The organism is Kitasatospora sp. NPDC059795 (genome assembly GCF_042732175.1).
GTDB lineage: Bacteria > Actinomycetota > Actinomycetes > Streptomycetales > Streptomycetaceae > Kitasatospora.
The window spans coordinates 766,997-824,667 of record NZ_JBHWID010000001.1 but is presented as its reverse complement, the minus strand read 5'-3'; the positions used below and the strand labels follow the sequence as shown (position 1 = coordinate 824,667).

The 57,671-nt window shown below is 75.9% G+C and carries 6 protein-coding genes (2 of these 6 running past the window's edge); all 6 read right to left on the bottom strand.

Translation table 11 applies throughout. The annotated features are described in order from the left end of the window. On the bottom strand, positions 1-669 hold the 5' portion of the coding sequence (locus ACFV4P_RS03745; protein WP_380466990.1) for a 3-hydroxyacyl-CoA dehydrogenase family protein. Its footprint begins 216 nt before the window's first position; only the first 669 of its 885 coding nucleotides appear in the window; the start codon lies at positions 667-669; the stop codon falls past the left edge of the window. Continuing rightward, a complete protein-coding gene (locus ACFV4P_RS03740; protein ID WP_380466987.1) occupies positions 666-6,917 on the bottom strand; it encodes an SDR family NAD(P)-dependent oxidoreductase in 6,252 nt (2,083 codons plus the stop codon). Before ACFV4P_RS03740 ends, ACFV4P_RS03745 begins: the two co-directional genes overlap by 4 nt. Positions 6,918-6,948: 31 nt before the next feature. Further along, positions 6,949-17,136, bottom strand: a complete 10,188-nt coding sequence (locus tag ACFV4P_RS03735; protein WP_380466985.1) for a type I polyketide synthase — start codon at positions 17,134-17,136, stop codon at positions 6,949-6,951. Positions 17,137-17,230: 94 nt separating this feature from the next. Next, complete coding sequence (locus tag ACFV4P_RS03730) at positions 17,231-29,014, bottom strand: SDR family NAD(P)-dependent oxidoreductase (RefSeq protein ID WP_380466983.1); 11,784 nt, start codon at positions 29,012-29,014, stop codon at positions 17,231-17,233. A gap of 37 nt (positions 29,015-29,051) precedes the next feature. Continuing rightward, positions 29,052-43,985, bottom strand: a complete 14,934-nt coding sequence (locus tag ACFV4P_RS03725; protein ID WP_380466980.1) for a type I polyketide synthase — start codon at positions 43,983-43,985, stop codon at positions 29,052-29,054. A gap of 16 nt (positions 43,986-44,001) precedes the next feature. After that, a protein-coding gene (locus ACFV4P_RS03720; protein ID WP_380466977.1) for a type I polyketide synthase crosses the window boundary here: on the bottom strand, positions 44,002-57,671 show its 3' portion. 643 nt of this gene lie beyond the right edge of the window; 13,670 of the gene's 14,313 nt are visible here — the last part of the coding sequence; the start codon falls outside the window, past its right edge; it ends in the stop codon at positions 44,002-44,004.

The following is a 57,671-nucleotide window of genomic DNA, read 5'->3' as shown; positions in this document are numbered from 1 at the left end:
CTCGGCGCTCGCCGTGCCCTGCTCCACGACCCGGGCCGCGTCGTTGATCATCGGGTGCAGGATGCGGCTGGTCACGAAGCCGGGTGCGTCCCGGACGACCACCGCCTTCCGCCGCAGTGCGGTGAGCAGGGCCGCCACGGCGGCCATCGTGGCGTCCCCGGTCCGCGCGCCGCGGACCACTTCGGCGGTTCCGATCAGGTAGGGCGGGTTCATGAAGTGGGTGCCGACCAGTTCCTCCGGCCGTTCCAGGGCCCCGGCCAGTTCGTCGACGGGGATGGAGGAGGTGTTGGTGATCAGCAGGGTTCCGGGCCGGACCAGTCCGGAGACCTCGGACAGGACGGCGGCCTTGATCGCGGCGTTCTCGGTGACCGCCTCGACGACGGCGGTGGCTCCGGCGGCAACCTTGAGCGAGGTGCCGGTGGCCAGGGCGCCGCGGGGCGTCCCGTCGGGCAGGGCGCCCATCAGTTCGGCCAGCCGGAGTTCGCCGTCGATCAGGTCCGCGGCCCGGTCGAGCCGTTCCCGGTCGACGTCGACCAGGTGGACCGGCAGGCCGTGTCCGAGGGCGAGGACGGTGATTCCGACGCCCATCACCCCGGCTCCCAGCACAGTGAGGGCCTGTCGCGGGGCGGAATCGTCGAACGGGGTCAACGGGTTCTCCTTCGTTTTCACCGGGCACCGGGGGTGCGGAGGGTGGCGTCGAGCCAGGCGGCGACGGCGTCGCCGGTGGTCGCGACATGCTGTTCCATGATCGAGAAGTGGTCTCCGGGGACGTCGACGACGGCGTCGGCGCCGGCCCAGGTCGAGCGCCAGTCACCGGCTTCGGCGGACGGGCGGCCGAGCGGGGTGGAGGCGCGGACCAGCAGCAGCGGGGCGCGGACCGCCGGGGGCTTCCAGTCGTCGAGCAGCCGGAAGTAGCCGCCCATCGCGGTCAGCCGGGCCCCGTCCATCGGGGCCGCCCGGTCCTCGCGGGCGAACATGCCGCCCAGCAGGACGTCGTTGAACTGGGTGATGCCCTGGTTGTCGGAGAGGTAGGTGTCCAGCAGCACCACGGCCGCCGGGCCCTCGCCGCGCTGCTCCAACGCGGCGGCCACGCCGTGGGCGAGCGTGCCGCCCGAGGAGGAGCCGGCCAGCACGAGCGTCCGTCCGGGCAGTTCCCGGAGCAGTGTCGTCGCCTGGAAGTCCAGCAGGGCCGCCATGTCGGCGGGCAGTTCCTCCTCGGGGACGAAGCCGGGGGCGTCGAGGGCGGCGACGGCGTAGCGGTCCCGGAAGCGGGCGGCGAAGCGGGCGTACTGGTGGGCGCCGCCGAGCGCGACGACGGAGCCGAAGCAGACGAGTACGGGGGCGTCGGCGCGCTCGTTCAGGCGCAGCAGCCGCGGGCCGGTGCCGGCGGCCGCGAGGTCGCTGCCGCTGTGGAAGGCCGGGCGCAGGGCGGAGGCGGTCTTGAGCAGGGCGATGCCCTCGTCGATCCGGCCGAGTGCGCAGGCCTGGCGGAACAGCACGCTCACCGGGTCGGCGTCGGAATCGGCTGTTCCGGGCGCGGGTGCCGTTTCGGGCCGGGGGGTGTCCTCCGCCCGGGCCTCGGCGGCGAGGCGCGCCGCGAGCGCGGCGGGGGTGCCGCTGTCGAAGACGGCGGAGGGCCGCAGCCGCAGTCCGGTGACGGCGGCCAGCCGGTTGCGGAGCTCGACCGCGGTCAACGAGTCGAATCCGACGGAGAGGAAGGGCACCGTCGCGGACAGCGCCCCGGAGTCGGTGTGGCCGAGGACTTCGGCGGCCTCGGCGAGGACGAGTTCGCGCAGGACCAGCTCGCGTGCCGGTGCGTCGGCGGCGGCGTCGAGCCGTTGCCGCAGCGCTGCGGCGGCGTTCGGCGTCCTCTTCGCCCCGGTCGTCGCGGTCGCGCTGCGCCGGACCAGGGAGCGCAGCATCGGGTGCACCGGGCCGTCGCCGCGCACGGTGAGGTCGAGATGGGCCAGGACGACGGGACTCCCGTCTCCCGGCAGGGCGGTGTCCGGGGCGCACACGGTGTCCAGCAGGGCCATGGCCTCCTGGTCGGACAGGGCGCGGGCGCCGCGCCGGTCGATGCGCTGCCGTTCGGGGCCGCCGAGCTCCGCCGTCATCCCGCTCACCCGCTCCCAGGGCCCCCAGGCCAGGGACAGGCCGGGGAGCCCGAGCCGTCGGCGTTCCGCGGCGAGGGCGTCGAGCGCGGCGTTGGCGGCCGAGTAGGACGCCTGGCCGGGGCTGCCCAGCACGCCCGCGGCGGAGGAGAAGACGACGAACGCGGCGAGGTCCGCTCCGCGCGTCAGCCGGTCGAGGTGGTGGGCGGCGTCGACCTTGGGCCGCAGGACGGCGGTCATCCGCTCCCCCGTCAGCCCGTCCAGCAGACCGTCGTCGAGCACTCCGGCGGTGTGGACCACGGCGCACAGCGGATGGCGTTCGGGGACGGCCGCCAGGGCGGCGGCCAGGGCCTGACGGTCGGACACATCACAGCTGGAGGCGGTCAGTTCGGCTCCGGCCTCGGCCAGCTCCGCCGTCAGCTCCGGCATGCCGGGGGCGTCGGCGCCGCGGCGGCTCAGCACGAGGAGGTGGCGCACCCCGTGCGCGGCGACCAGATGGCGCGCCAGGACGGCCGCGAGAGCGCCGCCGCCGCTCAGCAGGACCGTCCCCTCGGCCGGCCCGAACGGGCCGGCCGACCGGGTCTCGGTCGCGGTGCCGGTCGCGAGGGCGGTGGCGGCCGGCGGCCGTACCAGTCGGGGCACGTAGAGGACGCCGCCGCGCAGGGCCGCCTGGGGTTCGCCCGTGGCGAGGAGGTCGGCGAGCGCGTCGCCGAGACCGTCCGGGTCCGGCCCTTCGACGTCCAACAGCACGAACCGGTCGGGGTGTTCGAGCTGAGCGGCCCTGAGCAGGCCCCAGACGGCCGCCGCGCCGAGGTCCGCCGGCTCCGGCTGCGACTGCGACTGCGGCTGCGCGCCGAGCGGGCCGGTCGCACCCCGGGTGAGCACCACCAGGGGTGTCCGGGCCGTGTCGTCGTCGGCCAGGTGGGCCTGGACGCGGTCCAGGACCCCGGACGCGACCGCGTGCACCGCCGCAGGGTCCGCGTCCTGGGCGGAGGCGTCCGTCGGGCAGGTCAGCAGCAGCGCGTCGGGTGCCGCGGACGGGGGTTCGGTGGGGAAGCCGGCCGGCAGCAGCCGCTCGTCGCGCGCGCCGAGGAGGCCCCAGCGGGTGATCGGGCGCGGGCCGGTCCCGGCCGTGACCGGCGTCCAGCCGACGTGGAAGACGGAGCCGGAGGACGCCCGCAGTGCGGCGGTGGACGCCGTGCGCAGGGTGAGCGAGCCGACCGTCGCCACCGTGCGCCCCGAGGGATCGGTGATCCGCGCGGTGACGGCGTCCGGGCCGTCGGGGCGCAGCCGGACGCGCAGGACCGACGCGTCGGAGGTGTCGATCGCGACGCGCTGCCAGGAGAACGGCAGGGGGACGCCGTCGGCGGGCTCCGCGGTCGCGGCGCCTTCGCGCAGCCCGGTCGTCTGGAGGGCCGCGTCCAGGAGGGCCGGGTGCACGCCGAAGCCGCCCGCTCCGCCGGCGGAGAGGCCGTCGGGCAGGGCCACTTCGGCGTGGATCGCGTCGGCGGTGCGCCAGGCGGCGCGCAGGCCCCGGAACGCCGGGCCGTAGGCGACGCCCCGGGCTTCGAGCAGCCCGTACAGTTCGTCCACGTCGAGGGGGACCGCGTCGGGCGGGGGCCAGCTGCCGGCCGTGTCGTCCGGGTCGGCCGAGGGGTCCAGGGGGCCGACGGTGCCGGTCGCGTGCCGGGTCCAGGGCCGGTCGGCGGCGCCGGGGGCAGCCTCGGGCCGGGAGTGGAACTCCACCGGACGCCGTCCCGTGCCGTCTTCGGCGCCCACCCGTACGTGCAGGTGCACGGCCTGGTCGTCGGGCAGCACCAGCGGGGCGGCGAGGGTCAGTTCCTCCACGAGGGCGCAGCCGAGGCGGCGGCCCACGTGCGCGGCCAGCTCCACGAGGGCCGCGCCGGGCAGGATCACGGCTCCGGCCACGGCGTGGTCGACGAGCCAGGGGTGGGTGGCCGAGGAGAGCCGGCCGGTGAAGAGGGTGCCCGCGTCGTCGGGCAGTTCGATCGCGGCGCCGAGCAGCGGGTGGTCGGCGGCGGACTGGCCGGTGGCCGCCCGGTCGTGGTCGGCCGGCTGGGCGTCGAGCCAGTAGCGGGCTCGTTGGAAGGCGTAGGTGGGCAGGTCCACCCGCTGGGCGCCGGTTCCCGCGAACTGTCGTTCCCAGTCGACGCGCAGGCCCCGGACGTGTGCCTGGGCGAGGGCGAGTTGGAGTCGGCGGAGCCCGCCGGCGCCGCGCCGCAGGGTGTCGAGCACCAGCGTCTCCGGGGCGCCCGCGTCGGCGGCCGTGTCCTCGATCGCGTACATCAGGGCGGGCTGGGGGCCGGACTCGATGAAGACGCGGTGCCCGGCCGCGAGGAGCGAGCGGGTCGCCCGCTCGAACTCGACGGTCTGCCGGATGTTGCGGTACCAGTACTCGGCGTCCAGGGACTTCGTGTCCAGCAGGCCGCCGGTCACGCTGGAGTAGTACGGCACCGCACCCGGGAGGGGGGTGATGCCGGCCAGGTCGGCGAGCAGGCGCTCGCGGATCTCCTCCACGTGCGGGGAGTGGGAGGCGAAGTCGGTCTCGATGCGAGTCGCCCACACCCCTTCCTCCAGAAGTTCCTCCACCAGTGCCGTGACCGCGTCCGCGTCGCCCGACACCGCCACCGACGACGGGCCGTTCACCGCCGCCACCGAGAGCCGGCCCGCGATCCGTTCCCGCACCACCTCCACCGGCAGCGGCACCGACGCCATCCCGCCACGGCCCGTCAACGCCCCCACCGCACGGGAACGCAGCGCCACCACCCGCGCCCCGTCCTCCAGACTCAGACCACCGGCCACCACGGCCGCCGCGATCTCGCCCTGGGAGTGGCCGACCACCGCGTCCGGAGCCACACCGAACGCACGCCACACCTCCGCCAGCGACACCATCACCGACCACAACACCGGCTGCACCACGTCAACGCGCGCCAACAGGGCCTCCGACCCCAGCGCCTCCGCCAACGACCAATCCACATAAGGCGCCAGAGCCCGCCCGCACTCCGCCATCCGCCCCGCGAACACCGCCGATTCGGCCAACAACTCCGCAGCCATCCCCACCCACTGCGAACCCTGACCCGGGAACACCAGCACCGAACGACCCGGGGGCAGCCCGCTGCCGACCGTCACGCCCGCCGCGCGCACGCCTCGCGACAGGGCGGCGACACCGGCCAGCAGTTCGCCCCGGTCCGCTCCCACCACCACCGCGCGCTCCGCGAACCGCGAACGCCCCGCCGCCAGCGAATGGCCGACGTCCACCACGCTCAAGTCCGGCTCCGCCACCACCCGCTCGTACAGCGCCGTCGCCTGGGCGCGCAGCGCGTCCGGAGTGCGCGCCGACAGGATCCAGGGCACCGCCGGCAGGGGGGTGCGCTCGGCCGGCGGGCCGTCGTCCTCCAGGGGGGTGTGTTCGAGGATGACGTGGGCGTTGGTCCCGCTGGCGCCGAAGGAGGACACCCCGGCCCGGCGCGGACGTCCCGTCTCCGGCCAGGGGGCGGCCTCGGTGAGCAGGGAGACGGCTCCCTCGGTCCAGTCGATGTGGGGCGAGGGGCGGTCGACGTGCAGGGTGCGCGGCATCACGCCGTGCCGCATCGCCAGCACCGACTTGATCACCCCGCCGACGCCCGCGGCGGCCTGGGTGTGGGACAGGTTGGACTTCAGCGAGCCCAGCCGCAACGGCCGCCCGGCGGGCCGGTCCTGCCCGTACGTGGCCATCAGCGCCTGGGCCTCGATGGGGTCGCCGAGGACGGTGCCGGTGCCGTGCGCCTCCACCATGTCGACCTCGGACGGGTCGAGTCCGGCCCGGGCGAGCGCCCCGTTGATGACGCGCTGCTGCGCGGGCCCGTTGGGGGCGGTCAGTCCGTTGCTGGCGCCGTCCTGGTTGACGGCCGAGCCGCGGATGACGGCCAGCACGGGGTGCCCCGCGCGCCGGGCGTCCGAGAGCCGTTCCAGCAGGAGCAGGCCCAGGCCCTCCCCGAACCCGGCTCCGTCCGCCGCGGACGAGAAGGACTTGCTGCGTCCGTCGGGTGCCAGGCCGCGCTGGCGGCTGAATCCGACGTACAGGCCGGGGGTGGACATCACGGTCACGCCGCCGGCCAGGGCGAGGGTGGTGTCGCCGGAGCGCAGCCCCTGGCAGGCGAGGTGGACGGCGACCAGGGAGGACGAGCAGGCGGTGTCCAGGGTGACCGCCGGGCCTTCCAGGCCCAGGGTGTAGGCGATCCGGCCCGAAGCAACGCTGGGGATGGTGCCGGTGCCGAGGAAGCCCTCCAGCTCGTCGGGCACCCGGCCGAGCCGGGAGCCGTACTCGCTGTAGATCACTCCGGTGTAGACGCCGGTGCGGCTGCCGCGCAGGGTCGCCGGGTCGATGCCCGCGCGTTCCACCGCTTCCCAGGACGCTTCCAGCAGCAGCCGCTGCTGCGGGTCCATGGCGAGGGCCTCGCGCGGCGAGATGCCGAAGAAGCCGGGGTCGAAGCCGGTCGCGTCGTGGAGGAAGCCGCCTTCCCGGACGTAGAAGGTGCCGGGGGCGTCGGGGTCGGCGTCGAAGCCGCCCTCGACGTCCCAGCCGCGGTCGGTGGGGAACGGCGAGACCGCGTCGCGTTCCTTGACCAGCAGCTCCCACAGGTCTTCCGGGGTGCGTACGCCGCCGGGGTAGCGGCAGCTCATCGCCACGATGGCGATGGGCTCGGCGGAGTCGTCGCGGAGCCGTCGGTTCTCCTGCCGCAGGCGCTGGTTGTCCACCAGCGAGGCGCGCAGGGCGGCGACCACCTGGTCCGTGTCGGTGGGCATGGGGTTGGGCTTCTCCTTCTGCGGCTGTCGGTCAGTCACGTTCGCCGCCCAGGGCCATCCGGACGAGGTCGTCGACGGCCATGGCGTTGATGTCGGCGGCGGGAGCCGGCGTGTCCGGTGTCTCCGGCCGGTCGGCGCGGTGCGCCCCGGCGGCCTTCCCGGCGGCGGGGTCGCCCGGCCCGTCGGGTACCAGGCGCCCGGTGAGGTAGGCGGCGACGGCGGCCGGGGTGGGGTGGTCGAAGACCAGGGTGGCGGGCAGCCGGCGGCCGGTGGCGGCGCCGAGCCGGTTGCGGAGTTCGACGGAGGTGAGCGAGTCGAAGCCGAGGTCCTTGAACGCCTGGTCCGGGTCGACGGCCTCGGGCCCGCCGTGGCCGAGGATGTCGGCGACCCGGCTCCGTACCAGGTCGAGCAGGGCGGCGACGCGTTCCTCCGGGGTGAGGCCGGTCAGCCGGCGGCGCAGCGTGTCCGCTTCGGCGGCGTCCGCCCCGGAGGCGGGGCGGCGTGCGGCGCCGGGGACCAGGGCGGAGAGCAGGGCCGGGACGGGTCCGGTCCGGGCCGCCGTCCGGAGCCGGCCGAGGTCGATCTTGACCGGGACGAGCAGCGGTTCGTCCAGGGTGAGCGCCGCGTCGAACAGGGCCAGGCCTTCTTCGCTGCCGATGGCCGCGGTGCCTCCCCGGGACATCCGCCGCAGGTCGGCGGCGGTGAGCGTGCCGGTCATGGTGCTGCGGCGCGCCCACAGGCCCCAGGCGAGCGACTGGGCGGGCAGCTTCAGAGCGCGGCGGTGCTGGGCGAGCGCGTCGAGGAAGGCGTTGGCGGCCGCGTAGTTGCCCTGTCCGGCGTTGCCGACCGTGGCGGACGCGGAGGAGAACAGGACGAAGGCCGACAGCGGCAGGTCACGGGTGAGGGCGTGCAGGTTGAGGGCCGCGTCGACCTTGGGCCGCAGGACGTGGCGCATCCGCCCGGGGGTCAGCGACTCGATCGTCCCGTCGTCCAGGACACCGGCCGCGTGGACGACCGCGCTCAGCGGACGGTCGACGGGGATGCCGGCGAGCAGGGCGGCGAGCGCGTCCCGGTCGGCGACGTCACAGGCCTCCACGTCCACCCGGGCACCGAGGCCGCGCAGGTCGGCGGCGAGGTCGGCCAGGCCCGGGGCGTCCGTGCCGCGCCTGCCGACGAGCAGCAGGTTCCGTACGCCGTGCGCGGTCACGAGGTGCTGTGCCACCAGGCCGCCGAGCGCGCCGCCGGCCCCGGTGACGAGGACGGTTCCCCCTCCTGCGGCGATATCGGACGGTGTGTCCAGATCCGTGGCGACGGTGGCCCTGGTGAGGCGGGCGGCGAGGAGTTGTCCGCCGCGTATCGCCAGTTGGGGTTCCGTTCCGGCCAGTGCCCGGGGCAGCAGGCCGGCCACGGCGGCCGGGTCGTCGGTGTCGATCAGCAAGAAACGGTCCGGGTGCTCGGACTGGGCGGAGCGGACCAGGCCGCGGACTGCGGCGCCGGTGAGGTCGGCGACCTCCTCGCCGGCTGCCGTGGCGACCGCGCCGCGGGTGACGAGCACCAGCCGGGTGCCGTCGTCCCACCGCGGGTCGGCCAGCCAGTCCTGGACGAGCCGCAGGGCGTCGTCCAGTGCGGTGTGCACGGATGCGGCGTCGGGCGGGGACAGCAGGATGTCCGGGGTGTGGCCGCACCAGGCCAGCACGGCGGCGGGCGACGGCGCTCCCCCGTCCAGCGCGGCACCGAGCGCGGCCAGGTCCGGATGGCTGTCCGGGAAGAGCTCCCCGCCGCCGAGGACAGCCCAGTGTCCGAGGGGGTCGGCGGGTGCGGTCGCGGGCGCCGCCGACCACTCCACCCGGTAGAGGGATTCCGGGCCGCCGCTCGGGCGGAGGGCATCGAGGTCGATCGGGCGGACGGCGAGCGCCTCGACCGACGCGACCGGGAGGCCGTTCGGGTCGGTCGCGTCGATCGACACCGAGCCGTCCGGCCGGAAACCGAGCCGCACCCGGAGCGCGGTGGCTCCGGAGGCGTGCAGCCCGACTCCGCTCCAGGAGAACGGCAGTCCGGCGGACGGCCGGTCCGGGCCCGGTCCGGCTTCCGGCCGAGTGCGCAGGAACAGCCCCTGGAGGGCGGCGTCCAGGAGGGCGGGGTGCACGCCGAAGGCGGAGGCGGACCGGTGCTGGTCCTCGGGCAGACGTACCTCGGTGAAGATCTCGTCACCCCGCCGCCAGGCAGCGGTGAGCCCGCGGAAGGCGGGTCCGTAGCCGTAACCGGAGGCATCGAACCGCTCGTACAGGTCGTCGACGGGGATCGGGACGGCACCGGGCGGGGGCCAGGAGCCGGCGTCGTCCGGTACGGGCACGGACGACTGCTCGCGGGTCGTGGCGTCGGCGATGAGCGTGCCGGTCGCGTGCGCGGTCCAGTGCGGGGTCGCCGCGTCCTCGCGGCAGGAGAACAGGTCCAGGGAGCGGCTGCCGTGCGCATCCGTGGCACCGACCCGAACCTGCAGGCGGACGGCGGTGTCGACGGGTATCAACAGCGGTGCCTGGAGCGTCAGTTCCTCCACCGTGCGGCAGCCGGCCTCGTCCGCGGCGCGTACCGCGAGTTCCGCGAAGGCCGCACCGGGCAGCAGGACCGTACCGGCCACCGCATGGTCGGCGAGCCAGGGGTGAGTACGCAGCGAGATCCGGCCCGTGAGCAGCAGTTCGCCCGTGTCGGCCAGCTCGATGGCCGCTCCGAGGACGGGGTGGTCGGCCGGGTCGAGCCCGGCCGCGCCCACATCGGCCGCCGTGGTGGGCGCCGGCTCGGGCCAGTGGCGGCTGCGCTGGAAGGCGTACGTCGGCAGATCCACCCGCCGCGCCCCCGGGAACGCACCCGAGAAGTCCACCCCCAACCCGCACTCCCACGCGCGGCCCACCGCACGCAGCACCTGCGCCGGACCGCCCTCGCCGCGGCGCAAGGTCCCCAGCACCGCCGCGTCCACACCCGCGGCCTCCACCGACTCCCCCACCGCCACACCCAGCACCGCATGCGGACTGGACTCGACGAAGAACCGGAAACCCTCCGCCAGCAACGCCGCCGTGGCCTGCTCGAACTCGACGGTCTCCCGCAGGTTGCGGTACCAGTACTCGGCGTCCAGGACATCCGTGTCCAGCCAACCGCCCGTCACCGTCGAGAAGAACGGCACAGAACCCGCGAGAGGCGCGATGCCGCCCAGATCGGAGAGCAGCTGCTCACGAATCCCCTCGACGTGCGCGGAGTGCGACGCGTAGTCGACGTCGATCAGACGCGCCCGCACTCCTTCTTCCACGAGTTCGTCCACCAGCGCGGCGACCGCGTCCGCGTCACCCGACACCACCGTCGACGACGGGCCGTTCACCGCCGCCACCGACAGACGGCCCAGGCGTTCCCGCACCACGTCCACCGGCAGGGGCACCGACGCCATACCGCCACGGCCCGCCAACACGCGGATCGCCCGGGAACGCAACGCCACCACACGGGCGCCGTCCTCCAGACTCAGACCGCCCGCCACCACGGCGGCGGCGATCTCGCCCTGCGAGTGACCGACCACCGCGTCCGGAACGACCCCGAACGACCGCCACACCTCCGCCAGCGACACCATCACGGCCCACAGCACCGGCTGCACCACATCAACCCGCGCCAACAGCGCCTCCGAGCCCAGCGCCTCCGCCAACGACCAACCCACGTACGGCGCCAGCGCCCGCTCACACTCCGCCATCCGCCCCGCGAACACCTCCGACCCCGCCAGCAACTCCGCAGCCATCCCCACCCACTGCGAACCCTGACCCGGGAACACCAGCACCGAACGACCGTCGACCGGGCGACCGCCGTCCCACGCTCCCGAGTCGTCGTCGGCCATCCGGCCCAGCAGGGTGTGGAGTTGGTCCCGGTCCCCGACCAGTGCCTTCCGGTACTCGAAGGCGGTGCGGGCGTGCAGGGCGGATCCGATGTCGCGCGGGTCGGACCCGGGGTTGCCGTCCAGGTGGCTGCGCAGCCGGTCGGCCTGGAGGCGCAGTGCCTGCGGGCTCTTCGCCGACAGCAGCCAGGGCACCGCCGGCAGGGGGGTGCGTTCGGCCGGCGGGCCGTCGTCCTCCGGGGGGGTGTGTTCGAGGATGGTGTGGACGTTGGTGCCGCTCAGGCCGAAGGAGGACACTCCGGCCCGGAAGGGGCGGCCGTGGGACGGCCAGGGCTGCTGCTCGGTCGCGAGGGCCAGCGCTCCGCGTGTCCAGTCGACGTGGCCGGAGGGCCTGTTGACGTGCAGGGTGCGGGGCACCTGCCCGTGCTGCATGGACAGCACCGTCTTGATCACCCCCGCCACGCCCGATGCCGCCTGGGCGTGGCCGAGGTTGGACTTGAGGGAGCCGACCAGCAGGGGCCGTTCGGCGGGCCGGTCCTGGCCGTACGTGGCCAGCAGGGCCTGGGCCTCGATGGGGTCGCCGAGGGTGGTGCCGGTGCCGTGCGCCTCCACCACGTCCACCTCGGACGCCGTCAGGCCCGCGTCCGCCAGCGCGGCCCGGATCACCCGCTGCTGGGAGGGGCCGTTGGGGGCGGAGAGTCCGTTGCTGGCGCCGTCCTGGTTGACGGCGGAGCCGCGTACCACCGCCAGGACCGGGTGTCCGTTCCGGCGGGCGTCCGACAGCCGTTCCAGCAGCAGGACGCCGACGCCTTCGCCCATGCCCATGCCGTCCGCGTCGTCCGAGAAGGCCTTGCAGCGGCCGTCCTCGGCGAGTCCGCGTTGCCGGGAGAAGCTGATCAGGGCGCCGGGGGTCGCCATCAGGGCGACGCCGCCGACCAGGGCGAGGGAGCAGTCGCCGCCGCGCAGGGCGCGGCCGGCGTAGTGCATGGCGACGAGTGAGGAGGAGCAGGCCGTGTCGATGGTCACGGCGGGGCCTTCGAGGCCCAGGGTGTAGGCGACCCGGCCGGAGACGACGCTGGGTGCGCTGCCGGTGAGCAGGTGGCCGTCTCCTTCCTCCGACTTGGCGACGACGGCCGCGTAGTCGGCGTAGTTGACGCCGGTGAACACGCCGGTGCGGCTGCCGCGCAGGGCGGCCGGGTCGATGGCGGCGCGTTCGATCGCCTCCCAAGTGGTCTCCAGGAGCAGCCGCTGCTGCGGGTCCATGGCCAGGGCTTCGCGCGGCGAGATGCCGAAGAACTCCGCGTCGAAGTCGGCGGCGTCGTGCAGGAAGCCGCCCCGCCGGGTGGTCGAGGTGCCGGGGCGGTCGGGGTCGGGGTCGTAGAGGGCTTCGATGTCCCAGCCGCGGTCGGTGGGGAAGTCCGAGACGGCGTCGCCGCCGTCGGCGAGCAGGCGCCACAGGTCGTCGGGGGTGCCGATGCCTCCGGGGAAGCGGCAGGCCATGGAGACGATCGCGATCGGCTCGTCGTCGGACGCGGACGCGGACGCGGACGTGGGCGCGGGCGGGTGCGCGGCGGCGTCCGGGGCGGCGGGGTTCGGGTCGGTGGCCTGCCGGCCGAGCAGTTCGGCGCGGATCTCCCGGGCGAGCGCGGTGGACGACGGGTGGTCGAAGATCAGCGTGGACGGCAGCCGCAGTCCGGTGGCGGTGTTGAGCCGGTTGCGGAGTTCGACGGCGGTGAGGGAGGCGAAGCCCATGTCCTGGAAGGCCATGCCGGGCCGGATCGCGTCCACCGAGGGATGGCCGAGGACGGCTGCCGCGTGGGTGCGGACCAGGTCGAGGAGCAGGCGGTGCTGTTCGGATTCGGCGAGGGCGGCGAGCCGTTGGCGCAGCAGTGCGGCGGCGGGTGCCTCCGTGTCGCCGGTCGCGGCCTCCAGGGCGCGGCGGGCTTCGGGAATGCCGGTGAGCAGCGGGCTGGGGCGGGTGGAGGTGAAGACGGCGGCGAACTGCTCCCAGTCGACGTCGGCGACGGCGAGGACGGTCTCGTCGTCGTCCAGTGCCTGTTGCAGGGCGTGGACCGCGAGGTCGGGGGCGATCCGGGGCAGGCCGTGCTGCTCCAGGTTGAACAGGTCGGCGTCCTGTCCGGCGGTGCGGTCCTGGAAGGGGTTCTCGGCCTGCCAGATGCCCCAGTCGACGGTGGTGGCGGTGAGGCCGCGGGCCCGGCGGTGCTGGGCCAGGGCGTCGAGGTAGGCGTTGGCCGCGGCGTAGGCGCCGTGGTCGCCGCTGCCCCAGACTCCGGCGATCGAGGAGAACAGGACGAAGGCGTCGAGTTCGCGGTCGAGCAGGGCGTCGAGGTGTTCGGCGCCGGCGGCCTTGGCGGCGACGATCTGTTCGAACGCGGACATCGGTGTGCCGTCCAGGGGGGCGAGCGCGACGAACGCGGCCGCGTGGACGACCGCGGTGACCGGGTCGCCCGCCGTCTCCAGGCCGGTGAGCAGCGCCGCCACGGCCTGACGGTCCGCCAGGTCGCAGACGGGCAGGGTCAGTCGTACGCCGAGGGCGGCCAGTTCCGCGGCGAGTTCGGCCGCGCCGGGTGCCTGGGGGCCGCGGCGGCCGGGCAGGACGAGGTGGGTGGCGCCGCTGCGGGCCAGCCAGCGGACGAGGTGCGGGCCGACGGCTCCGGTGCCGCCGGTCAGCAGGACGGTGCCGCGGGGCTTCCAGTGCTTCGTACGGCTGTCGTTACGGCTGTCGTTCAGGCTGTCGTTCCGGGGGGCGCGCCGGAGGCGGCGGGCCAGCAGGCCGGTGGGGCGCAGCGCGAGCTGGTCCTCGCGGCCGACGCCGTCCGTGCCGGTGCCGGGGGCCGTCAGGACGGCGGCGAGGCGGGTCCTGGAGCGGGCGTCGAGGTCCGGCGGCAGGTCGACGAGTCCGCCCCAGCGGGCGGACAGTTCCAGCGCGGCCACCAGTCCGGTGCCCCAGACCAGTGCCTGGCGGGGGTGGGTGACCGGGTCGTCCGGGCCCGTGGACACGGCCCCGGCGGTGGCGCACCACAGGGGTGCGGTGAGGGCGAGGTCGCCCAGGGCCTGCACCAGGGCGACGGTGAGTGCCGTCCCGGTGGGCAGGGCCGGGTGGTCGGGGTGGGGCCGGTCGTCGGCGGCCAGCAGTGACAGCACGCCCGTCGGGACGTGGTCGCCGAGGGCGGTGGCGAGCGTGTCCGCGAGGTCCGTGCGGCGGACGGCGTCGGCGGCGACTTCGGCCGTGACGACGGTGGCGCCCGCTTCGGTGAGGGCGAGCAGCGGGCCGCGTACCCGTGCGTCGTCGTCGTGTCCGGCGGGCAGGACGACGAGCCAGGTGCCGGCGGCGGCGGTGGCGGCCGGCGGGTCGGGCAGGGGCTGCCAGCCGATGCGGTAGCGCCAGGAGTCGATGACGCTCTCGTCGCGCCGCTGCTTGCGCCAGCCGCGCAGGGCGGGCAACAAGGGGGCGAGGGCGTCCTCGTCGACGGCGAGGTGGGCGGCGATCTCGGCCGGGGCGCCGTGGTCGACCATGTGCCAGAAGGCCGTGTCGTGCGGGTCGGCGGCGGCCGGTCCGGTGCCGGGCGCCGTCTCCGGCTCCAGCCAGTAGCGCCGCAGTTGGAAGGGGTACCCGGGCAGGGCGGTCGGGCGGGCGCCGGTGCCGGCGTACACCGCGGACCAGTCGACGGCCGCGCCCGCCACCCACAGTTCGGCGGCCGAGCGCAGGGCCCGGCGCGGTCCGCCGTCGTCGCGGCGCAGGGTGCCGACGACCACGGGCGGCTCCTCGGCGTCGGCGGCCTCGGCGGTGTCCTGGAGGGCCATGGTCAGCACCGGGTGCGGCGACACCTCGACGAAGACCTCGTGGCCCTGCTCGATCAGGGAGCGGACGGCCGCGTCGAAGCGGACCGTCCCGCGGAGGTTGCGGTACCAGTAGTCGGCGTCCATGACCGTGGTGTCGAGCCGGTCGCCGGTGACGGTGGAGAACAGCGGAATCCGGGCCTGGAGCGGGCGTACGCCGGCCAGCGCGGCCAGCACCTCGGACCTGATCCCTTCGACCTGGGCCGAGTGCGAGGCGTAGTCCACGGGGACGGACCGGGCCCGTACGCCCTGTGCCTCGCAGTGGGCGAGCAGTTCGGCCAGGGCCCGGGTCTCCCCCGAGACCACCACGGTGGCGGGCCCGTTGACGGCGGCCACCGACAGTTTCTCGGCCCAGGGGGCGATCTCGGCGCGGACCCGGTCCTCGGGCAGGGACACCGCGACCATGCCGCCGAGTCCGGCCAGCGCCCGGATGGCGCGGCTGCGCAGGGCGACGACCTTCGCCCCGTCCTCCAGGCTCAGCGCTCCCGCCACCACGGCGGCGGCGATCTCGCCCTGGCTGTGCCCGACCACGGCGTCGGGCCGGACGCCCCAGGACTCCCAGTGCGCGGCCAGTGACACCATCACCGCCCACAGCACCGGCTGCACCACGTCCACCCGTTCCAGGGAGGGTGCCCCGGGCGCGCCTTCCAGGACGGCGGGGAGCCGCCAGTCGACATGCGCGGAGAGGGCGGCGTCGCAGGCGGCGAGGCGGTCCCGGAAGGCGGGGCTGGTGGCGAGCAGGTCCTGTGCCATGCCGGCCCACTGGGAGCCCTGGCCGGGGAACACCAGTGCCGTCCGGCCCTCGACGACCCGGCCGGTGCCCACGACGACATCAGTGGGCACCGCCGTACCCGGTCCGGCCAGGGCGGCGAGACCGTCCAGCAGGGCGTCCTGCCCGGCGCCGATCACCACGGCCCGGTGTTCGAAGGCGGACCGGGTGGTCGCCAGCGAGAACCCGATGTCGGCCGGCCGTGCGGACGCGTCCGTGGCGAGCCGGGCGCGCAGCCGGGCCGCCTGGTCCCCGAGCGCGGACGCGGTGCGGCCGGACAGCACCCAGGGCAGCACGGCCCCGGGCACCGCTTCCGGCCCGTCCGCCGCTTCCGGCCCGTCCGCCGCTTCCGGCTCCGGCTCCGGTGCCTGTTCGAGGACGACGTGCGCGTTGGTGCCGCTCATGCCGAACGAGGACACCCCGGCCCGGCGCGGCCGGTCGACGGCGGGCCAGTCGCGGGCCTCGGTGAGGAGTTCGACGGCACCCGAGGACCAGTCGGCGTGCGGGGTGGGCGCGTCCACGTGCAGGGTGCGCGGCAGGACCCCGTGCCGCAGCGCGAGCACCGTCTTGATGACCCCGGCGACCCCGGCGGCGGCCTGGGTGTGCCCGATGTTCGACTTCAGCGACCCCAGCCACAGCGGGCGGTCGGCGGGCCGGTCCTGGCCGTACGTGGCCAGCAGCGCGTCGGCCTCGATCGGGTCGCCGAGGGTGGTGCCGGTGCCGTGCGCCTCCACCACGTCCACGTCGGACGTCGTCAGCCCCGCGTCCGCGAGCGCCGCCCGGATCACCCGCTGCTGGGAGGGGCCGTTGGGGGCGGTCAGGCCGTTGCTGGCGCCGTCCTGGTTGATCGCCGAACCGCGCAGCACGGCCACCACCGGGTGGCCGTTGCGGCGCGCGTCCGACAGCCGCTCCAGCAGCAGCATCCCCACGCCCTCGCCCCAGCCGGTGCCGTCCGCGGCCGCCGCGAACGGCTTGCAGCGGCCGTCGGCGGACATCGCGCCCTGTCGGCTGAACTCGACGAACACCGCCGGCAGCGCCATCACGCTGACCCCGCCGGCGAGGGCGAGCGAGCACTCACCGGCCCGCAGGGCGCGCGCCGCGAGGTGCAGCGCCACCAGCGAGGCCGAGCAGGCGGTGTCCACGGTGACGGCGGGGCCTTCGAGTCCGAGCGCGTAGGACACCCGCCCGGACATCACGCTCATCGAGTTCCCCGTCATCAGGAACCCCTGGACGGCTTCGGCGGCGCCGGAGCCCAGCGTCGCGTACCCCTGGTCGATGGCCGCGGCGAACACCCCGGTCCGGCTGCCCCGCAGGGTGAGCGGGTCGATGCCGGCCTGCTCGACGGCCTCCCAGGACGCCATCAGCAGCAGCCGCTGCTGCGGGTCCATCGCGACCGCCTCACGCGGCGAGATGCCGAAGAACTCCGGGTCGAAGTCCGCCGCGCCATCCAGGAACGCCCCCCGCCCGGGGACGGTGCCGCCGGACGGCCAGGCGGTCTCCCAGCCCCGGTCGCCGGGGACGGGCGCGACGGTGTCGCGGCCTTCGGCGAGCAGGTCCCACAGGTCCTCCGGGGTGCGGACACCACCGGGGAAGCGGCAGCTCATCGCCACGATCGCGATCGGCTCGCTGGTGCGGGCCTCGGCCTCCCGGAGCCGCTGCCGGGTGTCCCGAAGGTCGATGGTCACCCGGTTGAGGTAGTCACGCATCCTCTGGTCGCTCACTGGACACCGCTGCTTTCGTCTCGGGCTGCTCGGGTCTCGTCTCGGACTGCGCGGGCTGCGCAGGGTGCGCAGGGTGCGCGGAACGGTGCCCTGGTCATGCGGATCCCAGCTGCCGGTCGATGTACTCGAACATCTCGTCGTCGCTGGCCGCCTCGATCAGGTCGGGGGCCAGGTCGTCCGCGTCGCCCGTGGGGCGGGCGGTGGTGGCCGGTGTCCCGCCGGGCAGCGGGCGGGACAGCACCTCCCGTATCCGGGCGGCGAGTTCGTCGCTGACGCCGTCCGGCGGCAGGGCGTCGAGCAGGGTCTCCAGGGTGTCGAGCCCGGCCCGGACCGCCGCGTCGCCGCTCGGGCGGGCGGCGGTGACCCGCTCGGCGAGGTGGCGTGCCAGTGCCTCCGGGGTGGGGTGGTCGAAGACCAGCGCGGCCGGCAGCCGCAGCCCGGTCGCGGACACCAGCCGGTTGCGCAGTTCGACCCCGGTGAGGGAATCGAAGCCGACCTCCTTGAACGGGCGGGCCGGGCGGATCAGGTTCGGCGAACTGTGGCCGAGCACCGCCGCCGCGTTGCCGCGCACCAGGTCGAGCAGGGTCCGGTGCAGTTCGGCCTCGGGCAGCTCGGCGAGCTGCTGCGCCATCGAGCGGGCCGGTGCCGCGGCGGAGGCGGCGGCGGTACGGGCGGGACGGGCCAGGCCGCGGAGCACGGCGGGCAGCCGGTCGTCCGCCCGCAGCACGGACGGGGCGATCCTGGCCGCGAGCCGGTAGGCGTACGGGGAGTCCAGCGCCGCGTCGAACAGGGCGAGGCCCTCCGCCGAGGTCAGCGCGCCCGCCCCGGCGCCCCGCCCCGCGGTGACCGCGGCGGTCATCCCGCTGCGCTCCTCCCACAGGCCCCAGCCGATGGACAGGCCGGGCAGCCCCTCGGCCCGGCGTTCGGCGGCGAGGGCGTCGAGGACCGCGTTGGCGGCGGCGTAGTTCGCCTGCCCGGCCGCGCCGAACTGGGCGGCGCCCGAGGAGAACAGGACCAGCGCCGCGAGGTCGAGGTCCCGGGTGAGTTCGTGCAGGGCCAGCGCCGCGTCCGCCTTGGGCCGCAGGACGCGATCGAGCCGGTCCGGCGTCAGCCCGGCGATCGTGGCGTCGTCCAGGACGCCGGCCGCGTGGACGACGGCGGTCAGCGGGTGCGCGGCAGGCACCGACCCGAGCAGGGCGGTGAGCGCGGCGCGGTCGGCGACGTCGCAGGCGGCGACGGTCACCGACGCCCCGAGTCCGGTCAGTTCCCGCACCAGCTCCGGCATTCCGTCGGCGGATCCGCCCCGGCGGCCCGCCAGCAGCAGGTGCCGGGAGCCGTGCGCGACGACCAGGTGCCGGGCGAGGAGCCGTCCCAGGGTGCCGGTGGCCCCCGTGACCAGGACGGTCCCTTCGGGGTCCGGCGCAGCGGGCAGCAGCAGGACGTTCTTGCCGACGCCCCGGGCCTGGCTGAGCGAGCGCAGCGCGGCCGGGGCCTGCCGGACGTCCCAGCCGGTGACGGGCAGCGGACGCAGCACCCCCTGCTCGAACAGGTCCAGGACGTCGGCGAGCATCTCGCCGATCCGCTCCGGACCGGCCTCCATCAGGTCGAACGCCCGGTAGCGCACCCCGGGGTGCTGCGCGGCGACCGCCTCGGGGTCGCGGACGTCGGTCTTGCCCATCTCCACGAACCGGCCGCCGTTCGGCAGCAGCCGCAGACCGGCGTCGACGAACTCCCGCGCCAGGCTGTCCAGGACGACGTCGACGCCCCGCCCGCCGGTGGCCGTCAGGAACGTCTCGGCGAAGTCGGTGGTCCGGGTCGAGGCGATGTGCCCGTCGTCCAGTCCGCCGGCCTTCAGGACGTCCCACTTGGCGGGGGAGGCGGTCGCGAACACCCGCGCACCGGCGTGCCGGGCGAGCTGGACCGCCGCCATGCCGACACCGCCGGCCGCGGCGTGGACCAGGACCGATTCCCCAGGCTGTAGTTCGCCGAGATCGAACAGGCCGTAGTAGGCGGTGAGGAACACCACCGGCACGGATGCGGCGCGGGCGAAGGACCAGCCCGCCGGTATCCGGGCGACGGTGCGGCGGTCGGCGACGGCGGTCGGGCCGAACGCGCCCCCGAAGATCCCCATCACCCGGTCCCCGGGCACCAGGTCGTCGACACCCGGGCCGACCTCGACGACGGTTCCGGCGCCCTCGCTGCCCAAGCCCTGCTGTTCGGGGTCGGGGTCCAGTCCGAGCGCGGCGATGACGTCGTGGAAGTTCAGCCCGGCGGCGCGCACCGCGATCCGCACCTCGCCCTTGCCCAGCGGGGCGAGGGCCGCAGGAGCGGGTTCCGCCGCGATGTCCTCCACGGAGCCCCGGCCGTCGGTGGTGAGCCGCCAGCCGTCGCCGTCCGGCAGGGACAGCGTGCCGTCCGGCCGTCCGCCGCGGACCAGCCGCGGCACCAGCGGCAGGCCGGTCCGCAACGCCAGCTCGGGTTCCCCGGCGGCGAGCGCCGCGGGCAGGGCGTCCGCCGGCTCGCCCGTCCCGGCCACGTCGATCCCGGCCGCGTCGATCAGGACGAAGCGCCCGGGGTGCTCGGCCCGCGCGCTGCGCACCAGGCCCCACAGGGCGGCCTGGGCGGGATCGACGGGACGGTCGAGCGGTCCGGTACGGACCGCGTCCCTGGTGAGCAGGGCCAGCCTGGCCTCGGCGAACCGCTCGTCGGCCAGCCACTGCTGGACGAGGGCCAGGCCCCGGTGCGCGGTGACGCGGACCCGGTCGGCAGGGTCGGGCAGGTCGGCGGTGGCGACGGCCGCCACGACCACCGCGGGGAGGGCGGCGCCCGCTTCGAGGGCGGCTCCCAGGGCGTCGAGGTCCGGCAACGTCGCCGCGCCCGGGACGGCATTGCCGAGGGCGGCCCAGGTGGGCACGGCACTGTCGGCCGGGTCGGTGGCCGGAGTCCAGTCGAGGCGGTACAGCAGGTCGGCGTGAGCAGTCCCGACCCCCGGCCCGCCCGCGGCCGGGGGCCGCAGCAGCAGGCCCTCCACGCCGAGCACCTGCCGTCCCGACAGGTCGTGGGCGTGCAGGGTCACGGAGTCCGGCGCGCCGGCGGCGAGCCGCACCCGCAGCGTGGTGGCCCCGGTGATCCCGCCGGTCACACCGTTCCAGCTGAAGGGCAGCCGGGCCCCGCCGTCCTGGTCGGGCAGCAGTGCGGCGGTCTGGAGGGCCGCGTCCAGCAGCGCGGGGTGCAGCACGCACCCGGCGGCGTCGGCGTGCTGCGACTCCGGCAGCACCACCTCGGCGAACACCTCGCCGTCGCGGAGCCACGCGGCACGGATGCCGCGGAAGGCCGGGCCGTAGTGGTAGCCGGCCTCCGCGAAGCGCTCGTAGAGGTCGCCGGTGTCCACGGGTTCAGCACCGGACGGCGGCCAGCTCAGCAGACCGGCCGCGGCTCCGACCTGCTCCCCGGCGGGCCCGGGCACCAGGGTGCCGGTGGCGTGCTCCGTCCAGGGCGCGTCGGCGTCCCGCGTCGTACGGGCGAACACGCTGAGTCCCCGCCGACCGTCGCCGTCGGGCGCGGCGACCCGGAGCTGCAGGTGAACGGCTCCCTCCGCCGGGAGCACGAGGGCCGATCCGAGGGTGAGTTCCTCGACCACCGGGCAGTCCGCCTCGGCCCCGGCGCGCAGCGCGAGTTCGAGGAAGGCCGTGCCGGGGAGCAGGACGACGCCCGACACCGCGTGGTCGGCGAGCCAGGGGTGGGTACGCAGCGAGATCCGGCCGCTGATCAGCAGCTCGTCGGAGTCCGCGACCTGCGTCACCGCACCGAGCAGCGGGTGCCCGGTCGTGGCGAGACCCGCCGAGGCGACGTCCCAGCTCGTGGTCGGGACGTCGAGCCAGTAGCGGGCTCGTTGGAAGGCGTACGTCGGCAGGTCCACCCGCCGCGCCCCCGGGAACGCACCCGAGAAGTCCACTGTCAGCCCGCACTCCCACGCGCGGCCCACCGCACGCAGCACCTGCGCCGGGCCGCCCTCGCCGCGGCGCAGCGTCCCCAGCACCACGGCGTCCACGCCCGCGGCCTCCACCGACTCCCCCACCGCAACCGACAACACCGCATGCGGGCTGGACTCGACGAAGAACCGGAAACCCTCCCCCAGCAACGCCGCCGTGGCCTGCCCGAACTCGACGGTCTCCCGGAGATTCCGGTACCAGTACTCGGCGTCCAGGACCTCCGTCTCCAACCAGCCGCCCGTCACCGTCGAGAAGAACGGCACAGAACCCGGCCTTGGAGCGATCCCGTCCAGATCGGACAGCAACTCCTCGCGGATCTCCTCCACGTGCACGGAGTGCGACGCGTAGTCGACCTCGATCAGACGCGCCCGCACCCCCTCCCCCACCAACGCGTCAACGAACTCCGCCACGGCGTCCGCGTCACCCGACACCACCGTCGACGACGGACCGTTCACCGCCGCCACCGACAACCGACCCACGATGCGCTCCCGCACCGCGTCCACCGGCAACGGCACCGACGCCATCCCACCCCGGCCCGCCAACACGCGGATCGCCCGGGAACGCAACGCCACCACACGGGCGCCGTCGTCGATGCTCAGACCGCCCGCCACCACAGCGGCCGCGATCTCGCCCTGCGAGTGACCGACCACGGCGTCCGGAACCACGCCGAACGACCGCCACAGCTCCGCCAGCGACACCATCACGGCCCACAGCACCGGCTGCACCACATCGACGCGCGCCAACAGGGCCTCCGAGCCCAGCGCCTCCGCCAACGACCAATCCACATACGGCGCCAGCGCCCGCTCGCACTCGGCCATCCGTTCCGCGAACACCGCCGATTCGGCCAGCAACTCCGCAGCCATCCCCACCCACTGCGAGCCCTGGCCCGGGAACACCAGCACCGAACGACCGGACACCAACCCGCCGCCAGGCACCGCAGCACCCTGCGACAGCGCGGTCAGGTGCTCGGCGAGGTTGTCCTCCGTGCCCACCAGCACCGCGCGGTGTGCCAGCGCGCTGCGGCCCGTGGCCAGGGAGAAGGCGACGTCCGTGGCGCGGACTCCCGAGCCGTCGCCGATCCGGGCCGCCAGCGCGGCGGCCTGGGCGCGCAGCGCCTCCGGGGTGCGTGCGGAGAGGAGCAGGGGCACGGTCTCCGGTGTCCCGGGCCCGTCGACGGAAGCTGTCGACTCGTCCGGGGCCTGTTCGAGGATGACGTGGGCGTTGGTGCCGCTGACGCCGAAGGAGGACACGCCGGCCCGGCGCGGGCGGCCTGTCTCGTCCCACGTACGGGCCTCGGTCAGCAGTCGGCCGGCTCCCGCCGACCAGTCCACCTCGGGCGTCGGGCCGTCCACGTGCAGCGTCTTCGGCATCACACCGTGCCGCAGCGCCAGCACCGACTTGATGACCCCCGCCACACCGGCGGCGGCCGAGGCGTGTCCGATGTTGGACTTCAGCGAGCCGATCCACACCGGACGGTCCGCCGGCCGGTCCTGCCCGTACGTGGCCAGCAGCGCCTGTGCCTCGATCGGGTCGCCCAACCGCGTCCCCGTACCGTGCGCCTCCACCACGTCCACCGCGGACGACGGCAGCCCCGCGTCCGCGAGCGCCGCACGGATCACCCGCTGCTGCGACGGACCGTTCGGCGCCGTCAGGCCGTTGCTCGCACCGTCCTGGTTCACCGCCGAGCCACGGACGACGGCCAGCACCGGATGCCCGTTGCGCCGCGCGTCCGACAGGCGCTCCACCAGCAGCATGCCGACGCCCTCGCCGAAGGCGGTCCCGTCGGCCGCCGCGGCGAAGGACTTGCAGCGGCCGTCCGGGGCGAGTCCGCCCTGTCGGCTGAACTCGACGAACAGTTCGGGGCTGCACATCACGTTGACGCCGCCGGCCAGCGCCAGCGAGCATTCGCCCGACCGCAGCGCCCGCACCGCGAGGTGCAGGGCCACCAGCGAGGACGAGCACGCCGTGTCCACGGTGACCGCGGGGCCTTCCAGGCCGAAGAAGTAGGCCAGGCGTCCGGAGACGATGCTTCCCGAGTTGCCGGTGCCGAGGAATCCTTCGACGTCCTCGGGGATGTAGGGCAGCAGCCGGGCGGCGTAGTCCTGCTGCATCAGGCCGACGTAGGTGCCGACGGGGGCGCCGCGCAGGGCGGCCGGGTCGATGGCCGCGCGCTCGAAGAGTTCCCAGGTGGTCTCCAGGAGCAGCCGCTGCTGCGGGTCCATGGCCAGGGCCTCGCGCGGCGAGATGCCGAAGAACTCCGCGTCGAAGTCGGCGGCGTCGTACAGGAAGCCGCCGTCGCGGGTGATGGAGGTGCCGACGCGGTCGGGGTCGGGGTCGTAGAGGGCTTCGACGTCCCAGCCGCGGTCGGTGGGGAACCCGGAGACGCCGTCGCGGCCCTCGGACAGCATCCGCCACAGGTCCTCGGGTGAGCGGACGCCGCCGGGGAGGCGGCAGGCCGCGGAGACGATCGCGATCAGGTCGTCGTCCGCGTCCCCGTTCCGGTCGGCCGGCCCTGCGGGTACGGCGGACAGGGCGGGCGTGGCCGTGGCCGTGTCCGTGAGTCCGGCGCGCAGGAAGTCCGCGAGCGCCGCCGGGGTCGGGTGGTCGAACACCAGGCTGGCGGGGAGCCGCAGGCCGGTGGCGGCGTTCAGGCGGTTGCGCAGTTCCACCGAGGCCAGCGAGTCGAATCCCAGTTCGCGGAAGGCCCGTCCGGGGTCGAGGGTGTCCGGGGTGGCGTGGCCGAGGACTGCTGCCGCGTGGGTGCGGACGAGTTCGACGAGCAGCCGGGTCCGTCCGGTGCCGTCGAGGGCCGCGAGGCGCACGCGCAGGGCGTTGTCGTCGGCCGTCGCCTCCGCGGCCGTGGCCGCCCGGCGGGGCGGTGTGCGCACCAGGCCGCGCAGCAGCGGCGGCAGGGTGCCGTCCGCCGCCGCGGAGCGCAGAGCTGCGGCGTCGAGGCGCATCGGGACCAGGGCGGCCCGGTCCACGGTGAGGGCGGTGTCGAAGAGCGCGAGTCCCCGCTCGGTGGAGAGCGGCGGCATCCCGGACCGGGCGAGGCGTCGTACGTCGTCCTCGTCGAGGTGTCCGGTGAGGGCGCTGGGCTGCTCCCACAGGGTCCAGGCCAGGGACTGGCCGGCCAGCCCGGCCGCCCGGCGCCGGGTGGCCAGGGCGTCGAGGAAGGCGTTGGCGGCGGCGTAGTTGGCCTGTCCGGGGCCGCCGAAGGTGCCCGCGGCCGAGGAGAAGAGCACGAAGTGCGTGAGGTCGAGGTCGCGGGTCAGTTCGTGCAGGTGGAGGGCGGCGTCGACCTTGGGGCGCAGCACGGCGTCCACCCGTTCGGGGGTGAGTGCGGTGACGACGCCGTCGTCGAGGGTGCCTGCGGTGTGGACCACGGCGGTCAGCGGGTGCGCGGCCGGCAGGTCCGCGAGGACGGCGGCCAGGGCGGTCCGGTCGGCGGCGTCGCAGGCGACGACGGCCGTCTCGGCTCCCAGTGCGGCGAGTTCGGCCCGCAGTTCTTCGGCTCCGGCGGCGGCCGGGCCGCTGCGGGAGAGCAGCAGCAGGTGCCGGACGCCGTGCCCGGTGACCAGGCGGCGGGCGACATGGGAGCCGAGCAGGCCGGTGCCGCCGGTGATGAGGACGGTGCCGTCCGGGTCGAAGGCCGAGCGGGGCTCCACCTCGTCGTTCCTGAGGACTCGGACCAGGCGGGGTGTGCGGACGTCGTCGCCGCGGACGGCGGACTGCGGTTCTCCCGAGGCGATCGAGGCGAGGGCCGCGGCGACGCCCGCGGAGGTGCCGTGCTCGTCGTCGGCGTCGAGGTCGAGCAGGGCGAAGCGCCCGGGGTGTTCGGACTGGGCCGAGCGGACCAGGCCCCAGAGCGCGCTGTGCGCGGGGTTGCGGACGTCCTCCCCGTCCCCGGTGCCGACCGCGCCCCAGGTGGCGAACACCAGGCGCGAGTCGGCGAAGCGGTCGTCGGCGAGCCAGGTCCGGATGTCGGCCAGCGCCTGGTGGACGGCCGCGCGGACCGCTGCGTCGGCGGGCTCCGCGGTCTCCGCGCAGAGCAGCAGGACCGTCTCGGGCACCGGTGCTCCGGCGTCGACGGCGGCCAGCAGCGTGGCCAGGTCCGCGGTGCGGTGGACGGGTGCGCCGCTGCCGCGCGGGGGTGCGGTGACCCACTCCGTCGCGTAGAGGTCCTGGTGGTGGCGGCCGCTGAGGACAGGGGCGGCGCCGATAGTGCCCGCGGGCCGCAGGACCAGCGCGTCCACGGTCGCCACGGGGGCGCCGGTCGCGTCGGCGACGGCGAGCGTCACCGTGTCGGGTCCGGCCGGGGCGAGCCGGACGCGGATCGCGTCGGCGCCGGCGGCGTGCAGGGTCACGCCGTTCCAGGAGAACGGCAGCCGTCCCTCGGGGTGGGCGTCCGCGCCGGGGGTGCCGGGCACGCCGGTGGCGTGCAGGGCCGCGTCCAGCAGGGCCGGGTGCAGGCCGAAGCGGGCGGCGTCGGGTGCGGCCCCAACCGGCCCGGCGGGCACGACGGCCTCCGCGAACAGCTCGTCGCCGCGCCGCCAGGCCGCGCGCAGGCCCTGGAAGGCGGGACCGTAGGCGAATCCGCCCGCCGCGAAGCGGTCGTACAGGCCGTCGAGGTCGAGGGGTTCGGCGCCGGGCGGCGGCCAGGGCATCGGCCCGTCGGCCTCGGTGCCTTCCGCGCCGGCCTGGGCCAGGACGCCTTCGGCGTGCCGGGTCCACTCCTCGTCGAGGGCGCCGTCGAGGTCGCCGTCGGCGGGTGTGTCCGGCCGGGAGTGCAGGCTGAGCGGGCGGTGGCCCAGGGAGTCGGGGGCGCCCACGGTGAGGCGCAGCACGGTGCCGCCGTGTTCGGGCAGCACCAGGGGGGCCTGGAGGGTGAACTCCTCGACCCGGGGGCAGCCGACGCGGGCTCCGGCCTGGAGGGCGAGTTCCAGGAAGGCGGTGCCCGGGAGCAGTGCCCGGCCGCCGACGGCGTGGTCGGCGAGCCACGGGTGGGTGCGGGCCGACAGTCGGCCGGTGAGGAGCAGGCCGTCGCTGTCGGCGAGGACGACGACGGCGCCCAGCAGCGGATGGTCGGCGGGGGCCAGTCCGGCGGAGGTGACGTCGGCGTCGGGCGCGGCGCCGTCCTCCAGCCAGTACGGGTCGCGCTGGAAGGCGTAGGTGGGCAGTTCCACCCGTCCGGGGCGGCGGTCGGCGAAGACGGTGTCCCAGTCCGGGGAGACTCCGCGCAGGTGGAGTTCGGCCAGGGACTCGGTGAACCGGCGCGGGCCGCCGTCGTCGCGGCGCAGGGTGCCGACGGCGGTGGCGTCGGCGCCGGCGTCCTCGGCGGTCTCCAGCACTCCGACGGTGAGGACGGGGTGCGGGCTGCTCTCCAGGAGGACCTGGTAGCCGTCGGCGAGCAGGGCGCGGGTCGCCTGTTCGAAGCGGACGGTCCCGCGGAGGTTGCGGTACCAGTAGTCGGCGTCCAGGGCGGTGGTGTCCTCCAGCAGGCCGCCGCTGAGGGTGGAGTAGAAGGGGACGGCGGACGGGCGGGGGGTCAGTCCGTCGAGCCGGGCGAGCAGTTCGGTGCGGATGTCCTCGACGTGGACGCTGTGCGAGGCGTAGTCGACGGGGATGCGCCGGCTGCGGATGTCCAGGGCCGCCGTCCGGTCGAGGAACGCGTCGAGCGCGTCGGTGTCGCCGGAGACCACGGTGGAGGCGGGTCCGTTGACGGCGGCGACGGAGAGCCGGCCGTCCCAGGGGGCGAGGTGTTCGGCGACCTGTTCGGCGGGCAGGGCCACCGAGGCCATGCCGCCGCGGCCGGACAGCGCGCGGATCGCCCGGCTGCGCAGGGCGACGACCTTCGCCCCGTCCTCCAGGCTCAGCGCTCCCGCCACCACGGCGGCGGCGATCTCGCCCTGCGAGTGGCCGATGACCGCGCCGGGGGTGATGCCGTGGGAGCGCCACAGTTCGGCCAGCGAGACCATGACGGCCCACAGCGCCGGCTGCACCACGTCGACGCGGTCGGCCGGCGGGGTGCCGGGGGCGCCGCGCAGGACGGCTTCCAGGGACCAGTCGACGAAGGGGGTCAGGGCGCGTTCGCAGTCCGCGATGCGGGCGGCGAACGCGGGGGCGGCGTCGAGGAGTTCGACGGCCATGCCGGCCCATTGGGAGCCCTGTCCGGGGAACACCAGGGCGACTTCGCCGCCGGTTCCGGCGGTGCCGAGGACCAGTCCGGGGACGGTGCGGCCGGCCGCCAGGGCGTCGAGGCCGGCCCGGAACTCGTCGGGGTGGGCGCCGATCAGGACCGCCCGGTGCTCGTGCCCGGCGCGGGTCGTCGCGAGGGCGTGGCCGACCTCCGCCGGGCCGGGTCCGGGGTGGGCGTCGAGGTGGTCGCGGAGCCGTGCGGCCTGGGCGCGCAGCGCGTCGGCGGTGCGTCCGGAGAGCACCCAGGGCAGGACCGCGGGGGCGGCGGGGGCAGCGGGTTGGTCGGCGGGTTCCGGGACGGGCTCGTCGGCCTGTTCGAGGACGACGTGTCCGTTGGTGCCGCTGACGCCGAAGGAGGACACCGCGGCCCGGCGCGGCCGTCCGGTCTCGGGCCAGGGGGTGTTCGCGGTGACCAGGCGCACCGCGCCCGCGGTCCAGTCGATCTGCGGGGACGGGTCCTGCGCGTGCAGGGTGGGCGGGACGGTGCCGTGCCGCATGGCGAGGACGGTCTTGATGACGCCGCCGACGCCGGCCGCCGCCTGGGTGTGCCCGATGTTGGACTTCAGCGAGCCGAGCAGCAGCGGCTGCCCGTCCGCGCGGTTCTGCCCGTAGGTGGCCAGCAGGGCCTGCGCCTCGATCGGGTCGCCCAGCGGGGTGCCGGTGCCGTGCGCCTCGACCACGTCCACGTCGGCGGGGGTGAGTCCGGCGTTGGCCAGGGCGTGCCGGATGACGCGCTGCTGGGCGGGGCCGTTGGGGGCGGTGAGCCTGCTGCTGGCGCCGTCCTGGTTGACGGCGGTGCCGCGGATCAGGGCGAGGACGGGGTGGCCGTTGCGGCGGGCGTCGGAGAGTCGCTCCAGCAGGAGCATGCCGACGCCCTCGCCCCAGCCGGTGCCGTCGGCGGCGGCGGAGAAGGACTTGCAGCGGCCGTCCCGGGCCAGGCCGCCCTGGCGGCTCATCTCCACGAACGGGACGGGTGTCGACATGACCATCGCGCCCCCGGCCAGGGCCAGGGTGCAGTCGCCGGCCCGCAGGGCCTGGGCGGCGAGGTGGATGGCGACCAGCGAGGAGGAGCAGGCGGTGTCGATGCTGACCGCCGGGCCCTCCAGGCCGAAGGTGTAGGCGACGCGGCCCGAGGCGACGCTGTCGGAGCTGCCGTTGCCGATGTAGCCGGCCACGTCGTCGGGGACCTGGCGCAGCCGTACCGCGTAGTCCTGGTACATCACGCCGGCGAAGACGCCGGTCCGGCTGCCCCGCAGGGTCGCGGGGTCGATGCCGGCCCGTTCGAACGCCTCCCAGGTGGTCTCCAGGAGGAGCCGCTGCTGCGGGTCCATCGCGAGCGCTTCGCGCGGGGAGATCCCGAAGAATCCGGGGTCGAAGTGCCCGACGTCGTCGAGGAAGCCGCCCAGGGCGGTGTGGCTGGTGCCCTCGCGCAGCTGGTCCGGGTCGTCCAGGTGGTCCAGGTCCCAGCCGCGGTCGCCGGGGAAGCCGGTGATGGCGTCGGTGCCGTCGGCGACCAGGCGCCACAGGTCCTCGGGGGTCCGTACGCCGCCGGGGTAGCGGCAGCTCATCGCGACGACCGCGATCGGTTCGCGGCCCGCTTCCTCGGCCTCGGTCAGGCGCCGGCGGGTGTGGTGCAGGTCCGCCGTCACGCGCTTGAGGTAGTCCCTCAGCTTGTCGTCGTTCACCATCGGGAGTCGCCGTCCTGGTTCGGGTGTCGGGTCGGTGTCATGACAGGCCGAGTTCGTTGTCGATGAGGTCGAAGAGTTCGTCGTCGCTGGCGCCGTCCATCCGGTCCTCGATGGAGTCGGCTGCCGTGCCGTCGGCCGCGGTGGCCGCCGGGTCGAGGCTGCGCAGCAGCTCCCGGAGCCGGTCGGCGAGCCGTTCGCGGTCCGCCGGGTCGTCGGGGATGCCGTCGAGGGCGCCCGCCAGGCGGTCCAGTTCGGCGAGGCCGGGGACCGGGCCGGGCCCGGCCTCGGGGACGAGTTCGGCGGCGAGGTGTCCGGCGATCGCGGCCGGGGTGGGGTGGTCGAAGAGCAGGGTGGCCGGCAGCGGGTGGCCGGTGGCGGCGCGCAGCCGGTTGCGCAGTTCCACCGCGGTCAGCGAGTCGAAGCCGACCTCCAGCAGGCCGCGTCCGGGATCGACCGCGGCCGGGCCGCTGTGGCCGAGCACCAGGGCGGCGTGCGAGCGGACCAGGTCGAGGAGGACCCGGCCGCGCTGGGTGTCGTTGAGGGAGGCCAGGCGCTGCTTCAGGGCGTCGGGCCCGTCGGGGCCGGCGCCGGCGGCGGGGCCCGCGGTGCCGCGCCGGGCGGCGGGGCGCACCAGGCCGCGCAGCAGGGCGGGGACGCCGCCGGCGCCGGCCTGGGCGCGGACGGCCGCGGTGTCGAGCCGCAGCGGGAGGACGACCGGCTCGTCGAGGGCGCCGGCCGTGTCGAAGAGCGCCAGTCCCCGGTCCGGGTCGAAGGCGACGATCCCGCCCCGGGCGATCCGTCGCAGGTCGGCCTCGGTGAGCCCGCCGGTCATCCCGGTGCTGTTGGCCCACAGGCCCCAGGCGAGGGAGCGGCCGGGCAGCCCGTCGGCGCGGCGCCGGTGGGCCAGGGCGTCCAGGAAGGCGTTGGCGGCGGCGTAGTTGCCCTGGCCCATGCCGCCGAAGATGCCGGCGATGGACGAGAACAGGACGAACTCGAACAGGTCCAGGCCGGCGGTGAGTTCGTGCAGGTTGATCGCCGCGTCCACCTTGGGGCGCAGGACGAGGTCCAGTTGCTCGGGCGTCATGGTGGCGACGACGCCGTCGGCCAGGACGCCTGCGGCGTGCACCACGCCGGTCAGCGGGTGCGCGGGGGGCAGGGCGGCCAGCAGGGCGGCGAGGGCGTCGCGGTCGGCGGCGTCGCAGGCGGCGATCTCGGCGTGCGCGCCCAGTGCGGCGAGCTCGGCGAGGAGTTCCGCCGCGCCGTCGGCGGCGGGGCCGCTGCGGCTGGTGAGCAGCAGGTGCCGGACGCCGTGTTCGGCGGCCAGGTGGCGGGCGACGTGGGCGCCGATGGCGCCGGTGCCGCCGGTGATCAGGACGGTTCCGTCGCCGCCCCAGCCGGGTGTGCGCGCGGCGGCGGCCAGCGGCACCCGGGCCAGCCGGGCGACGTGGACGGCGCCCGCCCGGATCGCGAGCTGGGGTTCCCCGGAGGCGAGGGCGTCGGCGAGCAGCGCGGGCGGGTTCTCCTGGGTGTCGAGGTCCAGCAGGACGAAGCGGTCGGGGTTCTCGGTCTGCGCCGAGCGGACCAGGCCCCAGAGCGCGGCCGGCGCCGGGTCCGGGACGTCCTCGCCGGTCACCGGGACCGCGCCCGCGGTGACCAGGACCAGCTTGGAGCCGGTCAGGCGCTCCTCGGCCAGCCAGTCGCGCAGCAGCGCGAGGACCGTGCGGAGTCCGTCGTGGACCGCGTCGCGGAGGGCGCCGGCCGGGGCGGGCGAGCAGGCCGCCAGCACCAGCGGGGGCACCGGGGCGCCCGCGTCGAGCAGTGCGGACAGCGCGGCGACGTCGGTGACCGCACGGCCGGGGAGCGGCGCGCCGCCGAGCACGGTCCAGGACTCCGGGCCGGGGACGGTGCCCGTCGCGGCGCGCTCCGGCAGGGCCTGCCACTCGGGGCGGAACAGTTCCTCGTGGTGTCCGGCGCGGGTGGCCTTGAAGCGGTCGGCCGAGACGGGCCGCAGGACGAGGGAGCGGGCCGAGACCACCGGCCGCCCGGCGGCGTCGGTCGCCGTGACGGCGACGGCGTCGCGGCCCGTGGGGATCAGCCGCAGCCGGAGTTCGGTGGCGCCGGAGGCGTGCAGGCGCACCCCGTTCCAGGAGAACGGCAGCCAGCCCTGCGCGGGTCCCTCGAGTACGTCGAACACCAGCGCGTGCAGGGCGGCGTCGAGCAGCGCCGGGTGCAGGCCGAACGCGGCGGCGTCCGGCTGCTGCTCCTCCGGCAGGCTCGCGACGGCGTACACCTCGTCGCCGAGCCGCCAGGCCGCGCGCAGGCCCTGGAACGCGGGGCCGTAGGCGAATCCGCCGCCCGCGAAGCGGTCGTACAGGCCTTCCGTGTCGAGCGGGACGGCTCCGGCCGGCGGCCAGGCCTCGGGGTCCACCGGGGCGACCGGGTCGGGCGCTGCGGCGGTGCCGAGCAGGCCGCTCGCGTGCCGGGTCCAGGGGGCGTCGGGGCCGTCGTCGGCGGCCCGGGCGTGGACGCTCAGCGGGCGGGTGCCGGTGGCGTCCGGGCTTCCGACGGTGAGCTGGAGTGTGACGGCTCCGCCCGCCGGGAGCACCAGCGGCGCTTCCAGGGTCAGTTCCTCGACCTGGTCGCAGCCGACCTGGTCGCCCGCGCGGACCGCGAGTTCCAGGAACGCGGTGGCGGGGAACAGCACGCCTTCGTAGACGCCGTGGTCGGCCAGCCAGGGGTGGCTGCGGACCGAGAACCTGCTGGTGAACAGGAAGCCGTCGGAGTCCGCGAGTTCCGTTCCGGCGCCGAGCAGCGGGTGGTCGACGGTCAGCAGTCCGGCGGCGGGCAGGCCGGCCGTGGCCGGGCCGGCCTTCAGCCAGTAGCTGTCGCGCTGGAAGGCGTAGGTCGGCAGGTCGGCGGCGGAGCGGGACGGGCCGCCGGAGTGCACGGCGTCCCAGTCCACGGGGACGCCCGTGACGTGCAGCCGGGCCAGGGCGGCTGTCGCCGCGGGGGCTTCGGGCCGGTCCTTGCGCAGCAGGGGCACCAGCACGGGGCTTCCGGTGGCGCCGGTCAGGCAGTCCTGTCCCATGGCGGTGAGCGCGCCGTCGGGTCCGAGTTCGAGGAACGCGGTGACGCCGTCGCGCTCCAGGTGGCGTATGCCGTCCTGGAAGCGGACGGTGCCGCGCACGTGCTCCACCCAGTAGTCCGGTGAGCCGAGCTGCTCGGCGGTGGCCGGCTCGCCCGTCAGGTCGGAGATGACGGGGATGGCGGCCTCCCCCGGGACGATCCGGGCCGCGACCTCGCGGAACTCGGCGAGCATCGGCTCCATGAGGGGCGAGTGGAAGGCGTGGGAGACCCGCAGTCGTCGGGTCTTGCGGCCTCGTGCGGCGAGCTGGGCGGCGATCTCGTCCACCACTGCCGCGTCGCCGGAGATCACGGTCGAGGCCGGGCCGTTGACCGCGGCGAGGCCGACGTGGCTCTCGCGGCCGGCGAGCAGCGGCAGCACCTCCTCCTCCCCGGCGGCGAGGGCGACCATCGCGCCGCCCGCCGGGAGGGCCTGCATGAGCCGTCCCCGCGCGACCACCAGCGCCGCGGCGTCGGGCAGGGTGAACACCCCGGCGACGTGGGCGGCGGCCAGCTCTCCCACGGAGTGGCCGAGCAGCCGGTCGGGACGTACGCCCCAGTGCTCGGCGAGGCGGAACAGGGCGACGCCGAGGGCGAACAGGGCGGGCTGGGTGTACTCGGTGCGGTCCAGCAGGCCGTGGCCGGGGTCGCCGGGGGCCGCGTCGATCACCTCCCGCAGCGGGTGGTCGAGCAGCGGGTCGAGTTCCGCGCAGACCGCGTCGAAGGCGTCGGCGAAGACCGGGAACCGCGCGTACAGTCCGGCGCCCATGCCGGTGCGCTGGCTGCCCTGGCCGGCGAACAGGAAGGCGGTCTTCGCGGCCGGGCCGGTGACGCCGCTCACCAGGTCCGCCGACGGCTCGCCGGCGGCGAGGGCGGTGAGCCCCTGGAGCAGGGTCTGCCGGTCCGTGCCGGTGAGGGCGGCCCGGTACTCGAAGGCGCTGCGGTTCAGCGCCAGGGAGCGGCCCAGGTCCGCGACGGCGAGGGTCGGGGTCTGCTCCACGTGCCGGAGCAGCCGGGCGGCCTGCTCCCGCAGCGCGTCCGCGCCACGGGCTGAGAGCAGCCAGGGCAGGGCGGGCGCGTCGGCGGTGGCCGCCGGAACGGGCAGGGCCGGCTCGGTGGGCTGTTCGAGGATGGTGTGGGCGTTGGTGCCGCTGACTCCGAACGAGGACACCGCGGCCCGCCGGGGGCGGCCGGTCTTCGGCCACGGGGTGTCGTCGGTGAGCAGCCGGACCGCGCCGGCCGACCAGTCGACGTGCGGGGTCGGCGTGTCGACGTGCAGGGTGCGCGGCAGTGTCCCGTGCCGCATGGCCTGCACCATCTTGATGATGCCGGCGACTCCGGCGGCGGCCTGGCTGTGCCCGATGTTCGACTTCAGCGAGCCGAGCAGCAGCGGCTGCTGCGCGTCGCGTTCCCGGCCGTAGGTGGCCAGCAGTGCCTGGGCCTCGATCGGGTCGCCCAGCCGGGTGCCGGTGCCGTGCGCCTCCACCGCGTCGACCTCGGCGGCGGTCAGTCCGGCGTCGGCGAGGGCCGCCCGGATGACGCGCTGCTGGGACGGTCCGTTGGGGGCGGTCAGGCCGTTGCTGGCGCCGTCCTGGTTGACGGCGGAGCCGCGGACCAGGGCGAGCACCGGGTGGCCGTTGCGCCGGGCGTCCGAGAGGCGTTCCAGGACGAGCAGTCCGGCGCCCTCGGCCCAGGAGGTGCCGTCGGCGGCGGCGGCGAACGGTTTGCAGCGGCCGTCCTCGGCGAGCACCCGTTGCCGGCTGAACTCGACGAACGCGCCCGGTGTCGACATCACGGTCACGCCGCCGGCGAGCGCCAGCGAGCATTCGCCGGCCCGCAGCGACCGGGCCGCGAGGTGGACCGCGACCAGCGACGAGGAGCAGGCCGTGTCGACGGTCACCGCGGGCCCTTCGAGGCCGAGGCTGTAGGAGATCCGCCCGGACGCCACGCTGCCCGCGCTGCCGATGCCGAGGTAGCCCTCGAACTCTTCGGAGGGTTCGGTGACGCGCGACCCGTAGTCGTGGTGGCTGCATCCGACGAAGACGCCGCTCGCGCTGCCCTTGAGCGACAGCGGGTCGATGCCGGCCCGTTCGAACGCCTCCCAGGAGAGTTCGAGCAGCAGCCGCTGCTGGGGGTCGATGGTCAGCGCCTCGCGCGGGGAGATCCCGAAGAACGCCGGGTCGAAGCGGTCGGCGTCGTGGAGGAAGCCGCCCTCCCGCGCGTAGGTGCTGCCGACCCGGTCCGGGTCCGGGTCGTAGAGGCCGTCCAGGTCCCAGCCGCGTCCGGTGGGGAAGCCGGTGATGGCGTCCTGTCCGCCCGCGACGAGCTCCCACAGCTCCTCGGGGGTGCTGACGCCGCCGGGGTAGCGGCAGCTCATGGCGACCACGGCGATCGCCTCGTCCTCGGGCACCGCGGCGGCCACGGCCGGCTGCCCGGGGGCGTCGGACGTCTCGACAGCAGGCGCGCCCGGCAGTTCGGTGCGCAGGTGTCCGGCCAGGACCGTGGCCGTGGGGTAGTCGAAGGCCAGGGTCACCGGCAGGCGCAGGCCGGTGGCCGCGGCGAGCCGGTTGCGCAGTTCGACGGCGGTCAGCGAGTCGAAGCCGATGTCCTTGAACGCCTGGTCGGGTCCCACCGCCTCGGGCCCGGGGTGGCCGAGCACGGCGGCGACCTCGGTGCGGACCACGTCCAGCAGGGCCCGGTCCCGTTCCGCCGGGGGCAGCGCGGCCAGCCGCAGGGCCTGCGACTCGGCGGCGTCGGCGGTGCTCCGGGACTCGGCCGCGGCGGCGAGCGCGTCCCGTACCTCGGGCAGGTCGCCGAGGGCGGCGCTGGGCCGGAGCGCGGTGTACGCCCGGGTGAAGCGGTCCCAGGCGAAGTCGGCGACGAGGACCGCCGTGTCGTCGTGGCCGAGGGCCTGGCGCAGCGCGGTCGTGGCCGTGGCGGGATCCATGGCGGGCAGGCCGTCGCGGATCAGCCGTTCGGCGACCGCTCCGGCGGCGAGGCTGTCGCCGCCCCACAGGCCCCAGGCGACCGAGGTGCCGGCCAGTCCGAGGTCGCGGCGTTGCCGGGCCAGGGCGTCGAGGTAGGCGTTGGCGGCGGCGTAGCTGCCCTGGCCGGTGCCGCCGAGGGTGCCGGCGAGCGAGGAGAACAGCACGAAGGCGGTCAGGTCGAGTCCGCGGGTGAGTTCGTCGAGGTTGCGTGCGCCGTCGAGCTTGGGGCGCAGGACGCCGGCCGCGCGTTCGGGGGTGATCGAGTCGATCACCCCGTCGTCGAGGACGCCCGCGGTGTGCAGGACGGCGCGCAGCGGGCGTTCGGCCGGAATGCCGGCGAGCAGGTCCGCCAGTGCGTCGCGGTCCGCGACGTCGCAGGCCACCGCGGTGGCGTCGGCGCCGAGGTCGCGCAGTTCGGCGAGCAGGGCGTCGGCCCCGGGGGCCTGTGCGCCGCGCCGGCTGGTGAGCAGCAGGTGCGCGGTGCCGGTGCGGGCGAGCCATCGGGCGATCTGCGCGCCGAGGCCGCCGGTGCCGCCGGTGATCAGGACCGTGCCCTCGGGCGTCCAGTCGCGGACGGGGGCGGTGTCGCCGAGTGCGGCGTGGACGACCCTGCGGCCGTAGCGGCCGGTGGCGCGCACCGCCACCTGGTCCTCGCCGTCGGGGTCGGTCAGTGCTTCGGCGAGCCGGGTCGCGGCCCGGTCGTCGAGCTGTCGCGGCAGGTCGACCAGGCCGGCCCAGCGCTGCGGGTACTCGACGCCGGCGACCCCGCCGAGGCCCCAGACCAGGGCCTGGAGGGTGCTGTCGATCCGGTCGGAGCGGCCGACCGACACCGCGCCCCGGGTGGCGCACCAGAGCGGGGCGTCGGTGCCGAGGTCGCCCAGGGCCTGGAGGAGCGCGACCGTCAGGGTGAGGCCGCGGGGAAGCGCCGAGCCGTCGCCGTGCGGTTCTTCGGCCAGGGCGAGCAGCGACAGGATGCCGGCGGGCGGCCCGTCCGGGTGGTCGTGGGCGTCGCGGAGCAGGGCGGCGAACCGGGTCCGGTCGGTCGCGTCGGGGCCGGCCTCGACCAGGACGGGGGTGGCGCCGTGTCCGCGCAGGGAGTCCACGGCGAACGCGACGGCCGGGTCCTCGGCGGCGCCGGCCGGGGCGACGACGAGCCAGCTGCCGGTGAGCCGGGGCCGCTCGGAGGCCGACAGGGGCTTCCAGGCGACCCGGTAGCGCCAGCTGTCGGCGGTCCGGTCGTCGGCCCGGCCGCGCGCCCACTCGGCGAGGGTGGGCGCCAGCGAGGCGAGGGAGGCCCGCAGTTCCCCGTCCTCGACCCGCAGGAGGGTGGCGAGGGCGTCCAGGTCCCCGTGGTCGACCGCCTCCCAGAAGCCGGAGTCGGCCGGTCCGGCGCCGGTCGTGGCGTCGGCGCCGGTCAGGGCGTCGGCGGGCCGGCCGGCGGTGGTGTCCAGCCAGTAGCGCTGCTGCTGGAAGGCGTAGGTGGGCAGGGGCTGCGTGCGGGCGCCGGTTCCGGCGAACACCGTTCCCCAGTCCACCGGCAGGCCGCGGACGTGGAGTTCGGTGAGCGCGGCGAGGAAGCGGCCGGGGCCGCCCTCGGTGCGGCGCAGGGTGCCGACGACGGCTCCGTCGCCGGCTCCGGCCGCTTCGACGGCCTGCTGGAGCCAGACGGTCAGCGCGGGGTGGGTGCTGCACTCGACGAACGTGTGGTGTCCGTCGGCGATGAGCGCGTCGACCGCCCGTCCGAACTCCACCGGCCGGCGCAGGTTCTCGTACCAGTACGCGGCGTCCAGGCCCAGGGTGTCCACGGGGCCGCCGCTGACCGTCGAGTAGAACGGGATGTCGGACGTCCGCGGCGCGGTGCCGCCGAGGAGGGCGAGCAGTTCCTCCCGGAGCTCCTCCACCTGGGGCGAGTGTCCGGCGAAGTCCACGCCGGGGACCGGCCAGGTCAGGACGCCCGCCTCGGAGTACTGCTCGCGCAGTCGTTCCAGTGCCGCCGGGTCGCCGGAGACCGTCACCGACGTCGGCCCGTTGACCGCGGCGACGTCGAGCGCCCCGTCGTGGGCGGACAGTGCTTCGCGGACGGCGTCGACCGGCTGCGGCACGAACAGCATGCCGCCGCGTCCGGTCAGGGCCAGCAGGGCCCGGCTGCGCAGCGCGACGATCCGGGCCGCGTCGTCCAGCGAGAGCGCGCCGGCCACGCAGGCGGCGGCGATCTCCCCCTGGGAGTGGCCGACCACGGCGTCGGGGACGATCCCGTGCGCCCGCCACAGCTCGGCGAGCGACACCATCACCGCCCACAGCACCGGCTGCACCACGTCCACCCGGTCCAGCGGGGGCGCGTCGGGCTCGTCGCGCAGGACCGCGAGCAGCGACCAGTCGAGGTGCGGGGCGAGGGCGCGGGCGCAGGCCGCGATCCGGTCGGCGAAGGCCGGGGCGTGGTCGAGCAGTTCCCGGGCCATGCCGGCCCACTGCGATCCCTGGCCGGGGAAGACGAAGACGGTCCGGGCCGATCGGGCGACGGCGCCTTCGACCAGGCCGGGTGCGCGGTCTCCCGCGGCCAGCGCGGCCAGGCCGCCCAGCAGGGCGGCGCGGTCGTCGCCGACGACGGCTGCGCGGTGCTCGAAGGCGGTCCTGGTGGTGGCGAGGGAGTGGCCGACGTCGACGGAGGACAGCTCCGGGTGCTCCGTCAGGTGTGCGTGCAGCCGCTCCGCCTGGGCCTTCACGGCCTCGGCGGTCCGCCCGGACAGCACCCACGGGACGACGGACGACCCGGGTACGGGCGCGGGTGCGGGTACGGACTCGGGCTCGGCGGGCGGCTGCTCGATGACGACGTGCGCGTTGGTGCCGCTCAGGCCGAACGAGGACACGCCGGCCCGGCGCGGCCGTCCCGTCTCCGGCCAGGGGGTGGCCTCGGTCAGCAGGGCGACGGCGCCCGCCGTCCAGTCGACGTTCGGGGACGGCCGGTCGATGTGCAGGGTCTGCGGCAGCTCGCCGTGACCCATGGCCAGCACCATCTTGATGATGCCGCCGACCCCGGCGGCGGCCTGGGTGTGCCCGATGTTCGACTTCAGCGACCCGAGCCACACCGGCCGGTCGGCCGGCCGGTCCTGGCCGTAGGTGGCCAGCAGCGCGTCGGCCTCGATCGGGTCGCCCAGCCGGGTGCCGGTGCCGTGCGCCTCGACGGCGTCCACGTCGGCGGCCGACAGCCGGGCGTTCGCCAGCGCGTCGCGGATCACCCGCTGCTGGGCCAGGCCGCTGGGCGCGGTCAGTCCGTTGCTCGCGCCGTCCTGGTTGATCGCCGAGCCGCGCAGCACCGCGAGCACCGGGTGGCCGTTGCGGCGGGCGTCCGAGAGGCGTTCCAGGAGCAGCAGGCCCACGCCCTCGGCCATGCCGAAGCCGTCCGCCGAGGCGGCGAAGGACTTGCAGCGCCCGTCCTCGGCGAGCCCGCGCTGCCGGCTGAAGCCGGTGAACGACAGCGGGGTGCCCATCACCGTGGCGCCGCCCGCCAGGGCCAGCGCGCATTCGCCCGAGCGCAGCGACTGCGCGGCGAGGTGGACCGCCACCAGCGACGAGGAGCAGGCCGTGTCAATGGTCACGGCGGGCCCCTGGAGGCCGAGTTGGTAGGCGACCCGCCCGGACAGGACGCTGGTGGAGATGCCCGCGATGAACAGGCCCTCCAGCTCCTCGGGAACGTCGCGCAGGGTGCCGCCGTAGCCCTGGTAGGAGGCGCCCGCGAAGACGCCGGTCTTGGTGCCGTGCAGGGACGCCGGGTCGATGCCGGCCCGCTCGATCGCCTCCCAGGAGGTTTCGAGCAGCAGTCGCTGCTGCGGGTCCATGGCCAGGGCCTCGCGCGGCGAGATCCCGAAGAACCCGGGGTCGAACCGGTCCGCGTCCCCGACGAATCCGCCCGCGGCGGCGTAGCTCCGGCCGGGCCGGTCGGGGTCCGCGTCGTACAGCGCGTCGAGGTCCCAGCCCCGGTCGGACGGCAGCCCGGAGACGGCGTCGCGCCCGTCGGCGACCAGCCGCCACAGGTCCTCGGGGGTGCGTACGCCGCCGGGGTAGCGGCAGCTCATGGAGACGATCACGATCGGGTCGTCGTCCTCTGCGGCGGGTGCCGCCGTCGGGGGCTGCCGGACGGTGGTTGGCTCCTCGGCGGTGCCCAGCAGTCCGGTCTCCACGCGCCGGGCGAGCGCGGTCGCCGACGAGTAGTCGAAGACGACGGTGACCGGGAGCCGCAGGCCGGTGGCGGTGTTGAGCCGGTTGCGCATGTCCACGGCGGTCAGGGAGTCGAAGCCCAGGTCGCGGAAGGCCCGGCCGGGGGCGACCGCGTCCGGCGAGTCGTGGCCGAGGACGGCGGCCGCGTGGGTGCGGACCAGGTCGACCAGCACCCGGGTCCGCTCGGCCGCCGGGAGCGGCTCCAGCCGGTCGCGCAGCGCCGAGGGCGTTCCCTGGGAACCGGTCCCGCCGGTCTCCGGCTCGGCGGCCAGCGCGGCGCGCACCTCGGGGAGTTCCCCGATCAGCGGGCTGGGGCGGGCCGAGGTGAAGACCGTCGCGAAGCGGTCCCAGTCGATGTCGGCGACCACGACCACCGTCTCGTCGTGGTCCAGGACCTGCTGGAGCCCGGTGATCGCGACTGCGGGCGGCATGAAGAGCACGCCGTGGCCGCGCAGGGTCTCCTCCGCCAGTTCGGCCGCCATCCCGCCGGCCCCGCCCTCGGGGCTCCAGATGCCCCACACCACGGAGGTCGCGGCGAGGCCGCGGCTCCTGCGGTCCTCGGCGAGGCCGTCGAGGTAGGCGTTGGCGGCGGCGTAGGCGCCGTGGACGGCGCTGCCCCACACCCCGGAGATGGAGGAGAACAGCACGAACGCGTCGAGCGTGTCCCGGTCGAACAGCAGGTCCAGGTTCCGGGCCCCGCCGACCTTGGCGTGGAGGGTGTCGGCGAACTCGTCCGCGTCGGTGTCGGGCAGCGGCACCAGCAGCCCGGCCCCTGCGGCGTGGAAGACGGTGCTGATCCGGTGGCCGTCCTGTTCGAGGCCGTCCTTCAGCTCGCGCAGGGCCTCCAGGTCGGCGACGTCGCACGACGCCAGGGTGACCCGGGCGCCGAGGGCGGCCAGTTCCTCGGAGAGCTCCGACGCACCCGGCGCGTCCGCGCCGTGCCGGCTGACCAGCACCAGGTGCCCGGCTCCCCGCCGGGCCAGCCAGCGCGCGATCTGCGCGCCGATCCCGCCGGTGCCGCCGGTGATCAGCACGGTGCCCCCGGGCCGCCAGCTGCGCCGCGGCGCGGTGTCGCCCAGGGCGGACCGGACCAGTCGCCGGCCGTGGCAGCCGGTGGCCCGTACGGCGACCTGGTCCTCGTCCCCGGCGCCGCCGGCCAGCACCCGGCACAGCAGCGGGGCGGTGTCCGGGTCCAGGGTCTCCGGGAGGTCGATCAGACCGCCCCAGCGCTGCGGGAACTCCAGCGCGGCGACCCGGCCCAGACCCCAGAGCAGGTTCTGTGCGGCGCTGACCGCGCTCCCGGTGTCCGTGCCCGCGACCGACACCGCGCCCCGGGTCGCCCACCACAGGGGCGCGTCGATCCCGGCGTCGCCGAGGGCCTGCACCAGGGCCAGGTTGAGTGCGGCGCCCAGCGGGACGGAGGGGTGCGCCGAGTGCGGGCGCTCGTCGAGGCCCAGCAGCGACAGCACTCCCGTCACCGGGCCGGGCAGCGCGCCGAGGGACGCGCGGACCCGGTCGGCCAGCACGGCGCGGTCGGCCGCCGCCTCGGTGATCCGTACGTGGATCACCGAAGCCCCGGCCTGCTCCATGACGTGGACGGTCGCCTCCGCTCGGCGCGCCCCGTCCTCGGGCCGGCCGTCCGACGACAGCACGAGCCAGTTGCCGTCCAGTGCGACCGGGGGGCCCTCGGGCAGGGCCCGCCAGGTCACCCGGTAGCGCCAGGAGTCGACCACCGAACGCTCGGTGCGCTCGGTGCGCCAGGTGGCGAGCGCGGGGAGCACCACGTTCAGCGGGTCCTCGGGCGTCACCCCCAGGGTCGTGCTGAACCGGTCCAGGTCGCCCCCGCCCAGGGCCTCCCAGAAGTCGTCGCCGTCCGAGGACGTTCCGGCAGGACCGCCCGCCGCGGGGACGGTGTCCTCCAGCCAGTACGGGCGACGCTGGAAGGGGTAGGTGGGCAGGGAGATGCCGTCCGGACGGTGTCCGGCGAACACCCGGTCCCAGTCGGGCGACAGGCCGCCCGCGTGGGCCTCTCCCAGGGACGTCAGGAAGCGGTCGAGGCCGCCCTCGCCGCGCCGCAGCGTGCCCACGACCACGGCGGGGCCCTGCGCGGAGCCGGCGGCGTCGGCCGCGTCGGCGGTCTGCTGGACACCGAAGGTGAGCACGGGGTGCGGGCTGGACTCGACGAAGAACCGGAAACCCTCCCCCAGCAACGCCGCCGTGGCCTGCTCGAACTCGACGGTCTCGCGGAGGTTGCGGTACCAGTACTCGGCGTCCAGGGACTTCGTGTCCAGCCAGCCGCCCGTCACCGTCGAAAGGAACGGCACCGCACCTGAGACGGGGGTGATGCCGGACAGGTCGGCGAGCAACTGCTCGCGGATCTCCTCCACGTGTGCGGAGTGCGACGCGTAGTCGACCTCGATCAGGCGCGCCCGCACCCCCTCCTCGACCAACGCGTCAACGAACTCCGCGACCGCGTCCGCGTCACCCGACACCACCGTCGACGACGGGCCGTTCACCGCCGCCACCGACAGACGGCCCAGGCGTTCCCGCACCACGTCCACCGGCAGGGGCACCGACGCCATACCGCCACGGCCCGCCAACGCGCGGATCGCCCGGGAACGCAACGCCACCACACGGGCGCCGTCCTCCAGACTCAGACCGCCCGCCACCACGGCGGCGGCGATCTCGCCCTGGGAGTGGCCGACCACCGCGTCCGGAACCACGCCGAACGACCGCCACAGCTCCGCCAGCGACACCATCACGGCCCACAGCACCGGCTGCACCACATCGACGCGCGCCAGCAGGGCTTCCGAGCCCAGCGCCTCCGCCAACGACCAGTCGGTGTAAGGCACCAGAGCCCGCTCGCACTCCGCGAAACGGCCCGCGAACACCTCCGACCCGGCCAACAGCTCCGCGGCCATCCCCACCCACTGCGAACCCTGGCCCGGGAACACCAGCACCGAACGGCCGGACGACACGCCGTCGCCCTGCACCAGCCCGGGCACCGTGCGGCCCTCTGCCAGCGCCTTCACGCCGTCGAGCAGCCGGTCCGGGTCGGTGCCCACCACCACGGCGCGCCGTTCGAAGGCGGTCCGCGTGAGGGCGAGGGCGCGGCCGGTGTCGGCGGCCCGCAGGGGTGCGGGGTCGGCGCTCAGGTGTGCCAGCAGCCGGGTCGCCTGGTCGCGCAGCGCCTCGTCGGTGCGCCCCGACAGCACCCAGGGCAGCGGGTACGCGTCGCCGCCGGCCACCGGTTCGGCTTCCTCCGCCGGTGCCTGTTCGAGGATCAGGTGGGCGTTGGTGCCGCTGACGCCGAAGGCGGACACGCCCGCCCGGCGCGGACGGCCGGTGTCGTCCCACGCCCGGGCCTCGGAGAGGACTTCCACGGCTCCCGACGACCAGTCCACCATGGGCGTCGGCCGGTCCGCGTGCAGGGTCCTGGGCAGTTCGCCGTGCTCGATCGCCAGCACCATCTTGATGACGCCGCCCACTCCGGCCGCCGCCGAGGTGTGGCCGATGTTCGACTTCAACGAGCCCAGCCACAGCGGCTGTTCGGCGGGCCGCCCCTGGCCGTACGTGGCCAGCAGGGCCTGCGCCTCGATGGGGTCGCCGAGGGTGGTGCCGGTGCCGTGCGCCTCCACCGCGTCCACCTCGGACGCCGTCAGGCCCGCGTCCGCGAGCGCGGCCCGGATCACCCGCTGCTGCGACGGGCCGCTCGGCGCCGTCAGGCCGTTGCTCGCACCGTCCTGGTTCGTGGCCGAGCCACGGACGACGGCCAGCACCGGGTGCCCGTTGCGCCGCGCGTCCGACAGGCGCTCCAGCAGCAGGACGCCGGCGCCCTCGGACCAGCCGGTGCCGTCCGCGTCGGCCCCGAACGCCTTGCAGCGGCCGTCGGCCGACAGTGCGCGCTGGCGGCTGAACGCCACGAACGGGTCGGGCGTCGCCATCACCGACACCCCGCCGGCCAGGGCCAGCGTGCAGTCGCCGGCCCGCAGGGCCCGGATCGCCAGGTGCAGGGCGACCAGGGAGGAGGAGCAGGCCGTGTCCACGGTCACCGCGGGCCCTTCGAGGCCCAGGGTGTAGGCGATCCGGCCGGAGACCACGCTGCTCGCGGTCCCGGTGTCCAGCAGGCCCTGGACCTCGGGGAGGTGGCGCGAACCCGCGCCGTAGCCGTTGCCGATCGCCCCGAGGAAGACACCCGTGCCGGTGCGTCGCAGCGTGCGGGGGTCGATCGCGGCCCGCTCGACCGCCTCCCAGGCGGTCTCCAGGGCCAGCCGCTGCTGCGGGTCCATGGCCAGGGCCTCGCGCGGCGAGATGCCGAAGAACTCCGCGTCGAACTCGGCGGCGTCGTGCAGGAAGCCGCCGTTGCGGGTGTAGGAGGTGCCGGACCGCTCGGGGTCCGGGTCGTACAGGCCCTCCAGGTCCCAGCCGCGGTTGACCGGCCAGGCGGAGATCGCGTCCGCGCCCCGGGAGACCAGGTCCCACAGCAGTTCGGGCGTGTTGGCGCCGCCGGGATAGCGGCAGGCCATGGAGACGATGGCGATCGGTTCGTGGCGGGCCTGCTCGGCCTCGCGCAGCTGCCTCCGGGCGTCACCGAGGTCCGCGGTGGCGCGCCTGAGGTAGTCGAGCAGCTTCTTGTCGTCGGACATCAGTGCCAGCTCTCTTTCAGGCGTTTCCGAAGTCGTTGTCGAGCAGGGCGAACAGCTCGTCCGCTGTCGCCGTTTCCATCGCGGTGGCGGTGTCGTCCGCCGGTCCGGGCGGTGGTGCCTCGCCGCCCGGTGCGCCGGCGCGCCGGCCCCAGCCGTGCAGCAGTTCGTTCAGTCGTTCGCCGACCCGGTCGGTGTCGGCCGCTCCGGGCGGGACGGCCGCGAGGAGCGCGGCCAGCCGGTCCAGTTCGGCCAGCAGCGGCGAGGGCGGTTCGGGCGCGGCGGACAGCTCCGCGTCCAGGTAGCCGGCGAGCGCCTCGGGCGTCGGGTGGTCGAAGACGACCGTCGGCGGGACGGCCAGCCCGGTGGCCTCGCACAGTGCGTTCCTGAACCGCACCGCGAGCATCGAGTCGAAGCCGATCTCGGAGAAGGCGCGGTCCGGACGCACCGGGCCGGTTCCGGAGTGGCCGAGGACTGCGGCGGCGTGCCGGACGACCAGGTCGAGCACCGCTTGGCGGCGTGCCCGCCGGTCCAGCGGGGCCAGCCGGGCTGCCAGTCGCGTGACGGGGGTGCCGTCCTCGTCGCCCGCGGCCTGCGGCGTGTCCTCGACGGGCACCGCAGTGGTGACTGCGGCAGTGGCGGTCCGGCCCGGGGTTGGCAGCCAGTACCGGTCGCGCTGGAAGGGGTACGTCGGCAGCAGGACGGGTGCCGGGCCGCCCGGCCCGGGGGTGCCCGTCCAGGGCGACCAGTCCACCGGGCCGCCGCCGGCCGCCCACGCCTCGGTCAGCGAGGCCAGCAGCCGGTCCCGGCCGCCGTCGCCGCGCCGCAGCGTGCCGACCGCCGACACCTCCCGCCCGGCCTCCGCCGCCACCGCCTCGATCCCGGCGAGCAGCACCGGATGCGGGCTGACCTCGACGACCAGGGTGTGGCCCGCGTCGAGCAGGGCGCGGGTCGCCCCGACGAAGTCGACCTGCTCGCGCAGGTTGCGGTACCAGTAGGCGGCGTCGAGCGATTCTCCGGCGACGGGTTCGCCGGTCACCGTCGAGTACAGCGGGACGGCCGAGGCGCGGGGGCGTATCGCGGTGAGGGCTTCGCGCAGTTCGTCCTCGATCTCGGCGACCTGCGCCGAGTGGGCCGCGTAGTCCACCGGGATCGCCCTGGCCCGTACGCCTTCCCGTTCGCAGGCCGCGAGCAGGGCGGCCAGCTCCTCGGGCTCCCCGGCGACGACCACGGCGTCGGGGCCGTTCACCGCGGCCACGCAGGCGCTTCCGCCGGCGGGCAGCAGGCCGGTGGTCCGCTCGGCGGAGGCGGCGACCGAGACCATGCCGCCGCGTCCCGCCAGCCTCAGCAGCGCCCGGCTGCGCCGCGCCACCACGAGGGCCGCGTCGTCGAGCGACAGCGCCCCGGCGACGTGGGCGGCGGCGATCTCGCCCTGGCTGTGTCCGACGACCGCGTCCGGGGTGACCCCGGTGTCGCGCCAGTGCGCGGCCAGCGCGACCATCACGGCGAACAGCACCGGCTGGACGACGTCCACGCGGTCGAGCGTCGGTGCGCCGGGCGCGCCGCGCAGCACCTCGGTCAGGGACCAGTCGGTGTGCGGGGCGAGCGCCCGTTCGCAGGCGGCGATGGCGGCGGCGAACGGCGCGGAGGCGTCGAGCGCCGCCACCGCCATGCCGGCCCACTGCGAGCCCTGGCCGGGGAAGACGAAGGCCGTGCGGCCGCCGCGCGCCCGGTCCTGCACGGCGTCGGGCGCGGGTTCGCCCGCCGCGAGGGCGTCCAGCCGGTCGAGGAGCGCCTCGCGGTCGCGGCCGACGGCTGCTGCCCGGAACGGCAGGGCGGGGCGGGTGGTGGCGAGCGCGCGGGCCGGTGCGACGGCGCCCCCGTCGGGGTCGGCCCGCAGGTGCTCGCCCAGCCGGCGTGCCTGTCGGCGCAGGGCCGCGGGCGTCATGGCGGAGAGCAGCCACGGAACGGTGGTCCCGGTGTCCTCGGCCGGTTCGCCGTCCGTGCCGTCGGGCAGCGGGCGGGCGTCGGCGGCGGGTGCTTCCTCCAGGACGGCGTGGGCGTTGGTGCCGCTCATGCCGAACGCGGAGACGCCGGCCCGGCGCGGCCTGTCCCCGTCCGGGGCGTCCCAGGGGCGGGCGTCCGCGAGCAGCCGGACCGCGCCGGCCGACCAGTCCACCCGGCTGGACGCCTCCTGTGCGTGAAGGGTGCCGGGGAGCACGCCGTTGCGCAGGGCGAGCACCGTCTTGATGACCCCGGCGACCCCGGCGGCGGCCTGGGTGTGCCCGATGTTGGACTTCAGCGACCCCAGCCACAGCGGGCGGTCCGCGGGCCGGTCCTGGCCGTAGGTGGCCAGCAGGGCCTGCGCCTCGATGGGGTCGCCGAGCACGGTGCCGGTGCCGTGCCCCTCGACCAGGTCGACGTCGGCGCCGGACAGTCCTGCCGCAGCCAGCGCGGTCCTGATCACCCGCTGCTGCGCGGGGCCGCTCGGGGCGGTGAGGCCGTTGCTGGCACCGTCCTGGTTCACCGCGGTGCCCCGGACGAGGGCGAGCACCGGATGTCCGAGGCGGCGCGCGTCGGAGAGGCGTTCCACGAGCAGGACGCCCACCCCTTCGCCCCAGCCCGTGCCGTTCGCCCCTTCGGCGAAGGAGCGGCAGCGGCCGTCGGGCGACAGGCCCTGCTGACGGCTGAACTCGACGAAGACGTCCGGGCTCGCCATCACCGCGGCGCCGCCGACCAGGGCGAACGAGCAGTCGCCGGCACGCAGGGCCTGGCCGGCCAGGTGCAGTGCCACCAGCGAGGACGAGCAGGCCGTCTCCACGGTCACGGCGGGGCCGCCGAGTCCGAGGGTGTAGGCGACGCGGCCGGAGGCGACGCTGGTGACCGTGCCGCTGAGGAGGTGTCCCTCGATCCCGTCGGACGGGTTCTGCGGGCCGGTGCCGTAGCCCTGGGCGGCGACGCCGACGTAGACGCCGCCCTCGCTGCCGCGGACCGACGCGGGGTCGAGTCCGGCCCGCTCCAGCGCCTCCCAGCTGGTTTCGAGCAGCAGTCGCTGCTGCGGGTCCATGGCCAGGGCCTCACGCGGGGAGATGCCGAAGAACTCCGCGTCGAACTCGGCCGCGCCGTCCAGGAATCCGCCGCCGGTGGTGTAGAAGGTGCCCGGGTGCAGGGGGTCCGGGTCGTAGAGGGTGTCCAGCGGCCAGCCGCGGTCGGCGGGCAGCGCGGCGACCGCGTCCACTCCGTCGGCGACCAGGTGCCACAGGTCCTCGGGCGAGCGGACGCCGCCCGGGAACCGGCAGGCCATCGAGACGATCGCCAGGGGTTCGTCGGCCGCCGCGGGCCCGGCCGCGCGGTCGGCGGCGGCTGCGGAGTCCGTCGCGGCCGTGCCGGTCGTGCCGGTCGTGCCGGTCGTGTCGTCGGCGGACGGTTCGGTGCCGCCCAGCTCGGCGAAGAGGTGGGCCGCGAGGGCGGCTGCCGTCGGGTGGTCGAAGACGGTGGTGAACGCGAGCGGCAGAGCGGTGGCCGCGACCAGCCGGTTGCGGAGTTCGACGGCGGTGAGCGAGTCGAAGCCCAGCTCGCGGAACGGGCGGTCGGCCGAGAGGCCGGCGGCCGACTCGTGGCCCAGCACGGCGGCCGCTTCGCTCCGCACCAGTTCCGTCAGCAGTTTGCGGCCCTCGGGCTCGGACAGTCGGCGCAGCCGGTGCAGCCACGCCGGGTCGCCGCCCTTACCGGGTTCGGACCCGGCGGAGGTGTCCGCAGCTGCGGCTGCCCGGGGCTCCGGGACGGCCGACAGGCCGCGCAGCAGCGCACTGTCCCTGACCGAACCGAAGATCGGCGCGAAGCGGCTCCAGTCCAGCTCGGCGACGACCGTCTCGCCCTCGTCCTGGGCCAGCGCCAGGCCGAGCGCGGAGAGCGCCGCCGCCGGGGCCATCGGCACCAGGCCGTGGCGGCGCAGGCCGTCGCCGACCGCGCCCTCGGCCATGCCCGCGCCGGCCCAGGGGCCCCAGGCCACCGAGGTCGCCGTCAGGCCCCGGCCGCGCCTCGCCGCGGCGAGGCCGTCCAGGTAGGCGTTGGCCGCCGCGTAGGCGCCCTGGCCGCCGCTGCCCCAGGTGCCCGAGATCGAGGAGAACAGCACGAAGGCGTCCAGCGGGCGGTCCTCGAACAGGGCGTCGAGGTGGGCCGCGCCACGCGTCTTGGCCGCCGTCAGCCAGGCCAGTTCTTCCAGGGTGCAGTCCGCCAGCGGGGTGTCCGAGGTGAGTCCGGCGGTGTGCACCACGGCCCGTACGGTGTCGCCCTCCTCGCGCAGCCGCTCCAGGACCCGCTCCAGCGCGGTGCGGTCGGCGACGTCGCAGGCCAGCAGGGTGCTCCGGGCGCCGAGCGCCGCCAGGGCGCCGACCAGCGCGTCGGCTCCGGGGGCCGCGGGGCCCCGCCGGCCGAGCAGGACGAGGTGGTCCGCGCCGCGCTCCGCGAGCCAGCGCGCCACCTGGGCGCCGAGGCCTCCGGTGCCGCCGGTGACGAGGACCGTGCCGCGCGGCGTCCACGGCGCGGGCGCGGGTGTCGCGGGCTCCGGCGCGAGGACGAGCCGACGGCCCAACGGCGCCGGCACGCGTACGGCCACCTGGTCCTCGCCGTCCCGTCCGGCCAGCACCGCGCACAGCCCGTCCAGCGCGGGCCCGTCCAGCAGGTCCGGCAGGTCGACCAGGCCGCCCCAGCGCAGCGGGTGTTCCAGTGCCGCCACCCGGCCCAGGCCCCACACCTGGGCCTGCTCGGGGCGGACCTCTTCCGTGCCGTCGGCCGCCACCGCGCCGCGGGTGGCGCACCACAGGGGTGCGTCGATGCCGCTGTCGCCCAGGGCCTGGAGCAGCAGCAGGGTCCCGGTCAGGCAGGCGTCGAGTGCCCGCAGGCCCGGGTGGGATCCCTCGGCCAGGGCCAGCAGCGACAGGACGCCCGCCAAGGAGCCGAACTCCCGGAGCAGCGAGGCCAGTTCGGCGCGTTCGACGGCGGCCCCGACCTGGATCACGACCACGTCGGCGCCGTGTCCGGCGAGGGCCTGTTCGCAGGCGAGTGCGGTGTCCTCGGCCCCGGGTCCGTCCGGGGTGACGAGCAGCCAGCGGCCGGAGAGGCGGGGCTGCGCGGGCGCGGTGAGCGGCTCCCATGCGATGCGGTAGCGGCCGGGGCCGCTCTCCCCGCCGGAGCGGCGGGCGGCGGGGGCCCGGTCCGGTGCGGCGACGGGCCAGAAGCGCCGGCGCTGGAAGGCGTAGGTGGGCAGGTCGACCCGCCGCACGTCGGTGCCGCTCCAGCCCGCCGACCAGTCCACCGTCACGCCGCGCAGGTGCAGCGAGGCGAGTGCGGCGCGGACCGCGTCGGCCTCGCCGCGGCCGTCGCGCAGCAGCGGCACCGTCCCGGGGCCGCCGGCGGTGGCTTCGGGGGTGGTGTCGGGGAGGCAGGCGTGGAGCATGCCGGACAGCACGCCGCCCGGTCCGAGTTCGAGGTACGTCGTCGCACCCTCGGCCCGCAGCCGGCGGGCCCCTTCCAGGAAGCGCACGGTGCCCCGGACGTGGCGCACCCAGTGGTCGGGGGAGCGGAGTTCCTCGGCCGTGGCGGTGCGCCCGGTCAGGTTGGAGACGATCTCGATGCCGGGCGCGCGGTAGGTCAGCGACTCGGCCACGTCCCGGAACGCGTCGAGCATCCCGTCCATCCGGGCGGAGTGGAACGCGTGGCTCACGCTCAGGCGGCGGGTGCGCCGTCCTCGGGAGCGGAACGCCCCGGCCAGCCGCAGGACCGCGTCCGCGTCACCGGACAGGACCACCGAGGTGGGCCCGTTGACGGCGGCGATGTCCACCGCGTCCCGGCCCGGGTCGTCCAGCAGGGCCTGCTGCACTTCCTCCTCGGTGGCCTCCACGGCCACCATCGCGCCGCCCTCGGGCAGGTCGTCCATCAGCCGTCCCCGGGCCGCCACCAGCGCGCAGGCGTCGGGCAGGTCCAGCACGCCCGCCGCGTGGGCGGCGGCGAGTTCGCCGATGGAGTGCCCCATCAGCAGGTCGGGCTGCACACCCCAGCGCTGCACGAGCCGGAACAGCGCCGTCTCCAGGGCGAACAGCGCGGGCTGGGTGTACCGGGTGCGGTCGAGCAGCGCCGCGCCGGGGGTTCCGGGCTCGGCGAACAGGACGTCGCGCAGGGGCAGGTCGAGGTGCGGGTCCAGGCCGGTCAGCACCTCGTCGAGGGCGTCGGCGAACACCGGGTCGTCGCGGTAGAGCTCCGCACCGGCTCCGGCGCGCTGGCTGCCCTGTCCCGGGAAGAGGAAGGCGGTCCGGCCGGAGCGTACGGCGCCTCCGGTGAGCAGGTGGCCCGCTGCCGTGCCGCGCGCGAGTGCGGTGAGCGAGCGCCGGACGGATGCCCGGTCCCGTCCCAGGACGGCGGCCCGGTGTTCGAGCGGGGCCCGTCCCGTGGCGAGCGAGTAGGCGACGTCCGCCAGTTCGGCGTCCGGGTCGGCATCGAGCCGGCTCACCAGCCGGCCGGCCTGTGCCCGCAGGGCCTCCGGTGTCCTGGCCGAGAGCAGCAGCGGCACGGGCGGGGCGGCCCGGCGCGCGGTGGGCGTCGCGGTGGCCGTCGTCGCGGTGGCGGCGGTGTCCGGGGCCGTGGTGTCCGGGGCGGGCACGGCCGGGGTGTCGGTCCGGTCCGGGGCGGGCGCGACCGCGACGGCAGGCGCCTGCTCGATGATCGCGTGCACGTTGGTGCCGCTGATGCCGAACGACGACACGCCCGCCCGGCGCGGGTTCCCGGTCTCCGGCCACGGGGTGTGCGCGGTGAGCAGGCGGACGGCGCCGTCGGACCAGTCGACGTGCGGGTTCGGCGTCCCGGCGTGCAGGGTTCCCGGCAGTTCGCCGTGGCGGATGGCCAGCACCATCTTCATCACCCCGGCCACCCCGGCCGCCGCCTGGGTGTGCCCGATGTTCGACTTCACCGAGCCGAGCCACAGCGGCCGGTCCGCCGGGCGCGCCGGCCCGTGGACGGCCTGGAGCGCCTGCGCTTCGATGGGGTCGCCGAGCTTCGTGCCGGTGCCGTGGGCCTCGATCGCGTCGATCTGGTCGGCGCGCAGCGCGGCGTCGGCCAGCGCGGCGCGGATGACCTGCTGCTGGGACGGGCCGTTGGGGGCGGTGAGCCCGTTGCTGGCGCCGTCCTGGTTCACGGCGGTGCCGCTGATCAGCGCGAGGACGGGGTGGCCGTGGCGCAGGGCGTCGCTGTGGCGCTCCAGCAGCAGCACTCCGGCGCCCTCGCCCCAGCCCGTGCCGTCCGCGTCCGCCGAGAACGCCTTGCACCGTCCGTCGGCGGCGAGCCCGCGCTGACGGCTGAACTCCACGAACAGCCGCGGGGTGCTCATCACTGTCACCCCGCCCGCGAAGGCCTGCTCGCAGTCGCCGCGCCGCAGTGCCTGTACGGCCAGGTGCAGCGCCACCAGCGACGAGGAGCACGCGGTGTCGACGGTGAGCGAGGGCCCCTGGAGGCCGAGGACGTAGGACAGCCGCCCGGACAGCACGCTGGCCGTGTTCCCGGTCAGCAGATGGCCCTCGGACACTCCCTCGGCGCCCTGGAGCAGCGCGGAGTAGTCCTGGCCGTTGGTGCCGATGTAGACGCCGACCTGCCGGTCCTTCAGCGCGGTCGGGTCCTGCCCGGAGCCCTCGACCGCCTCCCAGGCGGTCTCCAGGAGCAGCCGCTGCTGCGGGTCCATGGCCAGGGCCTCGCGCGGCGAGATGCCGAAGAACTCCGCGTCGAACTCGGGGGCGTCGTGCAGGAAGCCGCCCTGCATGGTGTACGTGGTGCCGGCGTGGTCGGGGTCCGGGTCGTACAGCCCCTCGGTGTCCCAGCCCCGGTTCGACGGCCAGTCGCCGACGGCGTCGGTGCCCTTCGCGAGCAGGTGCCAGAACTCCTCGGGCCCGGCGACCCCGCCGGGGAAGCGGCAGCCCATGCCGACGATCGCGATCGGCTCGTTGCCGCCGGGCGCCGCCGCCCGGCCCGCCCCGGCTTCGACGGAGCCGGCGGGCCCGGCGGTGCCGCTCGCCGCGTCCGGCAGGTCCAGGTCGGCGAGCAGCCGGTCGGCCAGTGCCGACGGTGTGGGGTGGTCGAACAGGACGGTGGCGGGCAGGGCCAGTCCGGTGACGGCGGCGAGCCGGTTGCGCAGTTCCACCGCCGTCAGCGAGTCGAACCCGAGCGCGTTGAACGCCTTTCCGGGCTGGACCGTGTCGACGCCGGGGTGGCGCAGGACGGTCGCCGCGTGGGTGCGGACCAGTTCGGTGAGGGTCCTGACCCGGTCCTCGTGGCGCGGCAGTACGGCGATCTGCTGCCGCAGGGCGTCGGCGGGGTCGCCGCCCTCCCGGGCCGCCGAGGGTGCGGTGGCGTCCGCGACGGGCCGCTCGGCAGCCGGGTCCGGTATCCCGTCGAGCAGGGCGGCGGTCCACCGGCCCCGGCCCGTGGTGAAGCGCCGCCAGTCGACATTGGCGACCACGACCAGCTCGTCGTCCTCCGCGAGTGCCCGGCCGATCGCGGTGACGGCCGTTTCGGGCTCCATCACCGGCATGCCGAAGTCCCGCAGCCGTGCGGCGACATCGTCCGCCAGCATGCCCGGCCCGGCCCAGGCGCCCCAGGCCACGGACGTGCCGGGCAGCCCGGCGGCCCGGCGGGCGGCGACGAGTGCGTCGACGGCCGCGTTGGCGGCCGCGTAGTTGCCCTGCCCGGCGTTGCCCACGACGCCCATCACGGACGAGAACACCACGAAGGCCGACAGGTCGAGACCTGCGGTGGCCTCGTGCAGGTTCCGTGCGGCGGTCAGCTTGGCGCGCAGCACCACGGCGAGCCGCGCGGGGTCCAGCGCGTCGAGCACACCGTCGTCGAGGACGCCGGCCGCGTGGATGACGGCGGACAGCGGGCATCGCGCCGGGATGTCGGCGACCAGCGCCGCCAGTGCGGCCGGGTCCGCGACGTCGCAGGCAGCAAAGGCCACTTCGGCGCCCAGCGCCGTCAGTTCCGTCCGCAGCGCGTCCGTACCGGGTGCGTCGGCACCGCGACGGCTGACCAGCAGCAGCCGCTCCGCGCCCTGGCCCGCGAGCCAGCGCGCCGTGTGCGAGCCGACGCCACCGGTGCCACCGGTGACGAGGACCGTACCCTGCCAGCGCGGTCGCGCCGCGCCGGCCTTTCGCGCTTTCGGCTGCACGGACGACGCGGGCCGGAGCCGGCGTCCGTGGACCCCGGTGGAGCGCACCGCCACCTGTTCCTCGTCGGCCGCGGCTCCCGCGAGCACCGCGCACAAGCGGCGAGCGGCCCGCACGTCCAGCACCTCGGGCAGGTCGATCAGACCGCCCCGGCGGTGCGGGTGCTCCAGTGCCAGCGTCCGGCCCAGGGCGGCGGACGCGGCCTGACCGACGTGTCCGGGCCGCTCCGCGCCGCCCAGGACCGCCGTTCCCTTCGTCAGCGTCCAGAGCCGGGCGTCGATGCCCGCGTCCTCCAGCGCCTGGGCCAGCGCGAGGGTCAGCGCCGGACCGCCGGGCAGGTCGGGGTGTGCGGGATGGGGGCGCTGCTCCCAGGACAGCAGGGACAGCACGCCGGCGATCGGCTGCTCCCCGGCGGTCTCCGTGAGCAGGGCGGCCAGGTGTTCGCGGGTCGCGCCCGGATCGGCGACGACGCACGGAAGGAGGTCGGCTCCGGCCTCGCCGAGAGCGTCCAGGACGGCCGCCGCGTCGTCGGCCTCGGGGCGCAGGGCGAGCCAGAGTCCGGCGAGGCCGTCCGCCGGCGCGACCGACAGGGGTGCCCAGGCCACGTGGTAGCGCCAGGAATCCGCCTTCCGCTCCCGGTTCCTGACGGAGCGCCAGGTCGCCAGCGCGGGCAGGACTTCGTCCAGGGCTTCGCGGCCGACCCCGAGGGTTTCGGCGAGCTGGGCGGGGTCCTGGAGTTCCGGGTCGTCCCAGCGGTCTTCGGCAGGAGCGGCCGGGACGGCGGCGGGGGCCGTCAGCCAGTAGCGGCTGCGCTGGAAGGCGTACGTCGGCAGATCCACCCGCCGCGCCCCCGGGAACGCACCCGAGAAGTCCACCCCCAACCCGCACTCCCACGCGCGGCCCACCGCACGCAGCACCTGCGCCGGGCCGCCCTCCCCACGGCGCAAGGTCCCCAACACCACGGCACCCACACCCGCGGCCTCCACCGACTCCCCCACCGCCACACCCAACACCGCATGCGGGCTGGACTCGACGAAGAACCGGTGCCCGGCCGCGAGGAGCGAGCGGGTCGCCCGCTCGAACTCGACGGTCTCCCGGAGGTTGCGGTACCAGTACTCGGCGTCCAGGGACTTCGTGTCCAGCAGGCCGCCGGTCACGCTCGAATAGAACGGCACAGAACCGGAGCCGGGAGTGATCCCGTCCAGGTCGGAGAGCAGCTGCTCGCGGACCTCTTCCACATGCACGGAGTGCGACGCGTAGTCCACGTCGATCAGCCGCGCCCGCACCCCTTCTTCCACGAGCTCGTCCACCAGCGCGGCGACGGCGTCCGCGTCGCCCGACACCACCGTCGACGACGGACCGTTCACCGCCGCCACCGACAACCGACCCACGCGTTCCCGCACCACGTCCACCGGCAGAGGCACCGACGCCATGCCGCCACGGCCCGCCAGCGCGCGGATCACACGGGAACGCAACGCGACCACACGGGCCCCGTCCTCCAGGCTCAGACCACCAGCCACGCACGCCGCGGCGATCTCGCCCTGCGAGTGACCCACCACCGCGTCCGGAACGACGCCGAACGACCGCCACACCTCCGCCAGCGACACCATCACCGCCCACAGCACCGGCTGCACCACATCGACGCGCGCGAGCAACCGCTCCGAGCCCAGCGCCTCCGCCAACGACCAATCCACGTAAGGCGCCAGCGCCCGCTCGCACTCGGCCATCCGCCCTGCGAACACCGCCGATTCGGCCAGCAACTCCGCAGCCATCCCCACCCACTGCGAACCCTGACCCGGGAACACCAGCACCGAGCGACCGGACACCAACCCGCCGCCGGACATCGCAGCGCCCTGCGCCAGCGCCTTCACGCCGTCGAGCAACTCGCTCCGGTCGGTGCCCACCACCACGGCACGGTGCTCGAAGGACGCACGCCCCACCGCCAGCGAATGGCCCACGTCCGCCGTGTCGAGCCCGGGCTCCGCCGCCACCCGCGCCGCCAACGCCCCCGCCTGCGCCCGCAGGGCCTCCGCGCTGCGCGCCGACACCGGCCACACCACCGGCCCGGGACGCCGGGCACCCTCCGCCGCCCCGGCCGGAGCCTCGGCCGGCGCGGACTCCAGGATCACGTGGGCGTTGGTCCCGCTGATGCCGAAGGAGGACACGCCGGCCCGGCGCGGGCGTCCCGTGTCGTCCCACGTACGGGCCTCCGTCAGCAGTCGGCCGGCTCCCGCCGACCAGTCCACCTCGGGCGTCGGGCCGTCCACGTGCAGCGTCTTCGGCATCACACCGTGCCGCAGCGCCAGCACCGACTTGATGACACCGCCCACCCCGGCCGCGGCCTGGGCATGGCCGATGTTGGACTTCAGCGAGCCGATCCACACCGGACGGTCCGCCGGCCGGTCCTGCCCGTACGTCGCCAGCAGCGCCTGCGCCTCGATCGGGTCGCCCAACCGCGTCCCCGTACCGTGCGCCTCCACCACATCCACGTCCGACGCCGCCAGCCCCGCATCCGCGAGCGCCGCACGGATCACCCGCTGCTGCGACGGGCCGTTGGGAGCCGTCAGGCCGTTGCTCGCACCGTCCTGGTTCGTGGCCGAACCGCGGATGACGGCCAGCACCGGGTGCCCGTTGCGCCGCGCGTCCGACAGGCGCTCCAGCAGCAGCATCCCCGCGCCCTCGGCCAGGCCGAAGCCGTCGGCGGCTGCCGCGAAGGCCTTGCAGCGGCCGTCCGGGGCCAGACCGCCCTGGCGGCTGAACTCCACGAGCATGCCGACCGTGGACATCACGGTCACGCCGCCGGCCAGCGCCAGCGAGCACTCGCCCGACCGCAGCGCCCGGACCGCGAGGTGCAGGGCCACCAGCGAGGACGAGCACGCCGTGTCGACGGTGACCGCCGCGCCCTCCAGGCCGAGGGTGTAGGCCAGGCGGCCCGACACGACGCTTCCGGTGTTGCCGGTCAGCAGGTGGCCGCCCTCGTCGGCGCCCTGTTCGAGCGAGGGCCCGTAGTCCATGGTCATCGCCCCGACGTAGACGCCCGTCGGGGTCCGCCGCAGGGTGGCCGGCTCGATCCCGGCGCGCTCCAGTACTTCCCAGGTCGTCTCCAGCAGCAGCCGCTGCTGGGGGTCCATGGCCAGGGCCTCGCGCGGCGAGATGCCGAAGAACTCCGCGTCGAAGTCGGCCGCGCCGGTGAGCGAGCCCGCCTCCCGCTGGTAGTACCGGCCCGGTGTCCCCGGTGCGGGGTCGTACCGTCCGGCGGTGTCCCAACCGCGGTCGTCGGGCAGCGCGGAGACGGCGTCGGCGCCTGCCGACACCAGCTCCCAGAGTTCGTCGGGGCTGCCGACCCCGCCGGGGTAGCGGCAGCCCATGCCGACGATCACCACGGGGTCGTCGTCCTCGGCCCGCCGCACCGGCCCGTACGCGTCCGTGCCCGTGCCCGTGTCCGTGTCGGGTCGGTCGCCGCCGATCGCGGCGCAGAGGTACGCGATCAGGGCGGTCGGGGTCGGGCAGTCGAAGGCGACCGTCGCCGGGATGTGCAGCGCCGTCGCCGCGCTCAGCCGGTTGCGCAGCTCCACGGCGGTGACGGAGTCGAATCCCAGGTCGAGGAAGGCCAGGTCGGGCGGGACCGGATCGGACCGCCCGGTCAGTGCGGCGATCTCCTCGTCCAGCAGCCGTGCCAGCGCGGCACGCCGCTCCGGTACGTCCAGTCCGGCCAGCTCCGCGCGGAACGCGGTGCCGGCATCCCGGCCGCCGCCCGCCCCGTCCGGCCCGTTCGCGTCCGTCGGGCCGGGTTCCGCGAGCGCCGCCAGGGCAGCCGCCGGCAGTTCCCGCACCCGGGCGTGCTGCCCGGAGAACCGCGCTTCCCGTTCCGGGGTGACTCCGTGCACGTACAGCTCGCCGAGCGAGGTCAGGAACCGGCCCGGACCGCCCTGGTCGCGGCGCAGCGTCCCGAGGACGGCGGCCTGCGCGCCGTGTTCCTCCGCGCAGTCCGTGAGGGCGGAGGTCAGCACGGTGTGCGGGCTGACCTCCAGCAGGATCCCGTGTCCGTCCTGCAGCAGGGCCCCGGCCGCCTGGTGGAACCTGACCGGGTTTCGGAGGTTGCGGCACCAGTAGTCGGCGTCCAGGACCGGGGCGTCCAGCCGTCCCCCGGTCAGTCCGGAGTAGTAGGGCAGCTGCGGTGTGCGGGGCCGGATCGGTGCGAGGTCGGCGCGCATCCGGGGGACGATCGCGTCGATGTGCGGGGAGTGGGCGGCCAGGCCCACCGCTATTCGGCGGGCGTGGACCCCGTCCGAGGCCAGGTCGGCGAGGAGTTCGGCCGCGGCGTCGCGGTCGCCGGAGACGATCACGGAGCGCGGCCCGTTGTGCGCGGCGACGACGAGGCGGCCGTCCCAGCGGCGCAGCCGCGGCTCGATCTCGCCGGCCGGGGCCATCACGGAGACCATGTCGCCCTGCCCGGCCAGGGTCGCCTGGGCCTGGCTCCACA

Bases quoted from the DNA above. Each gene is read 5' to 3' on its own strand.
- ACFV4P_RS03740 (WP_380466987.1), bottom strand. From the start codon at position 6,917: ATGCCCACCGACACGGACCAGGTGGTCGCCGCCCTGCGCGCCTCGCTG.
- ACFV4P_RS03730 (WP_380466983.1), bottom strand. From the start codon at position 29,014: ATGGTGAACGACGACAAGCTGAGGGACTACCTCAAGCGCGTGACGGCG.
- ACFV4P_RS03725 (WP_380466980.1), bottom strand. From the start codon at position 43,985: ATGTCCGACGACAAGAAGCTGCTCGACTACCTCAGGCGCGCCACCGCG.